The 57671-nt window shown below is 54.4% G+C and carries 50 protein-coding genes (2 of these 50 running past the window's edge); 19 read left to right on the top strand and 31 right to left on the bottom strand.

Translation table 11 applies throughout. The annotated features are described in order from the left end of the window. Positions 1 to 1299, bottom strand: partial view of a recombinase family protein gene (locus tag GS636_RS13815; protein WP_171669909.1) — the 5' portion only. The gene continues 258 nt to the left of window position 1, outside the view; the window shows 1299 of its 1557 coding nt (coding positions 1-1299); the start codon lies at positions 1297 to 1299; its stop codon lies off the left edge, out of view. After that, entirely contained in the window at positions 1292 to 1486 is a 195-nt protein-coding gene (locus tag GS636_RS13810) for a hypothetical protein (RefSeq protein ID WP_170817415.1), read from the bottom strand. Before GS636_RS13810 ends, GS636_RS13815 begins: the two co-directional genes overlap by 8 nt. 665 nt (positions 1487 to 2151) lie before the next feature. Here GS636_RS13810 and GS636_RS13805 point away from each other — a divergent pair. The 5 genes from GS636_RS13805 (at position 2152) to GS636_RS13785 (ending at position 6553) form a co-directional block, all read left to right on the top strand. Further along, a complete protein-coding gene (locus tag GS636_RS13805; RefSeq protein WP_171669906.1) occupies positions 2152 to 2952 on the top strand; it encodes a pentapeptide repeat-containing protein in 801 nt (266 codons plus the stop codon). Between the two features lie 12 nt (positions 2953 to 2964). Continuing rightward, positions 2965 to 3705 (top strand): hypothetical protein, encoded by a 741-nt coding sequence (locus tag GS636_RS13800; protein WP_171669903.1) that lies wholly within the window; start codon positions 2965 to 2967, stop codon positions 3703 to 3705. Between the two features lie 465 nt (positions 3706 to 4170). Continuing rightward, the gene (locus GS636_RS13795) at positions 4171 to 5166 is read left to right on the top strand and encodes a Gfo/Idh/MocA family protein (RefSeq protein WP_171669901.1); all 996 of its coding nucleotides are present in this window, start codon (positions 4171 to 4173) and stop codon (positions 5164 to 5166) included. Further along, entirely contained in the window at positions 5163 to 5813 is a 651-nt protein-coding gene (locus GS636_RS13790; RefSeq protein ID WP_171669899.1) for an SDR family NAD(P)-dependent oxidoreductase, read from the top strand. Before GS636_RS13795 ends, GS636_RS13790 begins: the two co-directional genes overlap by 4 nt. Before the next feature lie 299 nt (positions 5814 to 6112). Then, complete coding sequence (locus GS636_RS13785) at positions 6113 to 6553, top strand: HlyD family efflux transporter periplasmic adaptor subunit (RefSeq protein WP_371808729.1); 441 nt, start codon at positions 6113 to 6115, stop codon at positions 6551 to 6553. A 96-nt stretch (positions 6554 to 6649) separates the two neighbouring features. On the opposite strand, the gene GS636_RS13780 is transcribed toward GS636_RS13785, so the two are convergent. From GS636_RS13780 to GS636_RS13760, 5 genes are all read right to left on the bottom strand, one after another. Next, positions 6650 to 7351: a response regulator transcription factor gene (locus tag GS636_RS13780; protein ID WP_171648127.1), complete on the bottom strand. Its 702-nt coding sequence runs from the start codon at positions 7349 to 7351 to the stop codon at positions 6650 to 6652. Beyond that, positions 7351 to 9246, bottom strand: a complete 1896-nt coding sequence (locus GS636_RS13775; RefSeq protein ID WP_171669897.1) for a PAS-domain containing protein — start codon at positions 9244 to 9246, stop codon at positions 7351 to 7353. The genes GS636_RS13780 and GS636_RS13775 overlap by 1 nt, the downstream gene beginning before the upstream one ends. A gap of 82 nt (positions 9247 to 9328) precedes the next feature. Continuing rightward, positions 9329 to 10951: a bifunctional aspartate transaminase/aspartate 4-decarboxylase gene (locus GS636_RS13770; protein ID WP_171669896.1), complete on the bottom strand. Its 1623-nt coding sequence runs from the start codon at positions 10949 to 10951 to the stop codon at positions 9329 to 9331. Between the two features lie 18 nt (positions 10952 to 10969). After that, the gene (gene aspT, locus GS636_RS13765; protein WP_171187837.1) at positions 10970 to 12655 is read right to left on the bottom strand and encodes an aspartate-alanine antiporter; all 1686 of its coding nucleotides are present in this window, start codon (positions 12653 to 12655) and stop codon (positions 10970 to 10972) included. A gap of 221 nt (positions 12656 to 12876) precedes the next feature. Next, on the bottom strand, positions 12877 to 14409 hold the full coding sequence (locus GS636_RS13760) for an alkaline phosphatase family protein (protein ID WP_171669895.1): 1533 nt from the start codon (positions 14407 to 14409) through the stop codon (positions 12877 to 12879). A gap of 230 nt (positions 14410 to 14639) precedes the next feature. On the opposite strand from GS636_RS13760, the gene GS636_RS13755 reads away from it, so the two are divergent. From GS636_RS13755 to GS636_RS13740, 4 genes are read left to right on the top strand one after another with little or no spacing between them, the layout of a single operon-like run. Continuing rightward, entirely contained in the window at positions 14640 to 15764 is a 1125-nt protein-coding gene (locus tag GS636_RS13755; protein ID WP_171187834.1) for an MlaE family lipid ABC transporter permease subunit, read from the top strand. A 1-nt stretch (position 15765) separates the two neighbouring features. Beyond that, positions 15766 to 16581 (top strand): ABC transporter ATP-binding protein, encoded by an 816-nt coding sequence (locus GS636_RS13750; protein WP_171669894.1) that lies wholly within the window; start codon positions 15766 to 15768, stop codon positions 16579 to 16581. A gap of 5 nt (positions 16582 to 16586) precedes the next feature. Continuing rightward, the gene (locus GS636_RS13745; RefSeq protein ID WP_171669893.1) at positions 16587 to 17903 is read left to right on the top strand and encodes an MlaD family protein; all 1317 of its coding nucleotides are present in this window, start codon (positions 16587 to 16589) and stop codon (positions 17901 to 17903) included. Beyond that, on the top strand, positions 17900 to 18556 hold the full coding sequence (locus GS636_RS13740) for an ABC-type transport auxiliary lipoprotein family protein (protein ID WP_171669891.1): 657 nt from the start codon (positions 17900 to 17902) through the stop codon (positions 18554 to 18556). Before GS636_RS13745 ends, GS636_RS13740 begins: the two co-directional genes overlap by 4 nt. Positions 18557 to 18677: 121 nt before the next feature. On the opposite strand, the gene GS636_RS13735 is transcribed toward GS636_RS13740, so the two are convergent. The 6 genes from GS636_RS13735 to GS636_RS13710 are packed head-to-tail and all read right to left on the bottom strand — an operon-like array spanning position 18678 to position 25208. Continuing rightward, positions 18678 to 20201: a DHA2 family efflux MFS transporter permease subunit gene (locus GS636_RS13735; protein WP_171669888.1), complete on the bottom strand. Its 1524-nt coding sequence runs from the start codon at positions 20199 to 20201 to the stop codon at positions 18678 to 18680. Next, positions 20198 to 21181 (bottom strand): HlyD family secretion protein, encoded by a 984-nt coding sequence (locus GS636_RS13730; RefSeq protein WP_171669886.1) that lies wholly within the window; start codon positions 21179 to 21181, stop codon positions 20198 to 20200. Before GS636_RS13730 ends, GS636_RS13735 begins: the two co-directional genes overlap by 4 nt. A gap of 32 nt (positions 21182 to 21213) precedes the next feature. Then, positions 21214 to 21540, bottom strand: coding sequence for a cytochrome o ubiquinol/quinol oxidase subunit IV (locus tag GS636_RS13725; RefSeq protein ID WP_253746687.1), 327 nt, complete (start codon positions 21538 to 21540; stop codon positions 21214 to 21216). After that, positions 21533 to 22165 carry a cytochrome c oxidase subunit 3 gene (locus GS636_RS13720; RefSeq protein WP_171669884.1) on the bottom strand — a complete coding sequence of 211 codons (633 nt, stop codon included), beginning with the start codon at positions 22163 to 22165 and terminating at the stop codon, positions 21533 to 21535. The genes GS636_RS13725 and GS636_RS13720 overlap by 8 nt, the downstream gene beginning before the upstream one ends. After that, on the bottom strand, positions 22162 to 24252 hold the full coding sequence (locus GS636_RS13715) for a cbb3-type cytochrome c oxidase subunit I (protein WP_171669881.1): 2091 nt from the start codon (positions 24250 to 24252) through the stop codon (positions 22162 to 22164). Before GS636_RS13715 ends, GS636_RS13720 begins: the two co-directional genes overlap by 4 nt. Next, complete coding sequence (locus tag GS636_RS13710) at positions 24249 to 25208, bottom strand: cytochrome ubiquinol oxidase subunit II (protein WP_171669878.1); 960 nt, start codon at positions 25206 to 25208, stop codon at positions 24249 to 24251. The genes GS636_RS13715 and GS636_RS13710 overlap by 4 nt, the downstream gene beginning before the upstream one ends. A 159-nt stretch (positions 25209 to 25367) precedes the next feature. Between GS636_RS13710 and GS636_RS13705 the strand changes: the two genes are divergently transcribed. From GS636_RS13705 to GS636_RS13685, 5 genes are all read left to right on the top strand, one after another. After that, positions 25368 to 26615: a lytic murein transglycosylase gene (locus tag GS636_RS13705; protein WP_253762786.1), complete on the top strand. Its 1248-nt coding sequence runs from the start codon at positions 25368 to 25370 to the stop codon at positions 26613 to 26615. A gap of 685 nt (positions 26616 to 27300) precedes the next feature. After that, the gene (gene galU, locus GS636_RS13700; protein WP_171187818.1) at positions 27301 to 28194 is read left to right on the top strand and encodes a UTP--glucose-1-phosphate uridylyltransferase GalU; all 894 of its coding nucleotides are present in this window, start codon (positions 27301 to 27303) and stop codon (positions 28192 to 28194) included. A 68-nt stretch (positions 28195 to 28262) separates the two neighbouring features. Further along, a complete protein-coding gene (locus tag GS636_RS13695; RefSeq protein WP_171669876.1) occupies positions 28263 to 29702 on the top strand; it encodes a mannose-1-phosphate guanylyltransferase/mannose-6-phosphate isomerase in 1440 nt (479 codons plus the stop codon). 165 nt (positions 29703 to 29867) lie between these two features. Next, a complete protein-coding gene (locus GS636_RS13690) occupies positions 29868 to 30938 on the top strand; it encodes a DUF2793 domain-containing protein (protein WP_171669875.1) in 1071 nt (356 codons plus the stop codon). Between the two features lie 563 nt (positions 30939 to 31501). Then, on the top strand, positions 31502 to 32806 hold the full coding sequence (locus GS636_RS13685) for a UDP-glucose/GDP-mannose dehydrogenase family protein (protein WP_171669874.1): 1305 nt from the start codon (positions 31502 to 31504) through the stop codon (positions 32804 to 32806). A 152-nt stretch (positions 32807 to 32958) separates the two neighbouring features. Here the strand turns inward: GS636_RS13685 and GS636_RS13680 are convergent, their stop codons facing one another. Then, positions 32959 to 33960, bottom strand: coding sequence for a sterol desaturase family protein (locus GS636_RS13680; RefSeq protein ID WP_171669873.1), 1002 nt, complete (start codon positions 33958 to 33960; stop codon positions 32959 to 32961). 107 nt (positions 33961 to 34067) lie between these two features. Here GS636_RS13680 and GS636_RS13675 point away from each other — a divergent pair, with 107 nt between their 5' ends. Continuing rightward, positions 34068 to 34958 (top strand): LysR family transcriptional regulator, encoded by an 891-nt coding sequence (locus GS636_RS13675; RefSeq protein WP_171669872.1) that lies wholly within the window; start codon positions 34068 to 34070, stop codon positions 34956 to 34958. Here the strand turns inward: GS636_RS13675 and GS636_RS13670 are convergent. The 3 genes from GS636_RS13670 to GS636_RS13660 are packed head-to-tail and all read right to left on the bottom strand — an operon-like array spanning position 34931 to position 37323. Further along, positions 34931 to 36007: a helix-turn-helix domain-containing protein gene (locus GS636_RS13670; RefSeq protein ID WP_171669871.1), complete on the bottom strand. Its 1077-nt coding sequence runs from the start codon at positions 36005 to 36007 to the stop codon at positions 34931 to 34933. The genes GS636_RS13675 and GS636_RS13670 overlap by 28 nt on opposite strands. Before the next feature lie 57 nt (positions 36008 to 36064). Beyond that, positions 36065 to 36802, bottom strand: coding sequence for a hypothetical protein (locus GS636_RS13665; RefSeq protein WP_171669870.1), 738 nt, complete (start codon positions 36800 to 36802; stop codon positions 36065 to 36067). Next, positions 36799 to 37323 (bottom strand): RNA polymerase sigma factor, encoded by a 525-nt coding sequence (locus tag GS636_RS13660; protein ID WP_253762784.1) that lies wholly within the window; start codon positions 37321 to 37323, stop codon positions 36799 to 36801. The genes GS636_RS13665 and GS636_RS13660 overlap by 4 nt, the downstream gene beginning before the upstream one ends. Positions 37324 to 37419: 96 nt before the next feature. Here GS636_RS13660 and GS636_RS13655 point away from each other — a divergent pair, with 96 nt between their 5' ends. Together GS636_RS13655 and GS636_RS13650 are read left to right on the top strand one after the other, a co-directional pair. Beyond that, on the top strand, positions 37420 to 38358 hold the full coding sequence (locus tag GS636_RS13655; RefSeq protein ID WP_171669869.1) for a cytochrome c family protein: 939 nt from the start codon (positions 37420 to 37422) through the stop codon (positions 38356 to 38358). A gap of 287 nt (positions 38359 to 38645) precedes the next feature. Continuing rightward, positions 38646 to 40430, top strand: a complete 1785-nt coding sequence (locus GS636_RS13650) for an ABC transporter ATP-binding protein (protein WP_171669868.1) — start codon at positions 38646 to 38648, stop codon at positions 40428 to 40430. Between the two features lie 54 nt (positions 40431 to 40484). On the opposite strand, the gene GS636_RS13645 is transcribed toward GS636_RS13650, so the two are convergent. From GS636_RS13645 to GS636_RS13585, 13 genes are all read right to left on the bottom strand, one after another. Further along, positions 40485 to 42425, bottom strand: a complete 1941-nt coding sequence (locus GS636_RS13645; protein ID WP_171669867.1) for a vWA domain-containing protein — start codon at positions 42423 to 42425, stop codon at positions 40485 to 40487. Positions 42426 to 42438: 13 nt separating this feature from the next. After that, the gene (locus GS636_RS13640) at positions 42439 to 43770 is read right to left on the bottom strand and encodes a serine/threonine-protein kinase (protein WP_171669866.1); all 1332 of its coding nucleotides are present in this window, start codon (positions 43768 to 43770) and stop codon (positions 42439 to 42441) included. Positions 43771 to 43778: 8 nt separating this feature from the next. Further along, the gene (locus GS636_RS13635) at positions 43779 to 44039 is read right to left on the bottom strand and encodes a hypothetical protein (protein ID WP_171187797.1); all 261 of its coding nucleotides are present in this window, start codon (positions 44037 to 44039) and stop codon (positions 43779 to 43781) included. A 17-nt stretch (positions 44040 to 44056) separates the two neighbouring features. After that, positions 44057 to 45688: an SUMF1/EgtB/PvdO family nonheme iron enzyme gene (locus GS636_RS13630; RefSeq protein WP_171669865.1), complete on the bottom strand. Its 1632-nt coding sequence runs from the start codon at positions 45686 to 45688 to the stop codon at positions 44057 to 44059. Continuing rightward, positions 45681 to 46871: an ABC transporter permease gene (locus tag GS636_RS13625; protein WP_253762783.1), complete on the bottom strand. Its 1191-nt coding sequence runs from the start codon at positions 46869 to 46871 to the stop codon at positions 45681 to 45683. The genes GS636_RS13630 and GS636_RS13625 overlap by 8 nt, the downstream gene beginning before the upstream one ends. Then, complete coding sequence (locus tag GS636_RS13620) at positions 46871 to 47602, bottom strand: ATP-binding cassette domain-containing protein (protein WP_171187787.1); 732 nt, start codon at positions 47600 to 47602, stop codon at positions 46871 to 46873. The genes GS636_RS13625 and GS636_RS13620 overlap by 1 nt, the downstream gene beginning before the upstream one ends. Then, positions 47583 to 48839: a trypsin-like peptidase domain-containing protein gene (locus tag GS636_RS13615; protein ID WP_171669864.1), complete on the bottom strand. Its 1257-nt coding sequence runs from the start codon at positions 48837 to 48839 to the stop codon at positions 47583 to 47585. The genes GS636_RS13620 and GS636_RS13615 overlap by 20 nt, the downstream gene beginning before the upstream one ends. A gap of 5 nt (positions 48840 to 48844) precedes the next feature. Next, positions 48845 to 49939, bottom strand: a complete 1095-nt coding sequence (locus tag GS636_RS13610; protein WP_171095047.1) for a serine/threonine-protein kinase — start codon at positions 49937 to 49939, stop codon at positions 48845 to 48847. Positions 49940 to 49947: 8 nt separating this feature from the next. Beyond that, positions 49948 to 51156 carry a PP2C family serine/threonine-protein phosphatase gene (locus tag GS636_RS13605; RefSeq protein WP_171669863.1) on the bottom strand — a complete coding sequence of 403 codons (1209 nt, stop codon included), beginning with the start codon at positions 51154 to 51156 and terminating at the stop codon, positions 49948 to 49950. Between the two features lie 5 nt (positions 51157 to 51161). Then, positions 51162 to 51776 (bottom strand): FHA domain-containing protein, encoded by a 615-nt coding sequence (locus tag GS636_RS13600; protein ID WP_171095062.1) that lies wholly within the window; start codon positions 51774 to 51776, stop codon positions 51162 to 51164. A 35-nt stretch (positions 51777 to 51811) separates the two neighbouring features. After that, entirely contained in the window at positions 51812 to 53329 is a 1518-nt protein-coding gene (locus GS636_RS13595; protein ID WP_171669862.1) for an FHA domain-containing protein, read from the bottom strand. A gap of 76 nt (positions 53330 to 53405) precedes the next feature. Continuing rightward, positions 53406 to 53873, bottom strand: a complete 468-nt coding sequence (locus tag GS636_RS13590; protein WP_171095067.1) for a hypothetical protein — start codon at positions 53871 to 53873, stop codon at positions 53406 to 53408. Between the two features lie 59 nt (positions 53874 to 53932). Beyond that, positions 53933 to 54637: a hypothetical protein gene (locus GS636_RS13585; RefSeq protein ID WP_171095069.1), complete on the bottom strand. Its 705-nt coding sequence runs from the start codon at positions 54635 to 54637 to the stop codon at positions 53933 to 53935. A 161-nt stretch (positions 54638 to 54798) separates the two neighbouring features. On the opposite strand from GS636_RS13585, the gene GS636_RS13580 reads away from it, so the two are divergent. Then, complete coding sequence (locus GS636_RS13580; protein ID WP_171187777.1) at positions 54799 to 55350, top strand: hypothetical protein; 552 nt, start codon at positions 54799 to 54801, stop codon at positions 55348 to 55350. Beyond that, entirely contained in the window at positions 55347 to 56090 is a 744-nt protein-coding gene (locus GS636_RS13575; RefSeq protein WP_171095071.1) for an FHA domain-containing protein, read from the top strand. The genes GS636_RS13580 and GS636_RS13575 overlap by 4 nt, the downstream gene beginning before the upstream one ends. A gap of 133 nt (positions 56091 to 56223) precedes the next feature. On the opposite strand, the gene katG is transcribed toward GS636_RS13575, so the two are convergent. After that, positions 56224 to 57671: the 3' portion of a catalase/peroxidase HPI gene (gene katG / locus GS636_RS13570; protein WP_171669861.1), read on the bottom strand. It continues 733 nt past the right edge of the window; only the last 1448 of its 2181 coding nucleotides appear in the window; its start codon lies beyond the right edge, outside the window; it ends in the stop codon at positions 56224 to 56226.

Here is a 57671-nt window from a genome sequence, read left to right as displayed (position 1 = left end):
TTTCTCAATTTCGGCGTCGATCGCGGCTTGCTCCTTGCGAAGCAATAACGCGTGATTTTCGTATGCTTGGGCCGTTTCTTCCTCTTCCGACCGCACTGCGCGGTCGAGATTTTTTCTTACCTTTTTCTCGATTTCACGAGATTGCGCCCTCAGGCTGGCAAGCTCGGATTGATTTGCGCGGTTGCGCTGTACCCATGCATCTCGAAACATCTGTTCTGCGATCTGAAAGGTTTCGAGATCAGGTACCACGCTCTTCAAGAGTTGTTCGAATTCGTTTTCTACTTTTGCTCTCGGTGTGGAGAGACCCTTTTCAGCGCACTTTCGATACTGGCATAGATAGTAAGGGTATTTACGGCCAGTTCGGCTTTGCGACCAACAAGATGTAATGCGTCGACCGCAAGCCTCACATACCAAGAAGCCCCTCAAAGGAAATTCCTTGTCGATGTCCTTTCTGGCCGGGGCGACACTGCGTCCCTGCAGCCGATCTTGGATAATGAGATACGTATCATAAGTGATCAATGAAGGGTGCTGAGCCTTTGTTAGAGGAATGGCCCAATTGGGATATTCTAGGTAACCAGCATAATGTACGTTGCGTAGCATTTTCGTTACGCTGTCGATCCTGAGCGCCCTCGCTCTGAGACCTTCAAGGTACTGCGGCTTGCCCTCCAGAAACCGAAGGACCTCCATGGGAGACTGAAAACGGCCTTCTGCGAAACCGTTTAGTGCTTCAGATAGGATGGAAGCCACTGGTTCGTTTCGAACGAGGACCTTTCCGCCCAATGGGGATTTTTCGTATTTGTAGCCATTTGGCGCATGGAAAATCCAATACCCGGCTCGGAGTCGTTCAAGGCTGCGGCTGTGCGCACGTTCGACGATGTTCTCGCGTTCGTATCCAGACACTACGGCTACAACGTTCTCCTGCAACCTGTCAGCGGCCTTGTCTCCAAAGCTCTGCTTAGGGCTAACAAGGATCGCACCTAGAGAGCTAATTCTTGCTCGCAACCTTGTATGAGCCAGAATTCCACGAGCCAACCTACTACCGTCATCGACGATCACGACAAACTCATTCGCGTCGCGGCTTTGCAAAAACTCAATGAGAGATTGCATGCCGGGGCGGTCGAAGTGCTTTCCGGAAATAACGTCGTGGAATACTTCGACCACTTCGTAGCCATTTTTCTCCGCATAGTCGCGGCAACTTGCTTCCTGACCAGACAGTCCGGATCCATCTGTTTCCTGTTTCTTTGAAGAAACACGGCAGTATATAACGGCTTTCTTGCGCTCGGTGGATTGGTTATTCATGGGTGACCCCAGTACCTTGAAGCTTCTGCGAAAAGAGAAAACTCTCGGCGAGCGAATGCACTTCGTTCATTGCGACGTCATCAGGCAGGTTCCGCTGAGTAGGATGCACGCAATAGCCTAGGTCGATGAAAGCAACGACAATTGACCAGAGTGCCGTAAGAAATTCATGCTTTTGTTGATCGGTCATAACCGAAGATTCTAGAAACTGCTGATAGCTCTCCACATCAACTTCTACTCTTCTTCTCGTGGGGGCCCTCGCTAGCGATGGAGGGGTGAAAATTGTGGGTGTCTGTATCAAGTTCGAACCTCCCTTAATCGTTGTGACAGCGGTGATATAGCGCTTTCTAAGGTTCGAGCATTTAATGAGCGTAATGTGTAGTCAAGTATTTGTTTTTATGTGACTTTTCCCCGGAAAAAAGCACATGTTAGTTTGCGTGACATCCCCGGATTGTTTTCATTCATTGAATCTGAAGTTGAGCCATTGCGGTGTCACGTAGAGTGACAAAAAAAATCTGAAATTTGGTCTATTGGCTAACCTGTTGGTCACCAGAACTGGTGAAAACAGCTGCGAATCGGGGTGGTAAACTGCCGCCATGTTGACCGCTCAACATGCAGAACCTGTCATCCGAAAAAGAGATCGATTTCCTCCCTGCGCCCATACATCCCGAGCCGCCGTAGTACGGCGAATGACCGGTCTGCACGCTGTCGCTCAACATTCAAACCCAACAAGAAGGTTCCAAATCAAGCCAGCAATTACGGCAGAGCAAGGTCTTCGTCTTTGACTTACGGAGGTACGTTTGGCAGATTCATGATGGTGCCTCTGTCGGCGCACCAGCCGCTTCGGATAAGAAGATGATTTTTTGGATACTCATTGCTTTGGGCTTGCTAGTGGTCGGGTTTGTCGCTTCGAAGTTGACTTTATTTTTTGGTTACCGAGCTGGCAAAACAAGTACTCAAATCAAGGATGAAACAGATGTAGCAAAATCTGTGTTTGGAATGCTTGGAGCAGTAGCTGTGGTATTCACATTGGGATTCTCTCTCAATGAGTTTGCTTTGAAAGAAAGAGCCGAAGATCGGCAGCAGCTCTACGGCGCGCTCGGGCAACTAGTAGCAGTTGATGCCAAGAGGCCGGAAATCAGTGCAGCCGCCATACTACAACTTGCCAGGCTCGGCGAACACGCGCCGGACGAAGTACCGGCCCTCCTCAGAATTTTGACAGCCTACATAAATGAGAATGCTCGCGCGCCAGTAGTTTACCACGACGACCACAATGCTGCCCGACCAGATCTTCAAATTGCCATGTTCGCAATTTCAGAGCTAATTGGAAACAATGAAGCGCTTGGTTCTCTGGTAATTCTTAAAGACGTCGATCTTCGGTACGTATCATTGGAAAAATCGAACTTTCCCAACATCCGAATGCAAAGCGTTGATCTTTCTTATGCCTCATTCCAGGAAGCGGTGCTCATTAATTCCGTGTTGACAGGAGTGAGGATGGAAGGAGGTGTGTTTACTGGTGTGCATCTCGATGGCGCGAAATTGGACTTCGTTGAGTTTCAAAACACAAATTTGGCAAAGGAGGACTTTTGTGATGCAGTTCGGTTAAACAGTGTCACGGAAACAAATTCTGACGGCACATTTGAGATTTCTTGTTAATATGGAGGATTCATGAAGCGGGTTTCTAGAAGAGATTTTGTTCGATGGGTGACTCACTCACTTCCTGTTGCAATTGCAGCATCGCCTGCTTTTAGCGCGAGCAACACTGGACAATTTTTCTATACGAGGAGTGGGAAATTTACTGCCGCGCCTTTCAGTGCCGTGCTGCTGGGCGGATTGGTGATCGACGACACCATTGCCAACGAATTGGAGAAAGAACTCGAGGAGGTTGCCAAGAAGCTGTCATTCAATTGTGCCCTAGAACACGGAACCGGTACTTACCACGTAGGTTACTATGAACAAGCGCTTAAAGTGCTAGAAAGCTACCCGCACTTTTTTTGGGGAGCATACCTAACTACAAAGACATGGGAGGCTGACAATTTGTCATTGCCGATATGGCGTAGACAAGCAGAACTCATCTTTTTGCAAACAGTGGCTGGGCTCAATGGGCTTAGAGTGAGTTGCGTGCGCCATGCTCGCGGTCAAGATAACAACGTGAACAGGTATTTGCAGCAAGCTTTGGACACAGATGAGTTCCAGATATTTCCGTCAGGTGGCAATAGCCCAAGAGTTTTTCAACTCTCATCAGTGATTGCGAAGAGCGTGGGGAGTATTCGGCGAACAGGCGTTCTTAGTTCAAATCCCCAACTTATGAAGAGCAATACAATTCGACATTTCGGCATCACTTCGAGCGATGTGCAGGTAAGCTCAAATAGAGCCAGTATCCAAACGCTGGCGTTAGACTTTGGGTAGCGAATTGGCCAAGCCCAAAACCTAACGCCGAGTGCGGGCATGGCCCATACACGGGAAACATGACATGATGTTTATTGATGTGGCAAGCTTCAAATTTCCCGCGAGCGGGAACAACTCAAAAAAATCATGACACAACCGACGAATAACAGTGGCAACCGAACTTCGTACGATCACTATTGGCTAGCGAATGAGGCCGCCACGTAGACGCAGTTTTCGCTGAAGCAGCCGTTGGGTGGTCGCAGCGAACCTCTGCTTTGTCCGCGCAGCAGACGTTGACTGAATTCTGCTGAACGTATGCGGCGAGCTCAACTTTTGCGTTAGTCAGCCTGCAGCGAATGTGTGATCCAGTGGCGTCCCAAGACACGATGGCCGCAAGCCTAGTACGAGAATGCGTTTCGAGAGCATATCCGCTTGCCTGAGGCGAGAGCAACCTAGTATCGTGCTAACCTGACAGAAGGGTATCTAATGAAAACAATTTCGATAATAGGATTGGGAAGACAAACGGTAAAGGACCATCTGCCCGCCCTTTACGAAAGCGACAAGTTCACTGTTTCAGGAGTGTACGACGTAAACAAGGAGAGAATGAGTGAAGTCTGCGAAGAATTTGGGTTCAGGCCATTTTATTCACTTGAAGAGTTGGTTCTGGAAAAGCCCGACTGCGCGCTAGTTTGCGTACCACATTCCAAGTATTTTGAAATACTCAAAATGCTAGCGAGTAGTGGCATTCACACGCTGAAGGAGAAGCCTTTAGCTATGACACTGCAAGAAGCATCCAAAATATTGGACTTGTATACTAGTAACGAAACGATTCTCCAAGTTTGTGTTCAGCGCCGTTTTTCGAAATTATATAACGCTACGAAAGAACTGATTCCACAAATTGGAAAAGTGTATTCGCTGTATGCCGAAAGTACCTTGAACCTCGAGTCTCTCGATATTTCCAAATTGGGATGGCGTGCGGACGCATCCATTTCGGGAGGCGGCGCTACATTGGACTTAGGTTACCACATGATTGATCTAGTGAACTTCCTCTTTGGCTTACCTGATAGAGTATACGCCCAACTAAACTATAACAGCCTACCGGGAGACTACGACATAGACGATTCAGCTAAGCTTATGTTCCAAATAGGAAACATCAACTGCAACGCAATGATAACAAAGATTTTCTATAAAAAGTGCGAACGCATCAGAATATTTGGTACAGAGGGGTTCATTTGGATCGATGATCGAACCGTAAGCTTGGTTGATCGAAAGTATCAAGTGATAGAGAACCATACTTTCAGGCCAAAAGATATCGAGGTCCGAGAGCAAATTAATTCGTTCTTTGATAACGTCCTAAGTGGAAGCGAGGCCTATTGGCGTAATGATAATGTCATTTCCGATCAAATTTTGAATATGCAATTTATTGACGCAATTTACCGATCACATAGTGAAAAGTCAGTGGTTACACTGGAGAAGAAATGATAGTTGTTTTTGGGGGGCGCTCCCGCGTTACCGAGGAGCTTTCGGTGCTCGAGGATATCTCAGTTTTTGGACGTGAGGATACTTTTGAGTCTGCGAGTTTCATTTCTAAAGTTTCACTAGAAAATATTAGCGGTATCGACAAAGCTTGCGAGAAACTGGTTAGTTTTCTTCGAGAGGTTGGTGACTATGAAGCGCATCTTGTGCTGTTGCAAGGTGTGTCAACAAGAAATTGGACTGAGGCTTTTCATGTTAACCTTCTTTCCGTGGGAAGGTTAGCTGAGAGGTTTTGCCAACACTGCGTTCAAAATGGCTTAAACGGCGGCTCGATAACTCTGTTCGGGTCGGCATCGGCGACCCTAGGAGGGAAAGCGGCGTATTGCTCTACCAAGGCAGGATTGGTGGGTTTGATGAATTCGCTCAATGCAGAATTCGGAACGACTGTGCGCACCAACTTGTTATTGCCGGGTGCATTCCATTCCACAATGACAGATGATTGGGGTCAAGCGAAAGTCTCTCGTGTGTCGGAAAATACCTATTCTAGGCGGCTGGCTGAACCAGCTGAAATCGCCAAAGCAATATTATTTCTAATTTCAAACAAATACATGTGCGGATCAACTTTAAATATTTCATGTGGACAGATACGATAGTCAAAAAAGTCCTACAGCGGTTTAGAAGTCGTTTTATCAATAGCAGCCATTGGAGCACGTGCAGCAAAAGTTTGCTTAGTCCGCAAGCCGTTCGTTGCCCCGTTTCTGCTGAACGTCGGCTCCGTGGCAAAAGTTGACGCAATGGTTGAAGACATGCCATAGGTCCTGACACTAGACACTATCCTCATTCTTCCTACGACGCGCGCGAAGTGGGAATATCGGCTGATGGTGGTGATGGAGTTCACCTTCCCAACGCTCAAGTTCTTTGAAGAGTTGGTTCGAAGTTTGTACCTTCAAGTGTGCGGGGCATCGTCAACCGCATTCACCAGACAACCATCGGGGGGCATACAAGAAGTGGCGAGGAGCTTGTCGAAATCGTGCCTCTGGACGACACATTGCTTGTTGAGGCTTACGTGAAACCCGAGGACATCGCATTTCTGCGCGCCGGGCAGCCTGTGAAAGTCAAGATCACAGCCTATGACTTTGCCCGATATGGCGCCTTAGATGGTGAAATCATACGCATTGGTGCCGATACAATCACGCGATCGGAACGCAATGAAGAAGAAGTATTCGTCGTAGAAATCCGAACGAACAACACCATGTTGGACGGGAACGGCATTGCGGTCGAGATTATTCCAGGCATGATCGCAGAAGTGGACATTCTGTCCGGTCGCAAATCTGTTCTGGACTACATTCTGCAGCCTGTCGTGAAGATCAAGGATCAGGCGCTTAGAGAGTAAACCGATCAAACAAGGCGGCTGTATGCCTGATTTTGGCATGAAAGTATGACCGGCCTGGGGGCTGAGAGCCTCAACCTCAGTTGATCAATACTGCTGTTACTTCCAATCAACATCGCCCAGAAAGATGTATCCAGCACCATAAATCGTTTTGATAAGGCGCGGGTTCTTGGGGTCTTCACCAAGTTTGGTTCGCAGCCTGGAAATCCGAACATCCATGGCCCGGTCAAAGCTGTCACCTGCTGCACCGCCCAGCGATTCCTGCATTTGCCCCCGACTGATCAGGCGCTTGGGGCTCTCCAGAAACAACCTCAGAACTTCGCCTTCAGCATGGCTGAACGGGGTTTCTGTACCCGCCCCGTCCTCAAGTACATAGCGGTCAAAATGCGCTGTCCACCCATTGAACACAGCCGTATCCGAGTTTGACATTGGGCCGCGCGGGGTACGCAACCTGGCCCTTATCCGAGCCACAACTTCTGCCGGATCAAACGGTTTCGTTATGTAGTCATCAGCACCAAGCTCTAACCCCGTCACGCGATCTTGCACTTGTGCACGACCGGATATGATAATCACCGCCGCGCCTTGCTCCAAGGCAAGGCGGTGAACCAGAGCCAACCCATCTGTGTCCGGCAAGGAAAGATCGACCAGACAAACATCTGGCGTCACGCGGTTCAGCGCCGCCTCAAATTCCCGCGCGCGAGAGAAACTCTGCGTTCGGAACCCTGCGTCTTCCAACGCATCCGTCAGGATGCGGCGAATCTCGGGCTCATCATCGAGAATAGTCACCAGCGGTTGCGTCATCAGGCTGCCTCGGTTTGGATAAGCGCAGACAATTGCGCCTGTGAAAACGGTTTTTGCAACACCGGTGCTAAAGCGAGTGCCTGTTGGTGCAATGGATCTGAATTGGGTAGGGACGTCATTAGGATGCACGGAAACCCTGGCTTAATCTTTTCCATTAGCTCCAGCCCCGTTGCCCCTCCTTCAAGGCGGATATCGGACAGGACCATCGAGATGTCTTCGACGCTGGAAAGCAGCGCCACCGCTTCATCTACAGAGTTGGCTTCAATTACGGACAAACCCAATTCCACCAACATGTCGCGAAACTGACCGCGCAATTCATCACTATCTTCCACCAACAGTACAAGGCCGCCTCGGGCCGGTGGAGCCGGTCGGTAGGGTAACCGCAGGACGACGGATGCTCCGGACGGGGTATTCTTTAGGTTCAGATCGCCCCCTGTCAGTTTTACGGTGTCATAAACCATAGGCAGGCCCAGCCCGGACCCATCACTGCCCTTGGTTGTAAAGAAAGGATTTAGCGCTTTCTCCAACGCCTCCGCTGAAAATCCCGGACCGGTGTCAGACACGGTAATCTCGACCCAAATGTTACCGATGGCGTGTGCGCTTATGGTAATCTGTCCCGAGCTTCCACATGCATCCCGTGCGTTCAAAATCAGGTTCAAAAGCGCGTCCTGCACCATTCCCGGATCCAGCATCAATGCCTGATCCGGTAGTGTGTTGACAACAGAAAGCCCCATGCCACGCGGCAGGGACGGGGTGGCCAGTATCCGCAGATCTTCCAGCAAACCGCGCATATCCGTGGCCTGAGGCTGAGGCGTTCTGTTCCCGGTCATGTCCGCAATTCGGTTCAGCAATTGCCCACCCCTGCGCGCCGTTTGTTGAGTGGCAACGACAAGTTCTTGCGCTTCATCTGGCAAGTGCATCTTGTCCAGCCGGGACTGCATACCAAGGATAATCGTGAGCAAGTTGGAAAAGTCATGCGCAAGGCCACTTGTCATTTGCGCTGCCATCGCTCTGCGACGTGTCTGCTGCAAGGCAACCCGCGCTTGTGTTTCTTCGGTAATGTCCACAGACATGACATAGACCCCCCCTGCCCCATCCGGTGTGAATGAAACACGGATTCGGCGAGAATCCTGATCTTCGGTGAACTCAAAAACAGATTGCTCACCATCGTAAGCCTTTTGCAGATGGCTTTCGACACGTGCAAAAGCCACAGCACCAAGGGCCTCGGAGATATGGAGCCCCAGAATATCAGAAGGACGGCCAGGCATAACCGCGCTCAGACGTCGGTTGGAATAGTCGTAGAGCCCGTCACTGTCCAAATGCGCGATATGGGCCGGCATCATCTCAGTCACCAGGCGTGTCCGGGCCTCAATTTCGGTCAGCTCCCGTTTGGCTTCTTCTAACGCGGCGATCGTGGCCGCAAGCTTGCGGTTGGTGGCCGACAGTTCTTCGGCATGACCCAGCAACTGTTCCGACAGTTCCTCGGACCGCGCCCGTAGCAGGTTCTCGGCCCGCCGCGTACCCGTGATGTCCGTATAGACTGCAACCCACCCCCCTTGCGGCAAGGGCGCACCTTCGATTGAAACAACTTGCCCGTTCGGACGCACCCGTTCCATGTAATGCGGCTCAAATGCCAAAGCCTGCTCGACGCGCAAGTTGACCATGTCCTCCACACTCTCGTCGTGGCCATATTCTCCTCGACTGGCCAGAAAGTGGATGGTGTCTCGAAACAAGGCTCCACGCTGGACCAGTTCGTCCGGCAACCCGAACATTTCCTGAAAACGGCGATTGCTGAGCACCAATTGCAACTTGCTGTCATAGATGGAAAGAGCCTGACCAATCAGGTTCAGCCCTGCGGTGGTCATAGCTTTGATGCGCTTTTCTGTTATGTTCAAGCTTGCCGTCTCCACAGCCTCTGCCTAGCACCAGTTACCAGGCGCGGATAGTGGAATCATGTTTGATGCCTCGCGTGTTGGGTCAGGACCCGCCGTGTAAGGGCATAGCATTTGCAGCGCGGTATGCCTCGACATATCCTCTGGCGACAGACCTTACAGCGCGACCTATCTGGGCATAGGCTTCGTCCGGCAGGTTGGCAAAGGATACGCGTGCAGACCAACCCGGCGCATCGAACCCGCTGCCATTCAACAGAACAATCCCGTGATCCTCGGCAAGTTTGAAGGCAATGTCGAGCGGGTGTACGTTCTTCTTGATCCAAGCCACAACGTCGTCGCCAACATATTTGCGCAACCAATATTCGAAGTCGATGATCCCATAATAGGCGTCATAGTTTTCGCCTGCATCGACCTCGATCCCCATCGCTTCGGTCAATAGTTTGAACCGCCGATGTACAAGTTCCATACATGCGGTTTGATAGTCTTTCTTGGTATCCACCAGTTCAACAAGTGAAAACAGGGTCATCATGACTTGTTGAGGTAAGGACAGACCAGCGGTGTGGTTCAAGGCAACGTCCCGGCTGTCTGCAACCAGGCGATCAACGAAGCGGATATCCCGAGGCGTAAGGCTTAGTGTGCCATACCGTTTGTCTAGCGTCTGCTTAATCTCTTCGCTGTGTTCTGCCAGTTTGAGGTCAAAGATATTGTCTTGTGCAACGGCAATGACACCCAAACGCCAGCCCGTGCAGCCAAAATATTTGGAATAGGAATAAACGCCAATTGTGTTGCGTGGCATGTACCCCATGACCGATGTGAAATCATGCACGAAGGTTCCATAGACATCATCTGTCAGAACGATGAGGTCGGGACGATGGTTCTCGACCACATCTGCCAGCTTCTCCAAAGATGCCTTGTTCAGCGCAACTGACGAAGGATTGCCCGGATTGACCAGAAAGAAGGCTTTTACTTTGGGGTCTTTCAACGTCTCGACCGCTGCATCGGTCAGTTGGAAACCGTCTTCTTCATCCGTTTCCACATGAACGGATTCGAGGCTGTAATCCTCCAACTCAGGCATTTCGAGATACGGGGTGAAGATCGGGGTACACAGCGCAATCGTGTCCCCTGCGTTCAGCAAACGGTTGGCCTTGAGTGACTTGAAGATGTAACACATCGCCGCCGTACCACCTTCGACAGCAAACAGATCAAATCGTGCATCTGGCTGTCGACCAGAACACATGGCCCACATCAAATATTCATGCGCGATAATTTCATTGTGGTGCAGGATGCGGTCCGGCACCGGGTAGTTGTCTCCAATAATCGAATCCGTCAGCTCATGGACAAACGCATCAGCATCAAAGTCGAAAGCAAAAATGGCGTGTTTGACCACAGTCAACAAGGTATCGTTACCCGGCATATCGGCATTGGCCTCAGCCCAACGCAAAAAGCGATCATGGCACCCTTTGATGGCCGGCATCCCACCCAAACCCGCCGGATGGTCCATAACGCGTTTGGCTTCGGTTATGGCAAACTGACCAAGCGCAAAGAACGCTTCACGCGGGCGTGTCGCGATCCAGTTGGGGTTGCCGCGCCCTGCGTTCAGAAACGCACTGTTGGACTTTCGCGCCTCATCCGAGGCCAGTTTGATCAGCTCATCCTTGATCTGAAAAGGGCTGAGCGCTTCGTAATCGTGCAGTTTCAGACGGTCCATACCCCATACCTTTCCAAATCAACTGAGGATCAAAACAACGACCATGCCAAAGATGGTCAGTAACGTATTCCCGATCGCATAGGGCATCCCATACCCCAACGCTGGTATTCGGCTTTGAGCGGCTTCCTGGATCATCCCCAGCGCAGCTGTTGTGGTTCGCGCGCCCGCGCAGGCCCCGAACAAAATGGCCGGATGAAACTTGAAAACGTAGTGGCCGACATAGACAGAAAAGATCATGGGCAATGAGGTGGCCACAATGCCCCAAAGCAGCAATGCAACACCGGCCTGCTGAAGCCCTGCGACGAAACCAGGGCCCGCACTGATCCCAATCACAGCAATAAATACGTTCAGGCCAAGGGTATTCATCAACCACAACGACGGGCCGGGTATACGTCCGAAAGTTGGATGAACCGTTCGCAACCAGCCAAGCAACAAGCCCGACAATAGGGCCCCACCTGTTGTCGAAAGGCTGATTGGGAAACCCCCCATGGTAATCGCAAGGGTCCCGACCAAACCGCCAAGAAAGATCCCCCATCCGACAAACGCAAGATCCGTCGTGTCCACCGGACGATCTGCATACCCAATCTGGGCGATTGCGGCTTCGACATGGCGCTTTGACCCAAGAACCGTCAGGATGTCACCGCGATGCACGACAGTTCCCGGCAACAGCGGCAGTTCGACCATGTTTCGCATCAGCTTTGAGACATAGACGCCACGGGCCAGCGAGAGCTTGCTTAGGTCCTCCAGCGTTTTTCCGTGAACCTCTTTGCTGGTGATAAGAACATCCAGCTTCTCAGTTGGCGTGTTTAGCAATTCTGGAGCGTCAGCCTCTTTCATACGCCCTTCAAGAAGGCCGACCAAGTCCGCGCGCCGCCCGGAAAACATAACGATGTCGCCCGCCTGAAGCTCCGTGCTGTCCTCAACCTCGATAATTTCATCGCCGCGCTTGATCCGTTCCGCGTAGATCCGCACTCCGGGCATCAAGTCCTTGACCGGTTGGCCTATCAAGTCACTGTCGTGTGGTATTTCAAACGCCCGTGCTTCGATCATGCGATAGGCTGATACGATACCGTCACCTGCCTCAACCGCCGCGCCGCCACCCAGTTGGGCTTCGTATTCCTTACAGGCAGCAACCAAATCCACACCAATCAGACGCGGGCCTATCTTGGCCAGAATGATGGCAGAGCCGATTGTGCCGTAAATATAGGTCACAGCGTAGGCGATCGGGATTTGATTGGCGTAGGTCTGCGCCTGTTCTGTCGACAGGCCCAATTGATTAATCTGATCTGTTGCGACGCCAATTGCGGCCGAAATGGTCTGCGACCCCGCGTACAGGCCCGCCGCAAACCCAAGCTCTAGGCCTGCGACCATTGCGGATATGACCGGCACAATCAGGCACAAGGCCAGAACACTGAGCGCAAAGAAGACTTCACGCGCACCGTCTGCTTTGAGGCCGCGAATGAACTGTGGACCGACCCCATACCCAACCGCAAAGATGAACATGATGAAAAAGGTCGATTTGACCGCCGAGTCGATTTGGATATGTGTTTGCCCAATGATCACAGCTGCAAGCAGTGTCGCCGTGACCGTTCCCAGACTGAACCCAAAGAGCTTTTTGGGACCGATCCAGAACCCCACCCCTATCGACAGAAAAACCGCCAGTTCGGGATAGCTGCGCAGTACATTTACAAACCAATCGCCCATCACCATCCTCCTCAGAGCACCCTGCAAGCGCAAAGGTGTGTTTGGAACATTGAAATCGCTGACAGGCCGATCCGAACAATTCAATCAGTAACAAGAAACGAAAGCACCGACACTGCAGGCCGTCAGAGCGAAATTAGAAGCGTATTTTTCAAGGACGATACCGTAAGATATGAATTTGTCTATAAATTTTCTCTGACATGACCCAACCACCAAAGAGATGTCTAGTAGCGAGAGCGGGATTTTGCACCTTCCGTTGTAATGGAATGCAATGACAACGTATGGTCCATGTTTCGCATTCGATGCCGCAACATCTGGCGGCCCATCCGGGCTAGTTCAGCTGCAAACTCGGGCTTGTTTGCCACATTCTCGAACTCGCCTTTGCCTTGGTGGTCAAACAGAATTGGCGGCAGATCGGCTGCGAATTCGATCAGGGTAAAGCGATCATCTCGCAAAATCCCCAGACAAGAGTCGCTGTTGTTCGTTCCCAGTCGCTGTTGCCAAAGGGTCGGGTTTTCAGGTTCCGAGAAGTCCAGTTCACTGAACGAATAATTGCGCCAGTCTTTGGGAACCTCGCCATGCAACAACGGCATTAAGGATCGACCATCCATCGCGTTCGGAGCCGTTTGCCCGATCCAGTCAAGGATTGTCGGCGTTACATCTACTGACTCTGTCGGCACTGTAATTTGACTACCCGCGTGGGCCTCATTCCCCGGCAAACGGATCATCAACGGTGTATGATAGGCTGCATCATATACCGTCATTTTTCCCCAGCTGTGGCGATCCCCCAGCATTTCGCCATGGTCAGCGGTGATAACCACCATCGTATCGTCATACTGCCCGCTGTTCTTCAGGTATTGCACCACACGACCGATATGATGGTCTACTTCTGTCGCCAGTCCCAAATAAACTGCGCGCAATGTACGAATGTTGGCGTCTGTTGGTTCAACTTCGTCGAAGCCGTGAACAAATTCTTTTGCTGTATAGACATCCAGTTTCGGGCCAAAGAACGGGTGCAACTCTTTCTCGGCTTCCGCGCTGTGCAACCGTTGCGGCAGGGGAATATCTGCCGGGTTGTACATGTCATTGTACGGCGCAGGTGCGACCAGAGGCGGATGTGGACGGATATAGGTCAGATGGGCAATCCAGCCCTTTCCTCGATGGGGCGCGATGCCGTCAAGGAATGCATCGGTGAGGAACGCCGTATCGCTGTCTTCCGCCCGATACAGTGCCGGATTGCTCAATTTAGGGGGCTGACCGTTCATTGAGACGGGTTTGTAGACATCCCAATACTGATCAAACTCATATCCTTTCTTCATCAGATGGGCTTGCCAGGGATACGATTCTTCAAGGCGCATTTCGACGACTTCCAGAAATCCGTTCATGGATTCCTCGTAAGACTTAAGCACCGGGTCGTTTGCGTCATGAACCCGTGGGTCAGCAGAGGTGTCTGTGTAACCAAACAACATCGGCGTATATCCCGCTTTGCGCATTTCTGTCGCTATGTTCGGGGTGTCGTGACGCAACGGGGTTCCATTCCTGACAGACCGGTGGTTCATCGCATATTGACCGGTCAGCAACGAAGCACGCGAAGGGCCGCAAGGATTGGTAACCGAGTAATGCCGTGTGAAAGTCACGGCGTCATCCATGAACGCCCTGAGGTGAGGGAGATCCACGTAATCCGCCAATGCACCGTTCAGGCAATCAGCCCGAAGCTGATCGATGATGATGAACAAGACGTTTTTGGTCCCAGGCATACGAACTCTCCGGCTCCGAACTTGATTCCCACGCGAAATGTGTCTGGCTTCTTGTGCTCAAGCAACTGATAAAATGAAGACATCGCCGCTTGCTAAAGCCGTCAGAGATTACAAAACGTGACTCTACCAAATAAGGTCAGGCGTGACGCGCGCGCCATCCTGCTCCACAAAAACCCTGCCTTTCGAAACAAAGGCTTGCGGGCCAAAGGGGTTTTACTTCACATGACGATATGACGAAGCCAGCGATATCAGCCGAGCGCGACACCGACGGTACTCATGTCCGTATATCGGGTGAATTGCTGACCCAATTGCTGCATTCGGTAGAACAGGACTTTGCGGCTATCCAACCTGCACCTGACAGGGTCGTTTTTGATTTGTCCCACATTGAAGCGCTGGACACTGGCGGTGCGTGGCTGATCGCTGACCTTGGTCGGCGGTGCACCTCGAACGGCGCGACGATAGAAATCCAAGGGGCAAAGCCTGCGCACGCCAAGCTGATCGATACTGTAACGCATAGTATACCGGACAACCCAGGCAAACTCGAAGACCCCCGCAGCTTTACGGACTGGGTTGCCGATGTTGGCCGCAGCACGTTCGGGGCCTGGAAAGATACGCTGTCTATGCTGGAGTTTCTGGGGCTTACGTTGCACCGGCTGTTTAGAACCGCTGTGATGCCCTGGCGGCTGCGCAAAGCAGCGTTGGTCACGCATATGGAGGAGACCGGCGTCAAAGCCCTGCCGATTGTGGCCTTGATGGGGTTTCTGATCGGCGTTGTTCTGGCCTTTCAGGGCGCAACCCAGCTCAAGCAGTTTGGCGCAGAGATATTTGTTGTCGAATTGATCTCGATCTCGGTTCTGCGCGAATTGGGAATTTTGCTGACCGCCATTATTGTTGCAGGCCGCTCGGGTTCGGCGTTCACAGCATCTATTGGTTCGATGAAAGTGCAGGAAGAGATCGATGCCATGCGGACCCTTGGACTGGATCCGATTGAGGTGCTGGTCATTCCCCGTGTCCTCGCTCTTTTGATCATGCTGCCCATTCTGGGTTTTGTGGCAGACATAGCCGGTTTGTTCGGTGGCGCCTTGATGAGCTGGATTGACCTTGGCGTGAGCCCGGGGATGTTTCTGACACGGCTGAAGGAAAACACGGATGTCTGGCAATTGGCGGTGGGTTTGATCAAAGCACCCTTTTTCGCTTTGGTCATTGGCGTGATCTCTTGCTGGCAAGCCATGCAGGTCCGAGGGTCCGCTCAAAGCGTGGGTCAGCGCACGACGGCGTCCGTTGTGCAGTCCATCTTCATGGTCATTGTGATTGACGCCCTGTTCTCGATTTTCTTCTCAGAGGTCGGAATTTGACATGATCAGCGAAACACAACAGGCACCGACTTTGACAGAAACGCAGCGAGAGGCCGTGATCCGTGTGCGTGGCCTTCGAAACCAATTCGGAACGCAGGTTGTGCATGACAACCTTGACCTTGATGTCTGGCGTGGTGAGGTTCTGGGAATTGTCGGCGGGTCCGGGACAGGCAAGTCAGTTTTGCTCAGAACAATTGTTGGACTGAACAAACCCGCTGCAGGAAGTATCGAGGTTCTGGGTGTCGATGTCTTGAACGGCCCCGAGGAAGATCGGCGCCGCATCGAACGCCATTGGGGTGTGGCATTTCAGGATGGCGCGTTGTTTTCCTCTTTGACCGTGTTGCAGAATGTAACGGCCCCGCTGCGCGAGCACACTGACCTCAGCGAGAAATTGATGGAGTCTCTCGGCGCGCTGAAAATCAGCTTGGTGGGTTTGCCGCAACTGAGCTGCGGCAAGTTTCCATCCGAGCTGTCTGGCGGTATGCGCAAGCGTGCGGCGCTGGCACGGGCATTGGCGCTGGACCCTGAGATCGTGTTTCTGGATGAACCAACCGCCGGATTGGACCCGATCGGTGCGGCGGCTTATGATGAGTTGATTGGCGAATTGCAGCGGGCCCTTGGGTTGACGGTGTTCATGGTTACCCACGATCTGGACAGCCTCTATGCCATCTGCGACCGGATTGCCGTACTTGCAGAACAGCGCGTACTGGTTGAAGGTCCGATAGAAGACATGACCAAGGTCGATCATCCTTGGGTGCAGGAATACTTTACAGGCCCCCGCGCCCGCGCAGCAAAACAGAAGGGCCAAAACAGGTAGAGGCAATGGAAACCCGAGCGAACTATATCCTGATTGGCGCGTTCACCCTTGCAGGGCTTTTAGGCGCGTTCGGTTTTTTCCTGTGGCTTGCGAAATTTGAGGTCTCACGCCAATACGCTTACTATGACGTCTTATTCGACAATGTCTCAGGTCTTTCCGCCGCGGGAGGTGTAAGCTTTAACGGCCTTCCCGTGGGCCAGGTCATTTCGTTGAATCTGGATGAAGACGACCCCTCAAAAGTCAGGGTGCGCATCGAAGTAGATGCAGACATTCCAATCACTGACGAAACCGTGGCGCAGTTGCAATCACTGGGTGTGACCGGTGTCGGTTATGTAGAGCTGACGGGTGGGTCGCCAGATTCACAGCGATTGGCGCAGGACAGCGTGATCAAAAGCAAGCGGAGCACGATTCAGTCATTGTTCGAAGGCGCGCCTAAGGTTCTGGATGAGGCCGTCACGCTTTTGGAAAGTCTGAACAAAGTCGTTGACGACAAGAACCGCGAGGCCGTGAGCAGCATACTGGACAACCTTGCGTCAGCCACAGGGCGGCTGGACAAAACACTGACCAGCTTTGAGTCTGTCGCTAGCGACATCGGCAGTGCGGCCAAGGATATTGGCGAGTTTTCCAAACGCCTGGATCCTCTGGTCGAAACAGCGGAAACAACACTTAATGCCGGTACAGATACACTGAATTCAGTCAAATCCGCGTCCGAATCCGCAAAAGCCGCGCTGGACGAGGCAAAAACCACGATCCAGACGGCAGACCGCATCCTACAGCAGGATATTCAACCCTTCATTGAACGCGGCTCGCGACTGGCTGAACGTTTAACCCTGTTGTCGGACGAAGGCAGCGTCACGCTTGGAATTGTCAACGAAACCGTCCTGAACGCCAATACAACGCTGGGCTCGATCACTTCAGCGATGGACACAGCAAAAGGGGCATTGTCCTCGGCAGAGACAGCGTTCAATTCCGCCAACCGCGTTGTGGAAGAAGAAGTCGCGCCAGTTGCGGCCGACATCCGCAGGGCCGCCAACCAAGTGACCGAAACAGTATCAAACATCACTGAGAAGATCGACCAAATCTCGGACGATGTTCTCAGTGCGTCCAACTCGGCGTCCGAACTGCTGGGCACCATCGACGGCATCGTTCAGTCGAACCGCCGCCAAGTGTCGGACTTCCTGCGCGTTGGCCTTCCGCAATTTGTCCGTTTCGTCGAAGAAGCCCAACGCCTTGTCATCAGTGTAGACCGCCTTGTGGACAAGGTTGAACGAGACCCCGCACGTTTCCTATTAGGCACCCAAGCATCGGAGTTCCGTCAATGATCAAGCCCGCTCTCGCAATGCTGATGGTTGCCCTGATCGGCGGCTGCGCCGGTCTGGGAACGTTGCAACAAGCGGCCAAACCCAATGATCTGTACCTTTTGACGCCCAAAAGCACATTCTCGTCTGCGTTGCCCAGAATACAGAAGCAGATCGTTGTACAGGAACCCACGGCCACTGCAGCGGTGAATACCGATCAAATCGCCATTCAGCCAACACCCTATCAGGTGCAGTACCTGCCGCGGGCACGCTGGGTGGATCGCGCGCCTCTGATCGTTCAGACCCTGTTGGTGGAAAGCTACGAAAACTCAGGAAAAGTTGCCGCGGTTGGTCGTTCTACAGTTGGCCTGAGAGCTGACTATGTAATCGCACCAGACCTGCGCGAATTTCAGGGCATCGTAGTCGAAGATACTGAGACCGGCAAAAAAGTCCGTATTGAAGTCCGTATGAACATAAAGGTCATTGATGAATACGAAGACAAGATCATCGCCTCCAGCTCGTTTCAGGAAAATGTTGTAGCTGCCAGTGATCAAACACCGGATTTGGTCAAAGCATTTGATCTTGCCTTGGGTCGTGCCATGCGAGATGCCGTTGAATGGAGTATTCGCAGGATCAACACGCATGTAGCAAACAACCCAAGATCTAATCCCAGCTAGGACTTGAAGTTTAGACTACGGCGGACTGGACGGGCGTCTTTGCTGCTTATTGTGAATAATCCCGTTCACTCAGGTGGTTGGTAAAGCTTCCATCGCCTGCGTCTAAACACACCTGGCTAGGTTAGTGCACATGGGCTGTCGATTGGGCTCCCGGCTTAGGAGCACGGCAAAAGAACAACAGCGGAATTGTCGCCAAGGCCAGCAAACCGAGATTGTTGAAAACGGTCAGGTATGAGATCAATTCCGCTTGTCGCGCAATTTCCTGACCCAGAATCGCAGCGCCCTCAGCACTGTCAGGTGTCAGACCGAGCGGGCTCAGATAAGCCTGTGCTGCCGGGTTGTACGGTGTCACATTCTGGCTGAGCACTGCAGTATTGGTCTGAAGCCCGCGTACGATCCATGTGCCGACCAGCGAGATTCCAACCGATGACCCCAGTTGCCGGGTCACGTTGAACAAGCCAGATGCTTCGTCTTGCCGGTTTTTGCTGATGCTCTCAAACGCAAGGATAGACATTGGAACGAAGACCAACCCCATCCCTAACCCGCTGATGGCTCCGGGCCATGCCAGTTCCCAAAATCCGGCGTTGAGGTTGAGCGCCCCCATCATGAAATTCCCAATCGCAGTCAGCAACAGCCCGGCACCTGTCAACACACGTGGATCGAAATGATGAACCAGTACCGCACCTGTCAAAACCATCGATAACCCGGCGGTTATGCCGCGCGGGATAAACAGGTGGCCCGAAGCGATCACTGGGAAATCAAGCAGGTTTTGTACAAGCGTTGGCAAAATTGCGATACCGCCAAACAGTGAAACCGCGAAACCGGCGATGATCAGGTTGCACAGGGCAAAATTCCGGTCCGCAAAAAGACGCAGGTCTACGACTGCATCTCTGGAAACCAGCGCGTGAACAACAAATCCAATCGCTCCAATAATTGACGCTACAACAGCCACCTGGATTACGCGGGACGACATCCAATCCATGGTTTCGCCCTGGTCCAAAACAAACTGCAGGCACCCGATACCAAGCGCCAACAAGGCCAAACCTTTCCAATCGATCTTAACATCTTCGGTTTTATCTTCGGGCAATTCTCCGGCTAGCAAAAGAAGGGCAAGAGCCGCCACAGGCAAATTAACAAAGAACACCATACGCCACGAGAAATACTCGGTCAGGATCGCGCCAACTGTTGGCCCAAGGACCGGCGCTACTACAACACCCAACCCAAAGATCGCCATCGCCTTCCCACGGTCTTCCCTGGGGAAGGCATCGAACAGGATCGATTGTGACAGTGGGATCAAAAACGCCCCAAACATACCTTGGGCCAATCGAAAGGCGACGATGACCTCTAAGCTCCAAGACAGGCCACACATCACCGACATCAGGGCAAATCCGCTGACCGCCGTCAGGATCAGCCGCCGCCGACCCACACGGCGCGCTACGAAACCAGTCAGCGGCATAATGACCACGGCTGACACGATATAGCTGGTCAAGATCCAAGTCGCTTGATCAGTGGTCGCCCCAAACGCCGCCTGAATGTGGGGCAACGCGACGTTGACGATCGTGCTGTCCAGCACTTCCAGTATGGCGCTGAGGACAACAGCGACCACGATCACCCGGTTTACATGACCGGACGTCGCCGAGGTCATTTGCCGTCCGCCGGACCTGTTGTGTCTACAACAACTTTACTGCTGCCACCGACACGCAAAGGGGCATCTGTTGGATCCAATTCGATCCTAACCGGAAAACGACGCGTGACCTTGACCCAATTGCCACTGGCATTCTCAGAGGGCAGCAATGAAAACGTGTCTCCTGATCCGCGCCCAATGGAAGCCACTTTTCCCCTCAGTTTCACACCGGGCAGCATGTCGACCTGAACCGTGACCGATTGGCCGGGTCGGATGCGTGGCAAAGACGTTTCTTTGAAGTTCGCATCCACCCACCAGTCCGATGACTCGACAATCGAAAACTGCGGAGCGTTGGCCGAGACCGATGACCCCGGCCGCAAAGTCAGATTTGCGACCCAGCCGTCCGCCGCAGCAAAAACCTTGGTCCAGGCGAGATTTGTTTCGGCGATCTCAAGCTGTGCTTGCGATGACAGGATGTCGTCCTGCTTTGCCTCCAACCCGCTTTGCAGTGCCAACAGGCTGGATTGGCTGGTCGTCAGTCGCGCTGAGGCTTGTGCGAATTCCGATGTGGTCTGATCCAGTGAAGCTTGTGCCACATCCCCCGAGGCAAACAGCGCCTTCGCTCTTTCGAGGCTTTTGTTCGCCGTGTCATAAGCGGATTGGGCACTTTCAACAGCTGCTTCGGCTGCGGTTATCTTAGTGGAGTAAGACTTGGCCTGTTGCACTGCACTGTCCAAATCGGCCTTTGCCGCATCGACCGACGCTTTGAACTGGGTTTCGTCAATTGAAAACAGAAGGTCGCCAGCCTTGACCGCTTGATTGTCCGAAATATGAACCTCGGCGACCTGGCCAGTTACCTGAGCCGCCACATAGATAATATTGGCTCCGATATATGCATCCTTGGTGGATGGATATCTTTCTTCATGCCGCCAGAACAGTAACAATCCAACCCCAATGGCGACCAACATTACGGCGATTGCTGTGGTTTTGAGAGGTTTCATCGTCACTTCCCCTGGCTCGCGGTCTGAGCCACTTACATTGCGTGCATATGCATGCGTATCGCCAGATTGCCCAGGACCCAAACAGTACCAAGGATCATGATCAGCAGAACCATGGTGGAAAACAGGACCAGATGGAGATCTTCCCGGCTGCTGCGTCGGCGGTCGATATGCAGGAAATACACAAGTTGCAAAACAAGTTGAGCCAGACCCAGCAAGCCGATCGTCAGATAGACGCCAACCGTTTCGATGCCGAACACATACGCCACCCCGAACATGGCGAGTGTAAGGATCAGCGACCCGCCATAACCGATGACATAGCGCCGTCTTTCGCGCCGGTGCATTTCGGACCTGTTATCCATAGGTCAGCCCTCCAAAATACACGATGGTGATAATGCCGATCCAGATCAGGTCGAGAAAGTGCCAGAACAACGCCAAGCGTACGACCCGAGAGATGATCACATCCGTCATTCCTTTGACCCTCAGTTGGATACCCAGAACGACCAACCACAAACACCCGGCTGCAACGTGCAAGCCGTGCAACGGAACCAAACCGAAAAATGCCGAAAGGAACCCACTGCGTTGCGGGACACCGCCCTTTTCCGCCATAGCCATGAAATCGCGCAGTTCGAGCACCAAAAAGCTGATTCCCAACAACAGTGTGACACCAAACCACAAAATGATGCGCCCGCGCGGTAAATTGTATTTCAGCGCCAGCATGGCAAGACCAACCGTTAGGCTGCTGGTCAATAGGATCAGGGTCTGAGCAAAGACGCTTTTCAGGTCGAACAACTCGTGCGGACCGGGGCCGCCCGCCTGCGCATCGATCATGGTTATGTAGATCGCGAACATCAGCCCAAAATAGACCAGATCGCTCATCAGGAAGACCCAGAACCCAAAAGTAACAACTTCGGCTGCTTTATGGGCGCTTGCGTGGCGCTCTCCAAGGTTGATACCGGGGTAACTATGTGTTGGTGCGCGTTTCACGTGACCGCCTCCAGATCAGGGCGGGCAAGGCCGCGGTTTTCCGGAGAGGTCTCATAGTCACGATCCACCGCCTTTTCGTTGTAAACCAACGAAAGCCACGCTTCGTGATCTCTGCGCACTTCTTCTGCGGGGATGGTAAATTCGGTGCTGTCGTCGAACGTCCAAATGATCACCGCGAGGATCATCAACACGGTCATCAGGACCGCCAGCCACCATATCCACCACACCAGCGCAAACATCCAAATGCCACTAAACACACACAGGATAAAGCCAATCCCGGTGTTGCGAGGCAGCTCGATATCCTCATAAGCGTCCGGCGTTGGGTACGCGGCACCCCTTTCTTTGGCCGCCGCAAAGTCATCCCGGTCAGTCACTTGTGGAATGATCGCGAAGTTGTAGGGCGGCGGGGGCGACGGGATCGACCATTCCAACGTGCGGCCATCCCATGGATCCCCCACCGGAACGCGTGTTTTTTCGCGGTCGCGGATGCTGACCCACAATTGGATAAGGACCGAGAACAAAGCGCACGTAATCACCAGCGCCCCAACAATGGCGACGATCATGAAAGGGTGGAATGACGGATCGTCGTAACTGAACGAACGTCGCGGCATTCCCATTAACCCAACAAAATAGAGCGGCATGAAGGTCAGCAGAAACCCTATGGTCCAGAGAGCGACTGTTATCCGGCCCCAGAACTCGTTCAGGCGGAAACCGAACGCCTTGGGGAACCAATAGTTATAGGCCGCCAAAAGGCCGAACAGCACGCCCGGCAACAGAACGTTGTGGAAATGCGCCACCAGAAACAGCGTGTTGTGCACCTGATAATCTACCGTTGGATTGGCCAGGATCACCCCGCTTAGGCCGCCAATCACAAACAGCATCAGAAATGCCAGCCCATACATCATCGGCACCGAAAACCGGATACGTCCTCGCCACAAGGTTGCCATCCAGTCATAGACTTTCACACCGGTCGGAATCGCGATCAGCATGGTTGCAATGCCAAACACGGCGTTGATCAACGCGCTTTGACCCATGGTGAAAAAGTGATGCAACCAGACCGTAAAGGACAGCACCGCAATCGACATCGTCGCTATGACAAGCGAGTTGTAGCCATAAAGCCGCTTGGCCGAGAAGGTCGCGAAAACTTCGGAGTAGATGCCATACGCAGGCAGCACCAGCAGGTAGACCTCGGGATGACCAAACAGCCAGAATAAGTTGGCATAATTCATCATGTTGCCGCCGAGGTCGTTGGTGAAGAAATGGAAATCCAAGTAGCGGTCCGCGGCCAGCATCAACGCGGCAACCCCCAAGGGCGGCATGGCAAAGACAATCAGGATCGAACTGCAGATGATCGTCCAGCAATACATCGGCAGACGCATAAAGGTCATACCCGGCGCACGCATCTTGTAGATCGTTACTGCAAAGTTGATGCCTGTGAGCGTGGTCCCAATACCCGACACGACGATGGCCCAAATCCAGTAGTCCGGGCCGACGCCCGGGTTGAAGGCGGCACCGGTATATGGTGGATAGGCCGTCCAGCCACCGGTTGAGAACCGCCCGACCACCAGCGACACCATCAACATCATGCCTGACGACACCGTCAGGCCCAGACTAATCTGGTTCAGCCGCGGAAAGGCAACGTCGCGCGCGCCAATCATAAGCGGAATGACATAATTCGCGATGCCAAAGACAAAGGGCACAGCCACAAAGAAAATCATGATTGTGCCATGGGTGCTGAACAGCTCGGCAAAGTGTTCAGCCTCCAGAAAACCGTCACCTGGCCCAGCCGCCTGCTGCGCGCGCATGACGACGCCTTCCAATACGCCGCGCGCCAACATCACGATGGCAAATACGACATACATGATGCCAATCTTTTTGTGATCAACGCTGGTCAACCAATCGCGCCACAGCGGCGTCCACAGTCGAAACCAGCTGAGCAATCCGACCACGGCAATAACGCCGACAATTACGATTCCAGCGGCCGCATTTGCCACGATCTCATTGGCGTTGGGATCTTGAAGCAACCCGGCGATAGGAAGCGCATCCCAGCTGAGTCGGCCAAAAAATCCTGTCTCTGGAGATGTCATTCTTGCGCCTCCTGCCCGAAGGATGCCGTGCCCGGTTGTTGATCGGCAGGCAAAGCCTCGCCGCTGTGATACCGGTGCAAAATGCTGTGGAACACATCCTCTTCCAGCGTGAAATACAGTGCATCATCAGGCATCTGTGCCGTCCCTAAAGCCGCTTGAACTTCATCCCTGTCGGTTCGCATCGCAAGCGTCTGATACGTGGTCGCATTCAATGGGATGCCGCCAGCGCGCACTTTTCCGACCCACGTATCAAAGGCATCTTGGTCCATCGCAACGGTGCGGAACTTCTGTTTGGTGAAACCGCGTCCGTTATACTGCGTGTTTTCGCCCTGCATGACCTCTGGGGTATCCGCGACCAGATGCAATTGCGTTGTCATACCGGGCATCGCGTAAATCTGACCGGCAAGAGCGGGGATCATGAAAGACTGCATCACCGTGTCGGTGGTCAACGTCATGGCCACTTGTCGTTTGGTTGGGATTCCAAACTCGCCCACGCTGGCAATGCCCAGATCGGGATAAAGAAACAGCCATTTCCAATCCAATCCCACCACCTGAACCCGCACAGCGGGCTCCTCACCAAAAGCCGCCGAATAGGGATCAAGCCTGTGTGTTGCCTTCCAAAGATAGAATGACAGGAGTGCCACGATTAAAACAGGCACGCCCCACATCACAAATTCCAGCTTTGCTGAAAAATCCCAGTCGGGACGATAGGCTGCCGCACCACCCTTTCGGCGTCGATACCGAAACGCAATCAACGGCACCAAAACCAAAACGGGAATAACGGCCACCATTATCAGCGCAGTGGCTCGTAAAAGATGGGTTTTCTGAATTGCTGCAATCGGACCTTGCGGGTCCATGAAGCTATCGCTGGCAAAGGCCATCGGTGGTGTCACCGTCAAAAGGATCAAAGCAGCCATCACAAGCGAGGACGGGTTGGACAATCTGCCTTTGGCCATAACGCACAGCCCTCTCATGATCCAAATTCCGCTCAACTATCGGCAAATGCAAAAGATTTCTCAAGACCTTTCCAAACCCCAGATTGCCGGGGTACAACTTCTTTCAACCTTGGGTCACAACGGGCGTTACGCGTTGAGACCCCAACGGAGCAGAGACGCATGTTTTCTTTGATGCGCAAAATACTTGTCGCCACTGGTCTGATCCTACTCTCACACGCCGCTGTGGCGCAGGATCATGCTGAAGTTGAACGTCAGTTCCAGGCTTGGCTACAGGACGAGGTTTGGCCAAAGGCACGAGCCAAAGGGGTTTCAAAGAACACCATGGATCAGGCGTTCTCTGGGGTAACTTTGAACTGGAAACTGCCTGATCTGGTTCCTCCCGGGCAAAAAAACAAAATACCGAAGGCACAAAAACAAGCCGAGTTCGGTTCGCCCGGACGCTATTTCAACGCGGGATCAGTTCAGGGCGCCTCATCTGTCGGGCGCAAAATGGCGCAGCGTCACGCGAAGACGCTCGCCTCGGTCGAAAATGAAACAGGCGTTCCCGCACGGATTATCCTTGCAATCTGGGGCCGAGAAAGCGGGTACGGACAGGTGCCGATCCGCCATGACGCATTCCAGGTTCTGTCCACCAAGGCCTTCATGAGCACCAGAGCTGCGTATTTCACGGGCGAGTTGATCGCTGCTCTGCAAATCGCGGAAAATGGACATTTGTCCGCGCGAAAGATGAAAAGCAGTTGGGCGGGCGCGTTGGGCCAGCCGCAATTCATGCCGTCTAACTATTTAACCTATGCAAAAGACGGCGATGGGGATGGGCATGCTGACATCTGGGGCTCACCCGCCGATACTATCGCATCAATCGGCCACTACCTCGACCAACATGGCTGGGTTAGCAACCGGGATTGGGGTTTTGAGGTGTCTGTTCCTGAAACCGTGCCATGTTCTCTGGAAGGGCCTGATCAGGGTCGCCCCATTCACAAATGGGAAGAAATGGGGATAGCTCGCGTCTCAGGCAGGCCCTTCCCAGCCCATGAGCGGGATGGTGAAGGATATCTGATGATGCCAGCCGGACGGCATGGGCCAGCCTTTATTGTCACGCCGAACTTCTACGTGCTCAAGGAATACAACAAAAGTGATCTTTATGCTTTGTTTGTTGGTCACGTCGGAGATCGCATTCAATTTGGCGTCGGGGATTTTTTAGAACGGTGGGGAAAGGTCGATGGGCTGTACCGGTCCGATATTGCAGCGATGCAGCGTGCTCTTGAACAGATGGGCCATGACGTTGGCGGAGCGGACGGGTTGCCTGGGTTCAAAACGCGCCGCTCGATTGGACGTTGGCAACAGACCGTGGGCTTTGCGTCAACTTGCTTTCCGGAACCCACCATGAAAGCCCAACTCGTACCCTGAAGGAGGTCGAAGGACCGAGCCCATAATCTGGATGGAGGCCCAAAACACGTTCGCCCGATTGACCATACGGCGGCGAAACACGCTAAGCTCCGCCGTATTCGCGTCCATTTTGGGGAATTTTACGCAATTGTCGCCAATTTCGGAACAGAGCAGCGGGTTCAGAAACCCAGTATTCACGTTGTGGTTATCGACAGACGAGCTTCTATCAGCAGAGCGTTTTCTCAGTTGTAGCTCCTCGGATAAAGGTGAAATCCAAGCCCCTGTACAACGCTAAAATTACCACAATGCAAGGTCACTGAAGCCGAAAACGCCTGCTCAAAAAGCGCCGTATTTTGAACAGGATACGTGCTGACAAGCTGATATTTCTTCCGCCCCTTCAGCGAAAACCCAAATGCTGTGAGAGGACGATAAATCGGTTTCAAATTGTGTGGCATTCGCGCGCAATCGGTTCGCGGAATAAAAGCAGCGAACAATCTCATAGGGCTGCGCAAGACGTCGCTTTTTCGGTTCCTCTTGGTATTACCTAAAAAGAGCTCTCTTTTGACACCGGCCCGACAAGGTGGCACGATTTGACCAATTGCCGCCCGCAACATCGGGCATCATTGATTGATCAGGTTCAGCAGCCTATGAGAACGTGTCGGACAAACCCCGCTTTTCCGGCTGAATATTGAAATTGAGAGGCGTCATGACACGCAAGGTCACCAAAGCAATATTTCCTGTTGCAGGGATGGGAACACGGTTTTTGCCGGCCACCAAATCGGTTCCAAAAGAAATCATGACCTTGGTTGACCGGCCTTTGGTGCAGTATGCTATCGACGAAGCCCGCGCGGCGGGTATCAAGGAATTTATTTTTGTCACCTCACGCGGGAAATCCGCGCTCGAGGACTATTTCGACCACAACCTTGTACTTGAACAGGAATTGAAGGCGAAAAAGAAAGACAAACTGCTTGAAATCCTGAATGAAACGAACATGGAAAGCGGCGCGATTGCCTATATTCGTCAGCACAAAGCTCTGGGTCTTGGACACGCCGTTTGGTGCGCCCGCCGCCTGATTGGGGACGAACCCTTCGCCGTCATGCTGCCGGACGACGTCATCGCAGCAGACAAACCCTGCCTTCAACAAATGATCGAAGCCTATGAAGAGACCGGAGGCAACATGGTCGCGGCCATGGAAGTCTCCTTAGAAAAAACAAGCTCTTACGGGGTATTGGATGTTGGGGACAGCATTGGTCCGGTCGTGCCGGCTCGCGGCATGGTCGAAAAGCCCGAGCCGACCGAAGCCCCATCAAATCTAGCAGTTATTGGCCGCTACGTTCTACGCCCGTCTGTGCTGAATAACCTGAACGCTATGAAAGCCGGAAGCGGTGGTGAAATCCAGCTGACCGATGCCATCGCCGAAGACATCGCTGATGGTGTTCCCGTATTTGGTTATAAATTTGACGGCCAGCGTTTTGATTGCGGGTCAAAATCGGGGTTCCTGCAAGCCACAGTCGCTTTTGCGCTTGCCCGTGACGACCTGCGCGAGGATCTGAGCCAATACCTCAACGATATTGTAGCAACCGGGAAAGCCGCCCAGTAGTTATAAGCCATTTCATTGAGTACGATTAAAGAAATACCTTCTGTGATTACCAGTTCAAGGGCATACGCATGACGAATACAGTTCATCCCGTCATTCTTTGCGGAGGATCAGGGACACGTTTATGGCCTCTGTCTCGCAAAAGTTACCCCAAGCAATTTGTTCCTTTGGTGGGTGACGCCACCCTCTTGCAGGATTGCGCTGACCGAATGCTTGGACCGTCAGATATGCCTTACGCAAAGCCGCTGGTTCTGACAAATGAAGCGTTTCGTTTTATCGTGCCCGAACAATTGGCCGAGGTCGGCATCGACCCCGGCCCCATCCTGATTGAACCAGAAGGGCGCAACACCGCTCCTGCTGTTCTGGCAGCAGCACTTTACCTGGCATCCCGAAACCCTGACGCCATCATGCTTGTGGCCCCTTCAGATCACGTGATTCCAAACAAGTCCGCCTTCCATTCAGCCGTAGCCGAAGGCGCGCGCGCGATAAGAGAACGTGGTGATCTGGTGACCTTTGGTATCACGCCTACACGACCAGAAACCGGGTATGGGTACCTCAAACTCAGCCACGCGCCGGACTCAACGGAACGTGCCGTCCCGCTGGATCGCTTTGTCGAAAAACCGGATGAAGAAACGGCGCAATCCATGTTGGCTGATGGTAGCTATCTGTGGAATTCGGGCATCTTCCTTTTCGCGGTGCGCGACGTCATAGCTGCATTCGAACAATATGCGGGAAATTTGATCGCACCCGTCCAAAAGGCAGTTAATGAGGCAAAAACTGACTTGGGCTTCCTACGACTGGATCCTGCCGCTTGGGCAGACGCTGCTGACATTTCAATAGACTATGCGGTCATGGAAAAGGCATCGAACCTAAGCGTGGTTCCGTATTCCGCAGGTTGGTCCGACGTCGGAAGCTGGACAGCCGTACAAGAACTGTCAGACATGAACGAAGACGGCGTTGCGACAGATGGCGACGTCACTGCAATCGAATGCCGTAATGTTCTGATACGATCAGAATCGCCGACTCAGGAAGTGGTGGCAATGGGGCTGGAGAATATGATCGCAGTTGCGATGCCCGATGCGGTTCTGGTGGCCAGCATGGACAAGGCCCAGGATGTGAAACAGGCCGTCACTGCGCTGAAGGAAAAAGGGGCTAAGCAAGCAGAGGCCCTGCCGGTTGATCACCGTCCGTGGGGTTGGTTCGAAAGTCTGGTGATCGGTGACAGGTTTCAGGTCAAACGGATTCATGTTCACCCGGGCGCGGCACTGAGCTTGCAATCTCATCACCATCGATCCGAGCATTGGATCGTCGTTAAAGGCACTGCCAAAGTCACAATCGACGACAAAGAGCAACTGGTGAGTGAGAACCAATCGGTCTACATTCCGCTGGGTGCCACGCACCGGATGGAAAACCCGGGCAAGGTTCCGATGGTTCTGATCGAAGTTCAAACCGGAGCTTACTTGGGCGAGGATGACATTATTCGCTACGAAGACATCTATGCCCGCGAATAATTTCCGAAAGCCTTTTACCTAACCCCGAAAGCTGAGCCCGTTTTGCGGTTCAATGGTTAGCAGAAGATTTCCTGGGCGGTCGGCCCGGTCACAGAGGATTGACGCGCTATGCTGCACTGTGGCGCGCAACCGATGTTTCGGGCCGACAGCCACAGGAGGACCCTCGTGTCACAAACCTCACCCCGATTGAACCTTCCGTTTTTGCAACCCTTACAGGCGCAAAAGCACGTCACACATAACGAAGCACTGCGGCAACTTGATCTGATCGTGCAACTGACGGTCCGCTCAACCCACACCGACACGCCACCCGTGGTTCCCGAACAGGGAGAAGTTCACGCGGTTGGATCCTCTCCCACAGGGGATTGGGCCGGGCATTCCGGGGACCTCGCCGCTTGGCTGGACAACGCCTGGCATTTCGTGGCGCCCTCGCCGGGTTGGCGCGCTTGGGACGAAACCGCTGGGGATATCAGAATCTGGGACGGCACTGCATGGGCCCCACTGCCCGTCGACACGCAAAACCTGGATAGCGTCGGTATTAAGGCAACCGCCGACGCAACCAACCGTCTAACTGTTCGAAGCCCAGCGACGCTGCTGACCCACGACGGCGGCGGGCATCAGCTGAAAATCAACAAAGCCAGCGCAGGCGATACCGCGTCGCTCTTGTTCCAATCGAACTGGACGGGCCATGCCGAGATGGGATTGTCTGGCAGCTCAGGTTTTTCAATCAAAGTGTCCCCCGATGGCACAAACTGGACCCAAGCGCTGAGCTTTGACCCGACCACCGGCGCAGCAACAGGAGCAGCTGTGCAAAGCGATGCGTCCGACACCAGCACTGGCCGGCTTATGCGGGCGGATTATGGCTATGGGCCGGGCAATCTATTGGGATCCGTTTCAGAAAGTGCGGGCACTCCAACCGGTGCCGTCATCGAGCGTGACCAAAACTCAAACGGAGAGTTTGTGCGGTTTGCCGACGGGACGCAGATTTGCACCGCTACCCTACCCGCAGTTGATTGCTCTAGCGCTGAGGGCGCTCTATTTGCGAGTTCCACATTCACTTGGGACTTTCCCACGCCATTTGCCGCGACGCCAAGCGTCACTGGAAGCGGGGGCGCTATCGGCCGGTTTGTCGGCTTGGATACGCCCGGCACAACGCGGGTTGACGGCAAAGTGCTGTCGGCGCTGTCGGATTCTTCGACGTTATCACCGTCCGTAACCGCAATTGGGCGTTGGTACTAAGCCAATAGGCCGTCCGGCTTTTGCATCGGGCGGCTATTTGTGCCCAAGCTTTAGGGAACCGTTCCGGAGAGTCCGCTGAGAGATCGTGAAAACAACCTCAAATAACACGCCCCGACCTTTCAACAAAGCGCTATATTCGGGCTGATTGGTTCGAAAATTCTCACTTCAGAAAACAAGCCCTTAACACCCATCTTGGCAAAGCAACTGGCAGTCGCTTGGCTTTTGTCAGTTCACAATGAGGCGGCAAACTTTGAACGTCTAATAGTGTGCTTCAGTGATGCGTTGGAAAGGGCAAAATGGAGCAACATGTTTGTTCCAATGGACATTCTGGTCCTTACCCAGAAAAAATTGGTGACGTAAACTCCGTTCAAACTGGGTGTAAATTGGACAAACCTGTGTTGCACGCTGAGAGACGTTGCAAAATTTTATGCACCCTTATTGCTTCAAAAACAGGTAGAACCTATGGGGTACTGTTTACGGGCGCAGTGAACCATTGAATATACCCCTGGTTTCTTTGATTGTTCGCGCGTTGTCGGCAGGTATTGGTAAGAAGGACTTTTGAGATGCGTATTGCGATGATCGGCACCGGTTACGTCGGCCTTGTGTCTGGTGTGTGCTTTTCGGATTTCGGTCATGATGTGATTTGCGTCGACAAGGCGGACCAGAAGATCGACATGCTCAAAGCCGGAGAGGTTCCGATTTACGAACCCGGCCTCGATGTGTTGATGGCCAAAAACGTGGCTGCCGGTCGCCTGAGCTTTACCACCGATTTGGCGGCTGCCGTGGACGGAGCAGACGCGGTCTTTATTGCGGTTGGTACGCCGACCCGACGCGGTGATGGCCATGCAGACCTGACCTATGTGATGGCGGCTGCAGAAGAAATCGCACAGGCCGTCACCGGGTATACCGTGATCGTCACAAAATCGACTGTACCCGTAGGCACCAACAGACAAGTACAAGCGGTGGTCGCGGCCGCCAACCCCAACGCAGAATTCGATGTCGCTTCGAACCCTGAATTTCTGCGCGAAGGGGCTGCGATTGATGATTTCATGCGCCCTGACCGCGTTGTCGTTGGGGTGGAAAGCGACCGCGCTGCCGAAGTGATGGCCGAGATTTACCGCCCGCTCTACCTGCGCGATTTTCCGATCCTGACCACCGATCTGGAAAGCGCCGAGATGATCAAATACGCCGCCAACGCGTTTCTGGCGACTAAAATCACGTTCATCAACGAAATCGCAGGCTTATGCGAGAAGGTCGGCGCAGATGTAAAAGAGGTGTCTCGCGGCATGGGGCTGGACGGGCGGATCGGCAACAAATTCCTGCACGCAGGGCCCGGCTATGGCGGCTCGTGTTTCCCCAAAGACACTGCGGCACTGGCGCGGATTGGCCAGGATCACGCGCATCCGATGCAGATTACGGAAACCGTCATTCGCGTGAATGACGAGGTTAAAAAGCGTATGATCGAAAAGATCCGCGAGTCCTGTGACGATCACTTCAACGGCAAAACCGTTGCGGTATTGGGAGTCACTTTCAAACCCAATACAGATGACATGCGCGATGCGCCTTCTTTGTCCATTGTCCCGGCCCTGATCGGCGGAGGCGCGAAAGTGCGCGTTGTGGATCCACAAGGGAAATCCGAAGGCGAAACTTTACTGCCGGGCGTCGAATGGTGCGATGATCCTTATGTTGCCGCGCAAGGGGCTGACGTTCTGGTTCTGCTGACGGAATGGAACGAGTTCCGCGCGCTTAACCTCGGCGATCTGGCCCAGGCCATGAGCACCCCCCGAATGGTCGATCTCCGCAATGTCTATTCAGAGAGCAAGACCCTGAAGGCTGGCTTTGAAACCTATGTCGGGGTGGGGCGCTGAGCTTTTCCGGCCTGGTTGTCAGGTGTTGCCCGCAACCTTCCAGCTTGGCCACCTTACCCTGAAGCTTCGTAGCAGAGTGAGAAGCTAGGTCTGAATGTAAATCCCAATCCTTTGCAGGGTCGTTTCAGGCTCGACAAAGGGCTAGTGCGGCTTTACTCGCCCGCCCAGATTTTGCGCCTGCGTTCTTTGACCATTTCGTTGCCCTCGTCTGTGCCGTCGTGGAACGTGTTGAACCACTCGTCCCAAGGCGTTTCCCACGTGCCGTAGTTGCAATCGAAGAACCTGTGGTGCAGTTGATGGAAAAAGTCCCCGACCTGAAACTTGGCCTTGTTGCCGAATTTAACGTGTTCGAAACCAGCATGAGAAGTCGGCGCACCAATTCCGTGATGAAACAGCAGAAAGATCGCGTGGATTGGATGGGACGGCAGAAGAAAGAAAATCATCGTGTCGAACATTAAAAAGAAACTTTCGACAGGATGCATGGCCAAGCCAGACCATGGACCGGTGTTGATGTTGCGATGATGCCAAGCGTGCACTTTGGTATAGAACGGGCCGACATGCAGCAGACGGTGTAGCCAGTAGAAATGAAAACCCGCCCAGATCGGAACAAAAACCACAACCGAGATGAACCAGATTGGGTCGCTGTCGAAGGTGATCATGGTGATCCAGCCATTGGCATAGGAATACAGGATCAGGCATTCCCAAAAAGTCCAGAAGGTCAGCGCCGGGCCTAAGGTCCAGAACATGTTGTCCCAGACCTGGTTCTTGAAGGTGAAAACCTTTGCGCCCTTCATCATCGGACGCATGTCATAGCGGTATTCATCCTGTTGCGTGCGGAATTTCCACAGTGCCAGATGCAAGCCACCTGCAACCACCATCAGAATGCAAAAATTCCGAAACCAGATCTCGGCCACCCAATCCCAGCTGAACGTCTGGATCCGGACGAGTGACGGAGTCAGGTAGGTCCATGTGATGATGGCAAAAACCAGCAGCAGCGCGCGCAGCGCCAACGGGTTCCAGCTTTGCAGGAGGTAACGCAGCGCAGCCAACGGTTTCATCGGCCAATCCCAGTACGGAGACGTCTGAATTGGCAATTGCGGTGTAAAGTTCCAGATTTTGCGTTTGGGTCGCGGAGGCAGAGCTGGATCGGTCATGGCTGGGCTCATTCATTTTGTTCGCTGCCAACACGCTAACGCGTCTTGAGCAAGGCTCAGCACGGTTTGTCTTGCACGTCAGGATAAGTTTTGCTTAGCCTGTTAAAATGTCATCTCGCATCCCCTCTCTCAACTGGTTACGTGTGTTCGAAGCGGCCGCGCGAACCGAAAGCTTTGCCCGTGCGGCGGTGCAGCTGAACATGTCCGCCGCGGCCATCAGCCAACAGGTTAAAGCGCTGGAAACCCGGCTGGGCACCCCTCTGTTCCACCGCCATGCCCATGCCGTTACTCTGACCGAGGCAGGGCGGGCGTATTTGCCATCAGTGCAACAATCCCTGTTGATGCTGGAAACTGCCACTACCGGCCTGTTTGGCGAAACGCGAGAGCAGCGTCTCTACGTGCAGTCTGTATTGCTTTTCGCCCATGGAATCCTGGCCACGGGCCTTTCAGCATTTCAAGCCCGGCATCCTGATATCAACCTGTCACTGTCCACCGGAAACATCGTTTCGGATTTTGCCAATCGATTTACCGACTTGCAGATTGTTTTTGGTAACCCTGCCCTGTTTGGCACCGAAGGTGATGAGTTAATTCGAGAAGTTCTTTACCCTGTTGCACCGCCCGCTATCGCTGCACAGATCAAAACCCCGCAAGACTTGCTTGGTTACACTCTGATCGAGGTCTCAACACATCGCGCAAGTTGGCCGCATTGGTTCGAAACCCTGCGCTTGCCTGCGGGGCAGGCTCAGTACTTCTTCGCGGACAATTCGATCATGTCTGCAGAATTATCAGCAAGCGGGTTGGGTATCGCCCTTGCCCGCGCGCCAGCTTCGGATCGGATCATGGAAATGTCAGGTCTAGTGCCATGTCTGCCGGAGGCTACAGTTGCCGGACAAGAAGCATACCACCTGATCTACCCATCGCTGACGACCATGCGCACGCCCGCCCGCATGTTTCGTGACTGGCTGCTGGACTACAGCGCCGCTGTCCAGACGCGATAACGCCCTTGCCCTGTGACCTCTCGCACCAAACCTCGACGGCTGAACAAGTCGAAATTGCGCTGAACTGCCGCGCGGGACGCTTCGGTCAAATCTTCGGCCAATGGGGCGGACACCATGGGCCACGAGGTCAGCGCCTCAATCAGGCGCGGTGGCGTGCGCCCGCTCAGATCTTGCGTCACGTCCCGGGCTTTGGCCTCCCAGGCGCTGACCCGGTCGAGATGCAACAACCCCGCAAGGGCCGCCTGCCCGGCCCCTCGTATCCAGGCCCCGAGTTTTTCGGCCGGCTCACCCGCACCGCGCAACGCGCCCGGACCAGACAATGCAAGCGGCATGAATACGGCACCACCACGCCCCATGGTCGCTGCATGCCGCGCGGCAATCACTGCAGCTTCGGTATCCTGACCAACACCCTGTGCAATCGCGCGCCAAGCATGAAACGCGATTGCGGATTGCGTGATCGGATGCAGACCTTCTACGCCTCGCATAACTTCTGCCAGATCCACAATTGCATCTGGGGCTGCATCGGACCCTTGCGCCAGACGGTCCAGAAATGCAGTCAGTCCGGTTTCCCATCCCCCTTCTGCAGGAGCAGCCCCCGAGCTCAGGCGGCGCACGGCCCATCCGGCGCGGAACAATGACTGCACGTCGTCATGGGTTGCTCCGATGCGCAGGCCGGTCCACAAAGCCAATCGGTCAACACTAACGCGATCGCCGGTCCACCAGCCAAGATCAGACGTCTCCATCAGTGCCAAACGATGCGTCCACCCCTTGGGGCCTGCGCGCAACCGTTCGTCCAGCGCACCGAAGGACAAGGCAAGATCTGCAAGCTCCGACGACAATTCAGACTGCGCCGCCCGCCAGTCACGAGGGTCAAAAAGCAAACGTTGATCCGATCGCGGACCGGGAAGGAAATAATCCTTTTCTTCGACCTCATCGGGAGGCAGAAACCAAAGATCTTCTTCCTCAGACGGATCGCCATCAAAAATACTGGCCGGGCCGAGATCATCGACCTCTTCCTCTGGAAGGGGTAAGGGTTTCTTCGATTTCATGCCGGTATTCTTCGGGCATTTGCCACTGTTCACAAGAGGCATTGAAAGAGTTTCTGATCAGCCTGCAAAAGTGCTGGTCAGAACGTCCAGCTCACTTTGTAAATCTGTCTGCGGAGAACTTCCCAACAACATGTACCCATAGCCGTCCTGAGCCCAGGTGGCCGTCGCCAAACCGCTCAGCACCGCTTGCTTGATCTCAGCAGGCGGCGCGTCAGGTCCCTGACGAATTATGCAGAACGCGAACGGCTGTCCTTGTTCATCTGCAAAGACAACCTGGATCAAAGGCTTGCCTTTGAAAGACAGAACCTGCGCCCGTTTAAGCTCCAGACCTGGCAAGGATTCCAGCGTTTCACGGTTCAAAGACCGTCCAAGTTCGGCCTCGGCCATTTCAAATTGCTTGTTCAGTGAGGCTTCGGAACTGTCCAGAGAGGCAATTGTCTCGGGCACATAAAGCGACTGATAGATCGCCGCTTGCTGCGCCCAGCCCAAATCTGCCGGACGTGTGGCCCAAAACGTCAGGGCAACGGCCGCAACTCCGACGCTCGCAGCCACGGCAAAAAGGCGCAGTACCCCACCGCCTGTCGCTTGCTCCACGGGGTCAGGCAAGTCTATCTTCGGCTCTTCGGCAGGCAGGGTCTCGAAAACTTCCTGAATCACTGGCACGAACGGGTCCAACGCCATAAGACGGCGTTCAAGCTCAGCATCTTCCTCAACCGCGGCCTCGATGGCGCGGCTCTGAGCCTCGTCCAGCGTGCCTTCCAGATACGCCAACAGCGTCTCGTCGGAAAACGTCATTTGCCACTCCGTCGCGCGGTGTCAGCCGCATCAAGCTGCATCACGGTTTTCAGTTTCTGCCGGGCGTTCGATAGCCGGCTCATAATCGTACCGATGGGAACTTCCAGCATGGCAGCGGCTTCGCGGTAGCTGTACCCTTCGACGAATACAAGCATCACCGTTTCCCGCTGCGCTTCTGGCAGCTGCATCACTTGTGTAAACACTTCAGTCGCGAAAATATTCGTTTCTGAATCCGGTCCGGTGGCCACAAGGTCAGCTTCTGGCGTCACCGACAAGGCCTGCGCCCGCCGAACCGAGCGCGACCGCACCTCGTTCAACCAGATTGAGCGGCAAATCGTCATCAACCAGCTGTCCAGACGGTTGTGCGAGGTGACCTGATGATGGCGTTCCAGCGCGCGCAGGCACGTAGCCTGCAGAAGATCGTCCGCCACGTCCGATGCCCCCGACAAAGCCAGCGCAAACCGCCAGACGCGTTTCGAATGCGTCTGCACCGCGTCGCGGACGGCCTGTTCGGAAGTCATTTCGGCACTCATCGAATAAATCGCGACCTGTGTGTGTTTGTCTCTCACGGACCAAGCCCGCCGGGGCAAAAGTGTCACAAACCTTGGAGGATTGAAATGAAACTTCTGTTGAAAGCAGTCACGATTGCGTCGACGATTGTTGCAGCCCCTGTTCTGGCAGACAATTGGGCGCTGGACAGCGACAACTCTCATCTGGCTTACGGAACCATCAAGAAAAACTCTGTAGGCGAGGTTAACAGCTTCACCAAACTCAGCGGGCATGTGACCCAAAATGGCCATGCAGAAATCGAAATCGACCTGTCAACGGTCGAGACAAATATCGATATTCGAAACGAGCGGATGATTGAGTTTGTCTTTCGTAATGCGGGAACCGCAACCCTGAAGGCAGATTTTGACATGGCCGAGGTGTCTGGGCTGGCCGTCGGAAAAACCACGACGGTGGATGCCGCATCAGTCCTAACGCTGGCCGGAACAGAGATTGCCTTTGACACCGAGATGTTTGTCGCTCGCTTGTCTGAAACGTCCGTCTTGGTCTCGACCAATGACATGGTTTTCCTCAACACAGAGGACGCCGGTGTCAATGCGGGCGTCGACAAACTGATGGACCTGGCCAACCTTCCTGGCATCACCCGAACAGTACCCATCACGGCGCGGCTGGTGTTTCATTCAGACGGCAAACAGGCCGCAGCACAGCCCACGACACCAACATCGGTTAGCGCAACATCAGTGTCAGGGGACGCCAAAGCCGGAAAAAAGGTTTTTCGCAAATGCAGCGCTTGTCACAAGCTAGACGAAGGCCGTAACGGCGTCGGTCCGTCCCTGCACGCCGTTTTCGGAAAGTCCGCAGGTCAGGTGGAAGGATTCAGGTATTCCGAAGCGCTACAGAACGCCGACATTGTGTGGACGCCGGAGAGTTTGACTGCGTTTCTTGCCGATCCCAAGGCATTTCTGCCCGGTAATCGGATGCAGTTTCCCGGTTTGAAAAAAGAAGACGATATTTTGAACCTGATGGCGTATCTGCAGCAAGAGGACTGAGTCCTTCTAGGCGCCGGTTTCGTGACAACCAAGTGGCACCGTCGCGCGACAACGGCTCTGTTCCCATTTCATTTTTGCAACGAGTCCAACTCGTTCTGCTCTAAAAAGAGAAATCGGCGTAAATTGGCGCATTGCACTTGTTTGGCACCATTGCAATCCCTATCTACGGCTGCGCACGAAAGACAGTAAACATGGGCCGCACTGACGCAGCCCGGTATCTGCCCTTTTGGCCCGCGAAGAATTAGGGTATCTGAACGTGCGCACCGTTTCACGATTTGGAGAACGCAATGATAACGCGCGCCTGGAAAAAATGGCGATCAGGCCATATGGGCCGCCTTGTAGGCGAAAGCTTTTATGCACAAGGCCCATTATATGGCATTGCGATTTTGGCAATGATCGTGGTCGCCGTAACCACGGCGGGGTCGGCCTATATGATGGAATACATCGTTGACGCCATGACCAGCCCAGATTTGCGAGGATGGGCGCAGGTAATTGCGTTGGCGGTGGTGCTGCTGTTCCTCACAAAGGCGATTGCCTCGTATATTCAGGCCACATTTCTCGCTCGGGCGGGCAACCGGATCGTGGCTCAGCAACAGGAAAAGGTGTACCGCAAACTGCTTCGGCATGGCGTATCCTTTTTTAGTGCAAATGAGTCGTCAGATCTGCTGATGCGCACCACCAATGGTGCGCAAGCGGCGCGAAATTTGATCGATGTATTGGTGACCGGTTTTGTCCGCGACGCCCTGACTCTGGTCGGGCTGGTGGCTGTGATGGTCTATCAGCAGCCCGTTCTGTCAGTGATGTTCTTTATTGTCGGCCCCGTTGCCTTGCTGGGCGTTCGCTATTTGCTGAAAAGCGTTCGCTCAATTATGCAGGCCGAATTCAAATCGCTGGCCGAAATTATCCGCGTTCTGCAAGAAACCTCGGCGGGTATCAAAGTCATCAAGGTCTTTTCGCTTGAAGACAGAATGATTGACCGGATGGAAACCGCCATCCGCAAAGTCGAGCAACGCTCGAACGACATTGCCAGGCTTCAGGCAATCGCCAGTCCGCTGATGGAGTTCCTGGCGGGTCTCGCCGTTGCGGGTGTGCTGATTGTCAGCACGATGGGCATTGCAGGGTCTGAGCAACCGTCCGCCGGGCAGCTTATGTCCTTTATCACAGCTTTGCTGATGGCTTACGAGCCAGCAAAGCGCCTGTCACGCATGCGCGTCCAGATCGAAACCAACATGATGGGTGTTGGGTTGTTGTTCAGCTTGCTGGATTCGCAAGACACGATGGTGGAAAGTCCCAAAGCCCACGACTTGAACGCCGGACCGGGCCACATTGCCCTGCGCAACGTGACTTTTGGCTATCAAGGTGCGGTGCCTGTGATCGAAGATATGAACGTCTCGTTCGAAGCAGGTAAGACAACGGCCCTTGTTGGCCAGTCCGGCGGCGGCAAATCCACCTTGTTCGGATTGATCATGCGGTTTTACGATCCTGATAAGGGCGTTGTTGAGATCGACGGACAAGATCTGAGGGAAGTTAGCTTTGCTTCCTTGCGCCGAAAAATCTCATACGTAGGTCAGGACACATTCCTGTTTTCGGCATCAATCATGGACAATCTGCGTTGTTCGGCTCCGGAAGCGTCCGATGAAGAAGTGTTTGAAGCCGCCAAAGCAGCCCATGCGCATGATTTCATCATGGATTTGCCTGACGGATACGACACTCAGGTCGGTGAAAATGGAACCTTCCTGTCAGGGGGCCAAAAACAGAGGATCGCCATTGCGCGTGCCATATTGCGCAACGCCGAGATCCTTCTGCTGGACGAAGCCACCAGTGCGTTGGATGCAGAGTCGGAATCGCTCGTCAAGAAGGCTTTGGATGCCTTGACGCAGAACGTCACTGTCATTGTCATCGCACACCGTCTGTCGACAGTGCTTGAGGCAGACAAAATCATCGTGATTCAGGATGGTGCAATCGTAGAGCAGGGCAATCTGGATCAGTTGATGAAGAAAAGCGGTAGTTTCCGAACACTGTTTGATCAACAGTTCAAAAAACATACTCCCGCTCCAGAAGTCGCGGAATAACCGCGACTTCAACCGTTTATTCTAAACTCATGTCCCGGGACTAAGTGCCCGGGGCTATGGCAGATCATCCAACAGCATCGGGTAAAGCAGATTGCCTGCCTGCGGGCCTGCGCCAAGATAATCAACCCATTGATCGGTGGCTTCATTGTATCGGCGGTACCGCTCAATCTTGTCATAAAGCCCGTTGACGATGGTCTGTTGTTCAGAAATCGGAAGGCGAACCCAATCGTCTTCGGTGATGGCCATAATCTGAGATTTATAAGGCAAGTCCGCAAGGTATTCATCCAAAGCCACAGCTTCCGCAAGGCTAGGGTCCGACTGCCGCGACACCTGATCAGGTCTGCGGCTCATATCCGCAGCCACGCCCAGAACCTGCGCAAAAAACTGATCGGGATTGACCACGTTGCGTTCCGCCTGATCTACGATGATCCGAAGCGCTTCTTCCAGGTTGCTCAGATCGGCTTTGGAAATCAGCAACCGGATCGACAACGGTTTTAAGCCGGTGCGGTCAAAGTCGCGATCCGCCACGTAAGCTTCGAACAAATCCGGTGCACGCGCGCCTTCTGTTTTGCCCAGATACGCCAGCTGCATAGTGCGACCTGCCGTGCTGAGACCCGAAAATCGACCGTCGCCCTCATCGCTGATGGCATCTTCGTCTAAAATCTCATCACCGCCGCTCTGTCGATAGGACGAGGTTTGCTGAGCAACGATTGCACCCAACGTACGGGCAGTTTCCCGGTAAACCTCAGGATCACCGTTTTGGATGGGGAAGTATAACGGTGCCGAATTCGGAAACGCCGTCAGCTGTTTGTAAGCCGCTTCCGCCGATGGATGGTCTTTCGCCCCACGGTCAGTACGTAGATGCATAACCGCCATCGCGCCGCCGATCCGTTCACGGATAATCCTGTTCAGACTTTCCGCGCTGAGCCCGGTCGACGAATATTGATCATCGAACTCACGGGGGCCTGCATCCGTCACCAACACGATGAAACGCGCTCCGAAGCCGCTCCAATCCATGTCTTCCAGAGCATGCTCGATCCCGCGATAGCTGTCTTCGCGAAAGTTCTTACTGCTGGAATCCGCTTCTTGCATCTGGTCGATACCATTCAGGAAATTGTCAACGTTCAGCCCTTCCTGAAGGTCGACAAAAGTCCGAACGTCATAGCCAAGACCCGGCGCGGCCTCGAGGCTATCGCGATAACCCACCAGCCCAAAGCTGACGGCGTCTGCCGCTGCGGATCCGGCAGCTTCACGATAAACCTCTTGCAGGGCATCGCGGGTTGCCCGGATGTAGGGCTCCATCGAAATCGTGGTGTCCACAACAAAAACCACTGCCGTTTTCAAGTCACCCGCACCCGCATCATCTGAAGGCAAGGGCGTGTTCGGCGCGTTGGCGCTGGCTACAGCGACTTGCAACAGATTGACAAAGGGGCCGATGTCAAACACGGCCTCTTCGGTGGAAAGGATCGGCATGACGTAAAGGTTTTGCCGCTGATCAATCGTTTCTCGCGGGCCAAGCGCGATAACGGTTTCCGACGGTTCCCCGCCTTGTTCCGCAGCTAAGGCTTCATCCCTTGCATCCTTGGCCAAACCAGCCGGATTTTCACTTTCGATGATGTCGTAAATCGGGTCGATATCATTGAAGAACAAAACCCTCCCGACATTGTCGCTGCCTTCCAGTGTGGCGACAATATTCTGGTTCCAGGGGATGGAGGCCGCTGCCGGGATCCACATCAGGTCGTCGCCCTGATCGCTGGCCCCAATCTGCATCCAATCACCGTCGCGGTCGTAGACAAAAAACACCTGTAGCGGAGACAACGCAGCAGCGGTGCCGTCACTGTCAGGCGCAGGTTTGGCTTCGATCCGCTCGCGGATCAGCACCCTTTGGAACAGGCTTGTTTTGCCTTCGATCGGTAGCGGAGATTTAGATTGTGCCAATGCTGGCACAGCCAACGTAGCCAGCAGGGCCGTCAAGGGTAGTATCCGTCTCAACATCTTAACCGTCTCCTCACTCACCCAATCGATCCAAAGCGTCCCGTGCCGGGTTTGAGCCCAGGTCAGCGGCCCGCTGATAGTAGCGTCGCGCCGCAGACGTATCGGGACGCGGGAAAGGCGACGTCACTGTGCTGTGCGTCTTTGGATCATACATTTCCGCAATAAGAATATTGGCCGAGGCGCGATCCTGTTGCGAAATCTCCTGGTCATTGCTGATTGCAATCAACGCCCCAAGAGCCGCATCCAGATTCTGAGCGCCGCCAGCGGCCAGTAGATCACGCGCCGCAGTCAAAGGATTGTCCGCTGCAACCGCCTCTTGCGCGATCTCGACAGATTCATTTACCTTTGCAGATGACCCACCCGCGCCCGACAGAAAATACCATGCCCCGCCTGCAATCGCGATCAGTCCGACGACCCCGGCTGCGATCAAAGGAAGCTTGTTACCACCAGATGCTTCTTCCTCCGCCGCCGGTTTGCGCGCGGCAGCAGCAGGTGCAGGTGTCGGGGAATTTCCACTAAGCGCCGCGTGAAACAATCCCGGCAAGTCAGTTGGGCGATCCTTGGGATCGGCTTTCAACAGATGCTCCAGAACCGATTTTAGGGCAGGAGCAACTTTTGGGTCAGTGATTTTCACATCCACTTTGCGGTCTTCGACCGCTGCGAACCCTTTGCCTTCGCCCGGCAATTCCAACCCGGCAGTTCGCATCAGGACCAAACCCAGGGCATAAGCATCTGTGGCCGCAGAGACCTTGTTTCCAAACAACCCCAATTGTTCAGGCGCGCAATAGCGCAGCTTTCCTGCGAAACTGTCGCCAATAATCGACTTGTCCGTACCAACACTATCCGAGGCAAGGCCAAAGTCGATGAATTTTGCCTGATTGATATCCTCATGCGAAATCATGACGTTATCGGGGGCTACGTCACGGTGCACGATACCCAGTTTGTGAATCGCTTCCAACCCTTCGGCCAATCGCAAACCCAGTTTCAAAACATCGTCAGATGACAACCGGGCGCCTTTCTTGAGGTAATGTGCCAGCGGGTGCCCCGGAACAAATTCCATCACCAGAAACAGGCGGCCATCCTTGTCCAGCATCGAGGTTTCAAACCGAACCACCGCTTCGCTGCGAACGGTCCGCAATAGGTTTGCCTCGCGTCGGAACAGATCCACCGCCTTTTGGTTCTTGGCGAAGCTGGGCGTCATCACCTTGATCGCCACCTCATGCCCGCTGGCCCGGTTCAGCCCACGGAATGTGGCGCCCATGCCGCCTTCACCCAAAAGCGATTTGATCTCATAGGTGTCTTGCAGGACGCTGCCAGGTTTCAGACCCAGTACCGAGTGTTCCATGACCCCCCTTACCTCCGGTTCTTCAGGCTAATGGCGCTGTGTTTGGTGAAGGTGCGAATGTCCATGATCTGAAAACAGATGCCAGCAAACACCAAAGACGAGGTGATCCCAAAAACAACAGTCAAAAATGCTGCAATAATGGTCGCCGTATCTGGACCAAACGGTGACAGGCGCAGCATCGCTATGGCCGTAAAACAGAAAAACACAATGGACAGTCCGGCTGTAATCCAGACCAACACTTCAAGCGATTTGCTTAATACATCCCGCATCGTTCAACCTTTCCAATTCATTCTTCGACAAACGACAGGGCCACCGCCTGAAAGTCGTCTGCAATCTGATCCAAGTCCGAATACCCAGCGACCGAGCGCGCACCGATATGGTCCTGCACCATCGCCAGACAGGTCGCACGCTCGCGACCTCGTTCGGCTTCGGTCGGGTAGATGAAATCAATCTGCTTACGCAGCAAAACAGGCGAATATTGATCGACCAGACCTTCTATCAGGTTGGCATATTCAACAATATCGGCTTTTGCCTTGGCTTCCAGCTCGGCTAGTTTTGCAGCGGCTTCTTCTTTCGCGATCAACACTTCTTCCAAAAACGCCTGGTCGCCGCTTTGACGAGCTTCGTTTTCAAGAGCGTCCAATTCGGGCTGAATGGTCAGCGAAGAGATCAACGCATTCAGATACCGCCGGATACCTTGCCCACACACCAACACACCCGAGGTCAGGATCAGGCGGATCGACTGATCTCGTTGCGCGTTACGTTCCACGCGCCCGCGGTTCAGAGTGTCCTTGATCACGGCCAACTGGGTTTTGGTCCGATCCGAGAGTGTCTCACTCGAAATTTCGTCCAGCAGGTCTATTGCCTCCTGCTCACTTGCGGCCACTGCCAAACGTTCATCAGGGCGCGCCAACTGGTCCAGACCGTCCTTGAGCGCCTGATCCTGATCGGCAGAGGTAATCGCCAAGCCTTGCAACACCAGACGCGTGCCTGTGAACCTGTCGGCAGAGGCCGTGTTGGACAAGATATCAAACGGGGGCACCTCGAACCGGGTCGACGAGGTAATGTCCGCCAATGGTGTCCGGGCATCCCCTCCTCGCTTCACAAACCCGCCTGCCTGACCGTGCAAACGCCCATGCCGCACCAGAGCAAACGGATCACCGACAATCTCGGCGGCATTGCCCAACATGTCGTGCAAACCCAACGGATTTGGGCGCAGAGATCCCATCACCTGCAATTTGCCGCCAGCCGAGGCGGTACCTCCGTGCGCAATGAACTCATCCTGCGGCGTACCATCGGGGACGGGCGGCAGCGGCGCGCGAAACAGCGCCTGATCCACGGCCAAACCGCCGCGCGCCGAATACTCCCATTCTTCTTCGGTCGGAAGCCGCAGATAGGCGCGCGTCTCGCCAACGCGGGGCAAACTGTCCGGCGCATTCTGCATCAGCCAAAGCGTGTAGGTTTCGGCAAACCGCTGATAGTCCAGCTTGGTTTGACCGACGGCAGGCACAAAGGCACGACGGCGAGGTTCTTTGTCGGGGCAACCGACCATGACAACGTCCCACTGCGCTTGCGCAAGCTCATATTTGGCCATGTAGAAATAGCCTTTGGCCACCCCATCGTCATCCGCAAACGCACCCGAAACAAAAGCGCGGCGCAGACCGTTCAAATAGGGCTGATCGCTTCCTTCCTGCCCAAGCACAACTGAAACGTCACCGATTACCCCGTCCGTGTTTGGTGTTGCTACCTTGCGAAATGTCATTGCGCCCCCGCAGGGCATAGGCAGGGTCAGGTCCCCTTCGGCAGGCTGCGGGTTAAAGTACTTTTCCTTCCAGGTGATGTCCTGCGCCTGTGCTGCAGCGGAAAAACCAAGCAAACAAGTCAACGCAGCCACTTTGGAAAAAGACGGTTTAAGCATGGGTCAGAACCTCCTGTGGTTCGACATTGCGAACGGCAAACACGGCCCAGATTGCTGCAGTCACAGCGGTTACCGCACCCAAAACCAGCGTTGCCAGAATGTCGCCGGGATACAGGCGCGCGACGGATTCTCCGGGCGCGGTTTCGAACGTGGCGTTGATGGCCAAAAGAAACGGAAGGATAAGGACCAGGGTCGCGACAACACCCCCCAGAACCAGTGTCAAACTTTGGACAACCGGAACAACGCAGCGCTGACGGTCTGGCATGGTCAGCATCGAGAACAGGCTGAAAATCACCCGTTGACGTTCGACAATACCTCTTAGGTTGGCCGACATTGCGGCCCAGAAGCCAAACATCGCCAAGGCGGCAATTGCCGTGAAGAGAAGGTTCAAATTCCGGCGGAACGACAACAAAAGTGCCGCGTTCTCGGCCCGCGGACGCGTTTGCAAGCCAAGATCGGTCAGATGCGCTGACAAAGTCGCAATGTCCTCTAACGTTCGGGCATACAGGCGATAACTCGCATAGCTGTCAGGATCTGACACCGGATCCGTCCAGTTCCTCGGTGTCACCGACAGGTCGTCCCGAAACCTTTCAACGGCTAACAGATCGGGCACAGACAGAAAAATCGCTGAACGAGGCCAGATGTCTGCCGGAACGACACCGATGACCGTCAGATCCCGCCGCGCATTCTCGCGTCGCCCGTCAACTTCGCGACCAATGATCATGTCCAAAGTGTCCCCTGCCGTCACCGACAGGTCCTGGGCCAACTTGTCGGAAACCCAGACAGTGCCGGGCGAAACAGCTTCACCGTCAATCAAAGGATCCCCGGCAGCTGACGGGATCAGAGGAACTGCCCGTTCCAATTTTCGCTGCGCTTCATTTCGCACAGCATTGGCAGACGTGTTGATCGAGCGGGTCGCAGGCACAATAAACCCAACGTCTTGACGTGCCCCCAAGGCGGCAAAAAAAGCTGCATCATGCTGTCCCGCCCCGATCGCCAGGATTTCACGATTTGAAGGGTCCTCGATCAAGCGCCCGACCATGGTGCCTATGACACCGTTCTTCAGGGCCAGAATGATCAACAACGGGCCAAGCACACCTGCCAAGGCGGCCACGAAACACAGAGCTGACTGCCAATCGTGCCGCAGTTCCCGAAGAGCCAGTTTCGCAGGAATCTTCAGCATCACGCCACCCGCGCCGCGACGCGGCCTGCCGTAGAAAAGATGGAATAGGATTGGCCCTGATGGTCAATCAGCCGGTGGTCCGCGCGGGGTGCGTTTGCGAAGTCCCCGGTCTGGGCCTGATGGCTGGCCAAAACAACGGCCGATCCAGCCTCGGCCGCCAGATGCACGATCAGCCCTTCGACCTCGGCCACATTGGCAGGGTCCAGCGCTGAGACCGGTTCATCCAACAACAGTAGCGCGGGTCGACCCAGCAAAGCCCGCGCAACCGACACGCGCTGCCGCTGACCAACCGATAACTGACCGGGTTTGCGTGCTTTGTAATCGCCCAGCCCCAGTGCCCGGATCAGGTGATCCTGCCACTCGGCATCCGGTGCCTGCCCGGCCACCCGTACGGGAAGTTCGATGTTTTCCAGCAAGTTCAGATATGGAACCAAGGTGTTGGTTTGCAAAACAAAGCCAAGCCGGTCGGGTCCGGCAAATGCAGCACGCGGCGTGTCAGGCGCGACCTGCACGCCAGCGATTTCATGCCGCATGTCCGGCAAATCCACCAACGGCAACGCCCCGGCGATCAAACCCAAGGCCGTGCTTTTGCCGGCACCACTGACTGCATCCAAGACGATGGTCTCGCCCGCTTTCAAATCCAGCTCTTCGATCACAACAAAGAACCCCGGCGCCCGTTCGATGCCAAGGTTTCGGATCGACAAAACGGTGTCAGGGTCGTTTGAGGACAAGAGCGATCCCTCCCAATTCGACCTTGGACTTCGTGTTAATTTGCACCGGCTCATTTGGTTTCAGCCGACGCCCATCGACCTTGGTGCCGTTGGACGATCCCAGATCCGTCAGCATCATCTTGCGCCCCTGCAACGAAAGACTTGCATGACGACGGCTTAGGTTGCGGTCGGTGACTGTCAGCGTGTTTTCACTCGCCCGACCTATGGTCACACCGGATTGCAGTTGTGCCGCACTGAACTGCGCGGATTGTCCGGCCATTGTGACCGCTAGAATGGACCGCCCGCGTGGCTTGACGACAGCGGCACCGCGGCTGGGCGTGTCTTCGGCATCGTCCCGCTTTCTCGAAGCTACCAAGTACATTCCGCCGATCACCAAAGCGCCGCCACCGCACAGGACCGAGAGAATGATTAAAAGAGTACTGTCCGATCCCCCGCCGCCGGACACGATCGCCGGATTGTCAGGATCACAGCCAGCCTTGTGGCGCGTGAAAGGTACGTTACTGTCTTGCAAAAACCCAACGATGGAGTTGGCAGACGGCGCAAAGAAGGTACCGTTGGCTGGTGTCTCACCATCGGAATTCAACACTACTCCAGCCGTGTTGATCCCCAGAACCGAGCCACAGAAATCGATCATCGGCCCGCCCGAGTTGCCGGGGTTGATTGCGGCGGTATGCTGCACAATCTCTTGCGTGCCACGGTTGCGCTGCGTTTTGCCTGGCGACACTTTACTGACAGCTCCTTGCGTCAGCGTGGTTTCGAAAAACGCCAATTCGTTGCCGCTGTCATTCGACACGTCCGACGTGCCCGGAAACCCAACGGCAGCGACCTGTTCGCCTTTGTTGATGGTGCCGACACGCACTGCCAGAATGTTTGGCGTGTGCCCAAAGCTTTCCTGCGGCGTGATTTTCAAGATCGCCATGTCCTTTTCGAACGATGCAAAGGCTACCTGAACGTCGTATTTGTAGATCCGGTTTCCTTCTTTGAACCCAACAAAGGCCCCCGTGCCGCCGTCGATGACATGGTGGTTGGTTAAAAAGAAATACCCGTCTTCGCCTTGTAATGGCGCAAGAACAAACCCCGAGCCGGTGCCCCATCCGCCGTCATATTGGACAACCACACGACCAACAGCAGCATCGGCCACAGCAACCACTTCTGATTGGATTTGGGACCAAGCGGACGAGGCTCCAAAGCATACCGAACACAGAACGGAATACACAAAAACTCGAAGAACAATCATTACATTCACATCAAGGTTCCATAAGCAATCACGGCCAGAGCGACGACCAGAATGAAAAACAACACCAGCAAAGACGCCTTGTGCCCACCCGACCGGCCACGCTTTTGCCGGGTTTTGCGCATCTCTGGTTTTCGTGTGACGTTAGGCTCCGGCTGTTGCGATTTGATCTGGGGCACGTCCAGATCAATCTCTGCGACCCTTGCATAGTCACGCGCGGTTCGAATGCGATCTCGCGGTAAAAGCTTGCACCCCAAGTCAATCGCATTCAGCAGGGCGTCATCATACGTGTCCTGCACCCTGTTGCGGACCAGATTTTGACGCACGGGAACATACGGGTCACGCCCGGAAGAGCGCACATCCTGCCAACGCTCTTCCGCATTGGGCGGCAAACTTTGGGATACCATTTCGTACAGGATCACTGACAATGCAAATAGATCGCTCCACGGTCCTTCATGTACGCCGCCAGCCAAACCCGTCTTTTCGGGGGGGAACTGTTCAATCGCTGCGTATTTCCGCGTGAACATTGACGCCAGCCCGCTGGATTTTCCCATTAAACGCGCGGCCCCAAAGTCGATCAGGATAGGCTGACCATCTTTTCGGATCATGACATTTGCTGGCTTCATATCCCGATGCACAACACCCACCTTGTGCACTGCATCCAAAGCCCCGAGCATAGACCGCAGAAAAGTCTTTACCAGTTCCTGCGGCACCGATCCGCGTGCATCGATCATACGCGCCATCATCCGGTCAAGCGGGTCGCCATGGATGTATTCCATCACACAATAGGCCGTACCGTGTTTGCGGAAAGCGGCGCGCACGCGCATCAGGCCCTGCTGCTGTGGCAAATCACGCAGCAAATTGGCCTCCTGCAGAAACGCCTCCAGCCCCATGTGAAACAGCTGCCGCCCCTCTGACGTCGGAGCAACTGCATTGTTGGGCCCTCGGTTCGCATAGTCTGCCGGAAAATACTCCTTGATCGCGAACCTTTCACCGGTTTCCCGATTGCGCGACTGATAGGTGATGCCAAAGCCCCCCTGCCCCAGCACGTCCCCCAGGACGTAGCCGGCAAAGGTTTCTCCCTTTGGCAAGTGAACGGACACGGGCGGGGCTACTCCTGATCTATTCCACCTGAGGACGGTTGCTCGTCCTGATTGGTCACTTCGTCCGGGGTTTGATCCTCAGCGGGTTCAGATGATTCAGCTGGTGCACTGCTTTCATCCGTATCACTTTCATCGGTTGCATCCGGCTCAACTTCAGGCACCTGAGTGTCAGCCTCGTCAGAAGGCGCGATCTGTTCGCCATCCGATGTGTCATCTGACTGTTCCGGATCGGTCGTGACCGAGCGATCGCCTATGCTACGCTCTTCCTGAGACGGTGCCGCCGTTTCTTGCGCGGGTTCAGGCTCGGTCTCGGCCACTTCTTCGCCTTTGAAGGTGAGCGCGCCAACAGCGGCCCCAATCGCCAAAGCGCCAAGGCCAATTGCAGCATATTTCAACGTTTTCTTATTGTTTTCTGCACCGTTGAAAGCCCATTGGCTGCCGCGCAGCATACTGCTCATACCATCTTGAACATGGGCATAAACAACAACCGTTGTATTATCCTGCTTTGGCTTGCCTTTCGCTTCGACCGCGTTCAGCAAGTCCGAGGCAACGCCACGCATATCTCTGCTTTTGCCGTTTTGCAGAACGCTGGCGATTTCGGCTTGGGGCAATGTGTCCAGCCCATCCGAACACGCCAATACCACGTCGCCGGGCTTGAGGCTTATTGCATTGACGTCCGTCAACGAGATCCGATCGCCCATGAGCGCAGACCGCAGCGCGTTGCGGCGTGGATGATTGTCCGCCTCTTCTTGCGTGATCTGGCCTGCGGCCACCATTTGCAGCAATTCGCCATAAAGCGAATGATCTGCGTTCAGCTTTTTCAACCTCCCGTCGCGTAGCAGAAACAGACTGCTGTCGCCCACGGAAACCCAAACCAGACGATCCCCCAGTTTGAGTGCAGCAACCAGTGTGCAACCCATACCCTTTAGGTCGGGCTGGCTGGCGATCTTCTGACGCAGTGCTTCATTCGCTGCGGTCAACGAATCCTGCAGCCGTTCACGCGGGCGCGGTGCGACCGAGCCTTCGATGAAATGAGATTTAAAGACCGACAGCGCCAGATTTGCCGCCACCTCGCCCCCGGCATGGCCGCCCATTCCATCGGCGACCAGCATGAGGATATCGGATTTTGGGTCGCGCTCGTTTTGAAATACGATGTCGAACGCGTCTTCCTGGTTCTCTCGCTGACCCAGGCTCTGTTTGCCGCTGATGATTGTCATCTGGATCAGTCGTCAGAGCTTTCGGCCAGTTCAGACCAGTCAAAATCCTCGTTACAGAAGGCCACAAAGCGCACATGCGTCTGTTTCGACAACTCGATCAGCGCGTAATTCTCCAGCGGCATGGTCGTTGCCACGATCTGGCCGTTGATCCGGCTGATGTTCCGCCCGGTCCCCGGCGCCGCGAAGAACACTCGGTTTGCGTCATCGAAGATAACCCTCAGATGGTCCTTGCCGGAAATCATCTTGTCGCCGAAATCCAGGGCCACACGCTCATCACCATCCCGGCCCAAAGTGTTCATGCCAGAGCCCAGATTGACCGACTGGCCAAGGCCCGGACCTTTGACCACGACCAGCCATCCGGTAATGGGATCGACCATGGGATCGAACTCGGCCTTTCCCGAAAACTCTTTGGACATCCCGCCATGATAAATCTGAGTTTTCTCGGATTCGACGTATTCGGTTGGAGCTTCGCTGAACGACGACCCGCCAATCGCGTGTGTCGGTTCGTTGTCGGACGGAGAAATGCTCTCGGTAAACCCTTCATCCGAGCCGAAATCCACGTCGCTCAGCTCTTCTTCGTCCTTGTCGAACAGCCAGCTGGTTTTGTTGTCATTTCCCATTGTTTTCACCTTTCCTGTTCAGTTGATCCCGCAGCCTATGCCCGGACCAGTTTCAGGCGTACGGACCCAAGGCCCACAGTGTCACCTACATTAATCTTCTGCGCGCCTTTGATTTTGCGGTCATTCACAAGCGTGCCGTTCAGACTGTCCAGATCGCTGAGCGTAAACCGCCCGTCCTGAGTTCCGCTCAGCTCGGCATGGACACGCGACACGCCACCGTCAGGGATGACCACTGCGTTAGTGCTGCTGCGCCCCAGTGTCGAACGGCCGGCCGGAACCGGGAAGCGATGCCCGTTATCTACACGCACCAGATAAGCTACCGGAGGTGGTACATATGCTGCGGTTGGTGCGCTGTCTTGTGCAGGCATTTCCGTTACATCCTGCAGATCATCCGGGCCAAGATCGTCCAGATCATCCTCTTCTTCGGTGCCACCCCGGCGCATAAGCAAAACCGCCAGCAAAAGGGCCAGCAGGGCAATAACACCAGCGCCAATATAGACATAAAGCGCAGGCAGGCCAAAAATCAGCGGTTCTTCCTCAGCGGGTTCGGCTGGTTCCTCCGGTTCTACCGCTGCAACGTTTACGGGCTGGAATTCAGCCGAGTAGCTTTTGGTCTGGGTTTGACCAGGCTGCCCAACCACCGGTTCAATCATGTCAATTGTGATCCGTGCCGGGGCCGGATCACCAACCGGCACAATCAGCCCAGAGCCTTTGACAGCGTTTCCGTAGCTGCGGATAAAACTGGAAACAACAGTGTTTGCCGTCTGCTGGTTCTGCAGGAAAACTTCTTCCATCAACCCGTTTTGTGGGTCGGTCAGACGTTTCAAAACATCGATGCCGCGGGTGGTGCGCGCATTGCCTTGCGCGCGCCAGAACATCCCCAAAGCAGAGACCGACACGCCAGCCTTTTCCGCCGCTTCCGAAATTTCTTCGACCGTGGCCAGCCCTTCTTCGTCGCCATCAGTGATCAGGATCAGGTTCTTTAGAAGAACATCGTCCTGCTCGCTCAGCAGTTCTATCGCCCGCGTGGAATTCGCCACCAAACGTGTGTTCTGTTCTTTGATTTCCAGCCCTTCGATTACGTCTTCGGCCCGAGACCGACTGGTGGAAAACGGCGAAAGCTCGACAATATCGTTGCCAAAGCCGTAGATCGCCACTTTCTCATCTGGTGGCAGGTTGGCTACCACGCGTGAAATGAGGTCGCGCTCTCGGGTCCAACTGCGTACGCGACCGCTGCGATCCCCGACCGACAGGTCAATCAGAACCATCGTAGCGGACAGAGTCAGGTTTCCGGGGATTTCATCAACGTCTTTCACGAACTCAAAATCGGCTTGGCTGTCGCCCAAAGACCGAAAACTCATGCCACCCCGTTCGTTGCCCGAAGGGACGCGCACCAGGCAACTGTCTTCTGGCGCGGGCTTTGCAGGAGCGCAATCGAGAATGGCAAGACCCGTCGCTGGCGCGCGTGTCTTACCGTCTTGCGCGGTGGCCGCGCCTGCAAAAAACATTGCAGCCGCAACCGCAATAAATGTGCGTGAAATTCCGTAGGTCACGATCCCAAGACCCCCCTCAGGCAAGACGTCCCGGTCGTCGCATGCGTCGACAAGCGCCGACCTGACGTGTTTCGTATCAGATTGACAGCGCGCGGTAGGCTGACTTGATCCGGCTCAACTCCGACCGCACCACAGATGGGCTGGCCCCTGCGGCGACATCCCGTTCAACAGCATTGAGCTGGCTGTCCAGCGCCTGCACCTGTTGCAGTTTGGCCGGATCCGATGCCGACGCTGCACGCGCCTTGGCCCCTTGCGCCTTTACATCGGCAATCTGCTGCCGCAGCGCGTTAATCTCGCTTTGGTTGGCGTCACGCTGTGCTGCCAACTGTGCGTTGCGCTGTTCAGCAGCTTTGTTCTGGGCCAGAATAGCGTCCGCCTGCGCTTTGTTCTGCGCAATCTGGCGGTCGTATTCACCCGAGTTTAAGTTTGCAATGTTGTCGAAAAGTGTTGCCGTAGTCGGGTCAGTCGACCCTGTACATCCCGCTACTGTGATGACGGAAACCAGTACGAGCGGTTTCGAGAAACGAAAAAGATCAGAGTTCATTTTACACACTTATGATTAGAAAACCCGCGCCTGTCGCCAGGCGCGGGTCAAAGAAATTCTTAAAGAAGGTTGATGGACGCACGTGTGCGCGCAAGGCGATTCTTATTGCTGACTGCCGCGTTGGTTGCGCCACCCAGACCGGGTTGGCCCTTGCTGGATGCGGTGCGCAACTCGGAAATCGTTTTGTCCATATTCTGTTCACTGCGCTTCAGCTCGTTCGACACAACCTGACGGTTCGATTTGATCGCGTTGACGCGCTTGTTGTAAGCGGACTGTGACAATTGCCCACCGTCCAGCTGCCGACGCAGAGACTTCAACTCGGCGTTTTGCGACGCCAGAACCGAACGCAGGTTTGACTGAACCGAATTCAGCTGATTGCTCACGTTGGACAGATTTGCCAGTACGGCCTTGCTGTTGACGATATCAACATTCTTGGCTGCAGCTTTCTTACCAACCTGGTTGCCGCCGACACCACCGATCAAGCCGCCTGCCGCTGCACCAGCGGCACAATCACTTGCACCGCCGCCAAGCAGCAAGGCCACACCACAGCCCACTGCGGCACCGGCCAGTGCGCCCTGCACCGTATTGTTCACGATGATATCCTTTGAAACCTGATCAAGGCTGCGCACCTGTTTCTCAAGTTGCTTTTCCTGCTGCGTCTTACCCGCAACTGCCGACGATGTGGCAGATTGAATTGTTTCTTCAGTACAGGCTGACAGTAGCAATGAAAAAGCGGCAAAAATGGAAATAGCGACTGAACGCATCAAGTAACTCCGTACACATAAATTATTCTTCGTAGTTGATTATGAACTCACATACTTTTTATTTTCAATCAACGATTCGCGTGTTCGCGTGATTAACAAAAATCGATGAAGTTTGGTGCGGCTTATATTATGGACACTTTCTCTCAAAGCTTGGTTACAATATGAAATTACCCTTTGAAGTCAGAGACAAAATCTCTCTTGCAAATGATGTCTTTTCTTTTCTTGGCAACATTGGGGCCGGAATTGGCGCATTGTTGGCATTTCTTGGAATTACCTCTAATTTAGCGAACAATACCACAAATGTCATATTTAATGTTCAGGTTTCTTCACTCTCGCTACCCGTGCGCCTTACACTTCTACTTTTGATTGCAGCGGCTTTGGGATGGGGGATTGGGGCAGTTGTTGGAAAACTCTGCCGTTCCAGAAATGACTCGCTGAGTTTCATAGCGTATATTGTTGCTCTGCTCTGGGGGGGCTTGATGGTCGGGGCGGCTGACTGGCTTGCTGTTGCACCGCGCCATCAAGTGTTGTCCGAGACCTTGTTGTTCACCGTGGCCGGAACCGGACTGGCCCTTTGGATCGCCGGATTCCATTTCCAAAGCGCATCCTCAAGAAGCAAGCGCATACTGCGTGTTCAATGCGATGCGTTGCTTTTGTTTTCGATTGGTTCAGCCTTGTTCTTGGCACTGACACTGTTGGGGGCAGGCACATGAAGCTTGGTGGTCCATTAGATTCCAAAAGCGCGGCACGCTTGCTGAGCGCGGCCGCAATCCTCGACTTCATGTTTCTTGGCTTTGTGCTGGCAACGATAGAACCTGTCTTGCGTCAGGAGTTGGGGTTGCGTCACGTCGGGCTGGCCTTGCCGATCGGGCTCTATGTGGCTCTTGTACTGATCTATTGGCTGATCTGCGAAGGGTTCCTAGGTGGGCTGAGCCTTGGGCGCTACGCCATGCGCCTGAACATGCGGGACAAGCAAGGTAAACCCATTTCACCTGTGCGGCGATCCACCCGCGCCGTCAAAAAGATCATGTCTCTGGGCCTTACAGGAATGAACCCCAATGCCGTTTCGGGATATGACCGAGCGGCTGAGGTGACATGGTACAGCCCCATGGCACCGCGCCCCCTGGCCTATTGGCAGCTTGCCGTAATGGATGGCCCGGATCGCGGCAAGGTCATCGAGTTTCGGAAGGTGGCGGGCTTGCAGAAATCCCATCAAATCAAGATTGGCCGCGATCCAAACTGGGCAGACCTGGCACTGTCCCGCAGCGAAAAAGCTTCGGGCCAACACTGTGTGTTAAGGGTTGAAAAGAAGGGTGTTCTGTACATCCGGGACATGAACTCTTCCAACGGCACCTGGACAGGTGGTCGCCGGGTTGGACCCGAGAAATGGATGCCTCTGGCACCAGACGGTCGGTTCCGCGTTGGGAATATAACGGTGGCTGTGCTGCGGTAATGCGATCATAAACCGCTGTTTCAAGGACCAAACGCTCCAGCTTAGTTTCGCTGGCTGGCAACCACGTTGAACCAGTTAAACGACTTTCAACAGAAAACCAGGCGAGGGAATCCTCGCCTGGATTTTTCATACTTTAGGCGACCAGATCAAACCGGTCGTTGTTCATTACCTTGGTCCACGCCGCAACGAAGTCGCGCGCGAACTTCTCGGCGTTGTCATCCTGAGCATAGACCTCGGCATAGCCACGCAGGATCGAGTTCGAGCCGAAGACCAGATCAGCACTGGTGGCCGTGAACTTGACCTCACCGGATGCGCGATCACGCAACTCGTAGGTGCCACCCTCGACCGGATGCCAGCTGAGCGACATATCCGTCAGGTTGACGAAGAAGTCAGTGGTCAGCTGTCCGACACGGTCGGTGAAGACACCGTGCGCCGATCCGCCATGATTGGCACCCAGAACACGCAGGCCGCCGACCAGAACGGTCATCTCAGATGCCGTGAGGCCCAGCAATTGCGCACGGTCCAGCATCATCGCCTCGGGCGACACGGCGTATTCCTTCAACTGCCAGTTGCGGAATCCATCAGCCAGTGGTTCAAGCACCGAGAAGCTGTCTGCGTCGGTCTGTTCGTCTGTCGCATCGCCGCGACCAGCCGAGAAGGGAACCGTGACATTAAAGCCTGCAGCCTTGATCGACTGTTCCAGACCGACATTGCCTGCCAGAACGATCACGTCAGCGACCGACGCTCCGGTTTCAGCAGCGATCGGCTCCAGCACGCCCAGCACTTTTGCCAGACGCTCAGGCTCGTTGCCCGCCCAGTCTTTCTGCGGTGCCAGACGGATGCGCGCACCATTTGCGCCACCGCGTTTGTCAGACCCACGGAAGGTGCGGGCGCTGTCCCAGGCGGTGGTGATCATCTCGACTGCAGTCAGGCCGCTGTCCGCGATCTTTGCTTTGACCGCATCAACGTCATATCCAGTCGAACCTGCAGGGATCGGATCCTGCCAGATCAGGTCTTCTGCGGGCACGTCCGGACCGTAGTAGTTAACGCGTGGGCCCATATCGCGGTGGGTTAGCTTGAACCACGCACGGGCGAAGGTGTCCGCGAAATAGTCCGGATCGGCCATGAATTTCTGACAGATCGCGTTGTAGGCCGGATCAACTTTCATCGCCATATCCGCATCGGTCATCATCGGCATCCGGCGGACAGACGGGTCGGTCGGATCGACCGGCTTTTCATCTTCCGGCATGTCGATGGGCTGCCACTGATGCGCGCCAGCGGGCGATTTGCCCAGTTCCCATTCGTAACCGAACAGATAGTCGAAATAGCCCATATCGAACTTCAGCGGCTCTTTCGTCCAGGCTCCTTCAATGCCTGATGTGAACGCGTTGGTCGCCTTGCCGTTCTGATCAGGATTGTCCCAACCCAAGCCCTGGCCAGACACAGGGCAGGCTTCGGGCTCGGCACCGATGTTGTCACCCGCCATCGCGCCGTGCGCCTTACCGACCGTGTGACCACCGCATGTCAGCGCTGCAGTCTCTTCGTCATCCATAGCCATACGAGCAAAGGTTTCACGGATAT

Source organism: Ruegeria sp. HKCCD4884 (assembly GCF_013110855.1).
In the GTDB taxonomy this organism is placed as follows: Bacteria; Pseudomonadota; Alphaproteobacteria; order Rhodobacterales; family Rhodobacteraceae; genus Ruegeria.
The sequence above is the reverse complement of the archived record's forward strand: the minus strand, read 5'-3'. Positions and strand labels throughout refer to the sequence as shown.

Bases quoted from the DNA above. Each gene is read 5' to 3' on its own strand.
- GS636_RS13810 (WP_170817415.1), bottom strand. From the start codon at position 1,486: ATGACCGATCAACAAAAGCATGAATTTCTTACGGCACTCTGGTCAATT.
- GS636_RS13805 (WP_171669906.1), top strand. From the start codon at position 2,152: ATGATTTTTTGGATACTCATTGCTTTGGGCTTGCTAGTGGTCGGGTTT.
- GS636_RS13800 (WP_171669903.1), top strand. From the start codon at position 2,965: ATGAAGCGGGTTTCTAGAAGAGATTTTGTTCGATGGGTGACTCACTCA.
- GS636_RS13795 (WP_171669901.1), top strand. From the start codon at position 4,171: ATGAAAACAATTTCGATAATAGGATTGGGAAGACAAACGGTAAAGGAC.
- GS636_RS13790 (WP_171669899.1), top strand. From the start codon at position 5,163: ATGATAGTTGTTTTTGGGGGGCGCTCCCGCGTTACCGAGGAGCTTTCG.
- GS636_RS13780 (WP_171648127.1), bottom strand. From the start codon at position 7,351: ATGACGCAACCGCTGGTGACTATTCTCGATGATGAGCCCGAGATTCGC.
- GS636_RS13770 (WP_171669896.1), bottom strand. From the start codon at position 10,951: ATGGACCGTCTGAAACTGCACGATTACGAAGCGCTCAGCCCTTTTCAG.
- aspT (WP_171187837.1), bottom strand. From the start codon at position 12,655: ATGGGCGATTGGTTTGTAAATGTACTGCGCAGCTATCCCGAACTGGCG.
- GS636_RS13760 (WP_171669895.1), bottom strand. From the start codon at position 14,409: ATGCCTGGGACCAAAAACGTCTTGTTCATCATCATCGATCAGCTTCGG.
- GS636_RS13755 (WP_171187834.1), top strand. From the start codon at position 14,640: ATGACGAAGCCAGCGATATCAGCCGAGCGCGACACCGACGGTACTCAT.
- GS636_RS13750 (WP_171669894.1), top strand. From the start codon at position 15,766: ATGATCAGCGAAACACAACAGGCACCGACTTTGACAGAAACGCAGCGA.
- GS636_RS13745 (WP_171669893.1), top strand. From the start codon at position 16,587: ATGGAAACCCGAGCGAACTATATCCTGATTGGCGCGTTCACCCTTGCA.
- GS636_RS13740 (WP_171669891.1), top strand. From the start codon at position 17,900: ATGATCAAGCCCGCTCTCGCAATGCTGATGGTTGCCCTGATCGGCGGC.
- GS636_RS13735 (WP_171669888.1), bottom strand. From the start codon at position 20,201: ATGACCTCGGCGACGTCCGGTCATGTAAACCGGGTGATCGTGGTCGCT.
- GS636_RS13730 (WP_171669886.1), bottom strand. From the start codon at position 21,181: ATGAAACCTCTCAAAACCACAGCAATCGCCGTAATGTTGGTCGCCATT.
- GS636_RS13725 (WP_253746687.1), bottom strand. From the start codon at position 21,540: ATGGATAACAGGTCCGAAATGCACCGGCGCGAAAGACGGCGCTATGTC.
- GS636_RS13715 (WP_171669881.1), bottom strand. From the start codon at position 24,252: ATGACATCTCCAGAGACAGGATTTTTTGGCCGACTCAGCTGGGATGCG.
- GS636_RS13710 (WP_171669878.1), bottom strand. From the start codon at position 25,208: ATGGCCAAAGGCAGATTGTCCAACCCGTCCTCGCTTGTGATGGCTGCT.
- GS636_RS13705 (WP_253762786.1), top strand. From the start codon at position 25,368: ATGTTTTCTTTGATGCGCAAAATACTTGTCGCCACTGGTCTGATCCTA.
- galU (WP_171187818.1), top strand. From the start codon at position 27,301: ATGACACGCAAGGTCACCAAAGCAATATTTCCTGTTGCAGGGATGGGA.
- GS636_RS13695 (WP_171669876.1), top strand. From the start codon at position 28,263: ATGACGAATACAGTTCATCCCGTCATTCTTTGCGGAGGATCAGGGACA.
- GS636_RS13685 (WP_171669874.1), top strand. From the start codon at position 31,502: ATGCGTATTGCGATGATCGGCACCGGTTACGTCGGCCTTGTGTCTGGT.
- GS636_RS13680 (WP_171669873.1), bottom strand. From the start codon at position 33,960: ATGACCGATCCAGCTCTGCCTCCGCGACCCAAACGCAAAATCTGGAAC.
- GS636_RS13675 (WP_171669872.1), top strand. From the start codon at position 34,068: ATGTCATCTCGCATCCCCTCTCTCAACTGGTTACGTGTGTTCGAAGCG.
- GS636_RS13670 (WP_171669871.1), bottom strand. From the start codon at position 36,007: ATGAAATCGAAGAAACCCTTACCCCTTCCAGAGGAAGAGGTCGATGAT.
- GS636_RS13665 (WP_171669870.1), bottom strand. From the start codon at position 36,802: ATGACGTTTTCCGACGAGACGCTGTTGGCGTATCTGGAAGGCACGCTG.
- GS636_RS13660 (WP_253762784.1), bottom strand. From the start codon at position 37,323: ATGACTTCCGAACAGGCCGTCCGCGACGCGGTGCAGACGCATTCGAAA.
- GS636_RS13655 (WP_171669869.1), top strand. From the start codon at position 37,420: ATGAAACTTCTGTTGAAAGCAGTCACGATTGCGTCGACGATTGTTGCA.
- GS636_RS13650 (WP_171669868.1), top strand. From the start codon at position 38,646: ATGATAACGCGCGCCTGGAAAAAATGGCGATCAGGCCATATGGGCCGC.
- GS636_RS13645 (WP_171669867.1), bottom strand. From the start codon at position 42,425: ATGTTGAGACGGATACTACCCTTGACGGCCCTGCTGGCTACGTTGGCT.
- GS636_RS13640 (WP_171669866.1), bottom strand. From the start codon at position 43,770: ATGGAACACTCGGTACTGGGTCTGAAACCTGGCAGCGTCCTGCAAGAC.
- GS636_RS13635 (WP_171187797.1), bottom strand. From the start codon at position 44,039: ATGCGGGATGTATTAAGCAAATCGCTTGAAGTGTTGGTCTGGATTACA.
- GS636_RS13630 (WP_171669865.1), bottom strand. From the start codon at position 45,688: ATGCTTAAACCGTCTTTTTCCAAAGTGGCTGCGTTGACTTGTTTGCTT.
- GS636_RS13625 (WP_253762783.1), bottom strand. From the start codon at position 46,871: ATGCTGAAGATTCCTGCGAAACTGGCTCTTCGGGAACTGCGGCACGAT.
- GS636_RS13615 (WP_171669864.1), bottom strand. From the start codon at position 48,839: ATGATTGTTCTTCGAGTTTTTGTGTATTCCGTTCTGTGTTCGGTATGC.
- GS636_RS13605 (WP_171669863.1), bottom strand. From the start codon at position 51,156: ATGACAATCATCAGCGGCAAACAGAGCCTGGGTCAGCGAGAGAACCAG.
- GS636_RS13600 (WP_171095062.1), bottom strand. From the start codon at position 51,776: ATGGGAAATGACAACAAAACCAGCTGGCTGTTCGACAAGGACGAAGAA.
- GS636_RS13590 (WP_171095067.1), bottom strand. From the start codon at position 53,873: ATGAACTCTGATCTTTTTCGTTTCTCGAAACCGCTCGTACTGGTTTCC.
- GS636_RS13585 (WP_171095069.1), bottom strand. From the start codon at position 54,637: ATGCGTTCAGTCGCTATTTCCATTTTTGCCGCTTTTTCATTGCTACTG.
- GS636_RS13580 (WP_171187777.1), top strand. From the start codon at position 54,799: ATGAAATTACCCTTTGAAGTCAGAGACAAAATCTCTCTTGCAAATGAT.
- GS636_RS13575 (WP_171095071.1), top strand. From the start codon at position 55,347: ATGAAGCTTGGTGGTCCATTAGATTCCAAAAGCGCGGCACGCTTGCTG.